The organism is Thermosediminibacter litoriperuensis, from assembly GCF_008124715.1.
GTDB classification, from domain to species: domain Bacteria; phylum Bacillota; class Thermosediminibacteria; order Thermosediminibacterales; family Thermosediminibacteraceae; genus Thermosediminibacter; species Thermosediminibacter litoriperuensis.
The window spans coordinates 1-53082 of sequence record NZ_VNHO01000016.1 but is presented as its reverse complement, the minus strand read 5'-3'; the positions used below and the strand labels follow the sequence as shown (position 1 = coordinate 53082).

The 53082-nt window shown below is 47.6% G+C and carries 53 protein-coding genes and 1 riboswitch; of the genes, 10 read left to right on the top strand and 43 right to left on the bottom strand.

Annotated features, from left to right (window positions below; all coding sequences use genetic code 11):
- The 4 genes from LZ11_RS07990 to LZ11_RS07975 all read right to left on the bottom strand — a co-directional run.
- On the bottom strand, positions 1 to 1002 hold a 1002-nt coding region (locus LZ11_RS07990; RefSeq protein ID WP_246110759.1), incomplete at its 3' end, for an acyl-CoA mutase large subunit family protein.
- 250 nt (positions 1003 to 1252) lie between these two features.
- Positions 1253 to 2413: an aspartate-alanine antiporter-like transporter gene (locus tag LZ11_RS07985; RefSeq protein ID WP_246110758.1), complete on the bottom strand. Its 1161-nt coding sequence runs from the start codon at positions 2411 to 2413 to the stop codon at positions 1253 to 1255.
- Positions 2414 to 2454: 41 nt separating this feature from the next.
- A complete protein-coding gene (scpC, locus tag LZ11_RS07980; RefSeq protein WP_148867378.1) occupies positions 2455 to 3954 on the bottom strand; it encodes a succinyl-CoA:acetate CoA-transferase ScpC in 1500 nt (499 codons plus the stop codon).
- 144 nt (positions 3955 to 4098) lie between these two features.
- The gene (locus LZ11_RS07975; RefSeq protein ID WP_148867377.1) at positions 4099 to 4437 is read right to left on the bottom strand and encodes a DUF3870 domain-containing protein; all 339 of its coding nucleotides are present in this window, start codon (positions 4435 to 4437) and stop codon (positions 4099 to 4101) included.
- An 82-nt stretch (positions 4438 to 4519) separates the two neighbouring features.
- Between LZ11_RS07975 and LZ11_RS07970 the strand changes: the two genes are divergently transcribed.
- Positions 4520 to 4741, top strand: coding sequence for a helix-turn-helix domain-containing protein (locus tag LZ11_RS07970; RefSeq protein WP_222927223.1), 222 nt, complete (start codon positions 4520 to 4522; stop codon positions 4739 to 4741).
- Here the strand turns inward: LZ11_RS07970 and LZ11_RS07965 are convergent.
- The 18 genes from LZ11_RS07965 to LZ11_RS07880 form a co-directional block, all read right to left on the bottom strand.
- The gene (locus LZ11_RS07965) at positions 4738 to 5856 is read right to left on the bottom strand and encodes an alanine racemase (protein ID WP_148867375.1); all 1119 of its coding nucleotides are present in this window, start codon (positions 5854 to 5856) and stop codon (positions 4738 to 4740) included. The two genes, LZ11_RS07970 and LZ11_RS07965, sit on opposite strands and share 4 nt — an antisense overlap.
- Before the next feature lie 38 nt (positions 5857 to 5894).
- The gene (locus LZ11_RS07960) at positions 5895 to 7190 is read right to left on the bottom strand and encodes a DUF4129 domain-containing protein (RefSeq protein WP_170240333.1); all 1296 of its coding nucleotides are present in this window, start codon (positions 7188 to 7190) and stop codon (positions 5895 to 5897) included.
- The gene (locus tag LZ11_RS07955; protein WP_148867373.1) at positions 7162 to 8331 is read right to left on the bottom strand and encodes a DUF58 domain-containing protein; all 1170 of its coding nucleotides are present in this window, start codon (positions 8329 to 8331) and stop codon (positions 7162 to 7164) included. Before LZ11_RS07955 ends, LZ11_RS07960 begins: the two co-directional genes overlap by 29 nt.
- A gap of 20 nt (positions 8332 to 8351) precedes the next feature.
- Positions 8352 to 9296 carry an AAA family ATPase gene (locus LZ11_RS07950; protein WP_148867372.1) on the bottom strand — a complete coding sequence of 315 codons (945 nt, stop codon included), beginning with the start codon at positions 9294 to 9296 and terminating at the stop codon, positions 8352 to 8354.
- Between the two features lies 1 nt (position 9297).
- Complete coding sequence (locus tag LZ11_RS07945; protein WP_148867371.1) at positions 9298 to 9519, bottom strand: hypothetical protein; 222 nt, start codon at positions 9517 to 9519, stop codon at positions 9298 to 9300.
- A gap of 124 nt (positions 9520 to 9643) precedes the next feature.
- Positions 9644 to 9704, bottom strand: a riboswitch (Fluoride riboswitch).
- Positions 9705 to 9766: 62 nt separating this feature from the next.
- Positions 9767 to 10144 carry a DUF190 domain-containing protein gene (locus tag LZ11_RS07940; RefSeq protein ID WP_148867370.1) on the bottom strand — a complete coding sequence of 126 codons (378 nt, stop codon included), beginning with the start codon at positions 10142 to 10144 and terminating at the stop codon, positions 9767 to 9769.
- A 1-nt stretch (position 10145) separates the two neighbouring features.
- Positions 10146 to 10550, bottom strand: coding sequence for a fluoride efflux transporter CrcB (gene crcB / locus LZ11_RS07935; RefSeq protein WP_148867369.1), 405 nt, complete (start codon positions 10548 to 10550; stop codon positions 10146 to 10148).
- 225 nt (positions 10551 to 10775) lie between these two features.
- Positions 10776 to 12782, bottom strand: a complete 2007-nt coding sequence (locus tag LZ11_RS07930) for a sodium-translocating pyrophosphatase (protein ID WP_148867368.1) — start codon at positions 12780 to 12782, stop codon at positions 10776 to 10778.
- 22 nt (positions 12783 to 12804) lie between these two features.
- Complete coding sequence (gene secG, locus LZ11_RS07925) at positions 12805 to 13041, bottom strand: preprotein translocase subunit SecG (RefSeq protein ID WP_148867367.1); 237 nt, start codon at positions 13039 to 13041, stop codon at positions 12805 to 12807.
- Between the two features lie 132 nt (positions 13042 to 13173).
- The gene (locus LZ11_RS07920) at positions 13174 to 13599 is read right to left on the bottom strand and encodes a DUF4342 domain-containing protein (protein WP_148867366.1); all 426 of its coding nucleotides are present in this window, start codon (positions 13597 to 13599) and stop codon (positions 13174 to 13176) included.
- Between the two features lie 103 nt (positions 13600 to 13702).
- Positions 13703 to 14992: a phosphopyruvate hydratase gene (gene eno, locus LZ11_RS07915; RefSeq protein ID WP_148867365.1), complete on the bottom strand. Its 1290-nt coding sequence runs from the start codon at positions 14990 to 14992 to the stop codon at positions 13703 to 13705.
- 22 nt (positions 14993 to 15014) lie between these two features.
- A complete protein-coding gene (gene gpmI, locus LZ11_RS07910; protein ID WP_148867364.1) occupies positions 15015 to 16559 on the bottom strand; it encodes a 2,3-bisphosphoglycerate-independent phosphoglycerate mutase in 1545 nt (514 codons plus the stop codon).
- Between the two features lie 12 nt (positions 16560 to 16571).
- Positions 16572 to 17330, bottom strand: coding sequence for a triose-phosphate isomerase (tpiA, locus tag LZ11_RS07905; RefSeq protein ID WP_148867363.1), 759 nt, complete (start codon positions 17328 to 17330; stop codon positions 16572 to 16574).
- 170 nt (positions 17331 to 17500) lie between these two features.
- Positions 17501 to 18685 carry a phosphoglycerate kinase gene (locus LZ11_RS07900; protein ID WP_148867362.1) on the bottom strand — a complete coding sequence of 395 codons (1185 nt, stop codon included), beginning with the start codon at positions 18683 to 18685 and terminating at the stop codon, positions 17501 to 17503.
- Complete coding sequence (locus LZ11_RS07895; RefSeq protein ID WP_148867361.1) at positions 18678 to 19718, bottom strand: sugar-binding transcriptional regulator; 1041 nt, start codon at positions 19716 to 19718, stop codon at positions 18678 to 18680. Before LZ11_RS07895 ends, LZ11_RS07900 begins: the two co-directional genes overlap by 8 nt.
- A gap of 48 nt (positions 19719 to 19766) precedes the next feature.
- On the bottom strand, positions 19767 to 20780 hold the full coding sequence (gap, locus tag LZ11_RS07890) for a type I glyceraldehyde-3-phosphate dehydrogenase (RefSeq protein WP_148867360.1): 1014 nt from the start codon (positions 20778 to 20780) through the stop codon (positions 19767 to 19769).
- A gap of 313 nt (positions 20781 to 21093) precedes the next feature.
- Complete coding sequence (gene rpoN / locus LZ11_RS07885; RefSeq protein WP_148867359.1) at positions 21094 to 22485, bottom strand: RNA polymerase factor sigma-54; 1392 nt, start codon at positions 22483 to 22485, stop codon at positions 21094 to 21096.
- Positions 22486 to 22696: 211 nt separating this feature from the next.
- Positions 22697 to 23179 carry a general stress protein gene (locus tag LZ11_RS07880; RefSeq protein WP_148867358.1) on the bottom strand — a complete coding sequence of 161 codons (483 nt, stop codon included), beginning with the start codon at positions 23177 to 23179 and terminating at the stop codon, positions 22697 to 22699.
- A 139-nt stretch (positions 23180 to 23318) separates the two neighbouring features.
- Here LZ11_RS07880 and LZ11_RS07875 point away from each other — a divergent pair, with 139 nt between their 5' ends.
- On the top strand, positions 23319 to 23879 hold the full coding sequence (locus LZ11_RS07875; protein WP_148867357.1) for an exonuclease SbcC: 561 nt from the start codon (positions 23319 to 23321) through the stop codon (positions 23877 to 23879).
- Positions 23880 to 23916: 37 nt separating this feature from the next.
- On the opposite strand, the gene deoC is transcribed toward LZ11_RS07875, so the two are convergent.
- Both deoC and LZ11_RS07865 read right to left on the bottom strand, forming a co-directional pair.
- On the bottom strand, positions 23917 to 24588 hold the full coding sequence (gene deoC / locus LZ11_RS07870; protein WP_148867356.1) for a deoxyribose-phosphate aldolase: 672 nt from the start codon (positions 24586 to 24588) through the stop codon (positions 23917 to 23919).
- A 15-nt stretch (positions 24589 to 24603) separates the two neighbouring features.
- Positions 24604 to 25122, bottom strand: a complete 519-nt coding sequence (locus LZ11_RS07865; protein ID WP_148867355.1) for a PDC sensor domain-containing protein — start codon at positions 25120 to 25122, stop codon at positions 24604 to 24606.
- Positions 25123 to 25666: 544 nt separating this feature from the next.
- On the opposite strand from LZ11_RS07865, the gene LZ11_RS07860 reads away from it, so the two are divergent.
- The 4 genes from LZ11_RS07860 to LZ11_RS07845 all read left to right on the top strand — a co-directional run bounded on the left by LZ11_RS07860 (position 25667) and on the right by LZ11_RS07845 (position 27585).
- Complete coding sequence (locus LZ11_RS07860) at positions 25667 to 26065, top strand: class II SORL domain-containing protein (RefSeq protein ID WP_148867354.1); 399 nt, start codon at positions 25667 to 25669, stop codon at positions 26063 to 26065.
- Between the two features lie 110 nt (positions 26066 to 26175).
- Positions 26176 to 26766: a peroxiredoxin gene (locus tag LZ11_RS07855; protein ID WP_148867353.1), complete on the top strand. Its 591-nt coding sequence runs from the start codon at positions 26176 to 26178 to the stop codon at positions 26764 to 26766.
- A gap of 50 nt (positions 26767 to 26816) precedes the next feature.
- Positions 26817 to 27050 carry a hypothetical protein gene (locus tag LZ11_RS07850; protein WP_148867352.1) on the top strand — a complete coding sequence of 78 codons (234 nt, stop codon included), beginning with the start codon at positions 26817 to 26819 and terminating at the stop codon, positions 27048 to 27050.
- 169 nt (positions 27051 to 27219) lie between these two features.
- Positions 27220 to 27585, top strand: a complete 366-nt coding sequence (locus LZ11_RS07845; RefSeq protein WP_148867351.1) for a hypothetical protein — start codon at positions 27220 to 27222, stop codon at positions 27583 to 27585.
- Positions 27586 to 27630: 45 nt separating this feature from the next.
- Here the strand turns inward: LZ11_RS07845 and LZ11_RS07840 are convergent, their stop codons facing one another.
- Positions 27631 to 28539 (bottom strand): GNAT family N-acetyltransferase, encoded by a 909-nt coding sequence (locus LZ11_RS07840; RefSeq protein WP_148867350.1) that lies wholly within the window; start codon positions 28537 to 28539, stop codon positions 27631 to 27633.
- Positions 28540 to 28794: 255 nt separating this feature from the next.
- Here LZ11_RS07840 and LZ11_RS07835 point away from each other — a divergent pair, with 255 nt between their 5' ends.
- The 3 genes from LZ11_RS07835 to LZ11_RS07825 are packed head-to-tail and all read left to right on the top strand — an operon-like array spanning position 28795 to position 33137.
- Positions 28795 to 29499: an ABC transporter ATP-binding protein gene (locus LZ11_RS07835; protein ID WP_148867349.1), complete on the top strand. Its 705-nt coding sequence runs from the start codon at positions 28795 to 28797 to the stop codon at positions 29497 to 29499.
- Entirely contained in the window at positions 29499 to 31862 is a 2364-nt protein-coding gene (locus LZ11_RS07830; RefSeq protein ID WP_148867348.1) for an ABC transporter permease, read from the top strand. Before LZ11_RS07835 ends, LZ11_RS07830 begins: the two co-directional genes overlap by 1 nt.
- Positions 31863 to 31889: 27 nt before the next feature.
- On the top strand, positions 31890 to 33137 hold the full coding sequence (locus LZ11_RS07825; RefSeq protein WP_148867347.1) for an efflux RND transporter periplasmic adaptor subunit: 1248 nt from the start codon (positions 31890 to 31892) through the stop codon (positions 33135 to 33137).
- Between the two features lie 54 nt (positions 33138 to 33191).
- Here the strand turns inward: LZ11_RS07825 and LZ11_RS07820 are convergent, their stop codons facing one another.
- From LZ11_RS07820 to LZ11_RS07735, 18 genes are all read right to left on the bottom strand, one after another.
- Positions 33192 to 33947, bottom strand: coding sequence for a fumarylacetoacetate hydrolase family protein (locus LZ11_RS07820; RefSeq protein WP_148867379.1), 756 nt, complete (start codon positions 33945 to 33947; stop codon positions 33192 to 33194).
- Positions 33948 to 34027: 80 nt separating this feature from the next.
- Positions 34028 to 35053 carry a sugar kinase gene (locus LZ11_RS07815; protein ID WP_148867346.1) on the bottom strand — a complete coding sequence of 342 codons (1026 nt, stop codon included), beginning with the start codon at positions 35051 to 35053 and terminating at the stop codon, positions 34028 to 34030.
- A 13-nt stretch (positions 35054 to 35066) separates the two neighbouring features.
- On the bottom strand, positions 35067 to 35714 hold the full coding sequence (locus LZ11_RS07810) for a bifunctional 2-keto-4-hydroxyglutarate aldolase/2-keto-3-deoxy-6-phosphogluconate aldolase (protein ID WP_148867345.1): 648 nt from the start codon (positions 35712 to 35714) through the stop codon (positions 35067 to 35069).
- A gap of 121 nt (positions 35715 to 35835) precedes the next feature.
- The gene (locus LZ11_RS07805) at positions 35836 to 36609 is read right to left on the bottom strand and encodes an IclR family transcriptional regulator (RefSeq protein WP_148867344.1); all 774 of its coding nucleotides are present in this window, start codon (positions 36607 to 36609) and stop codon (positions 35836 to 35838) included.
- A 39-nt stretch (positions 36610 to 36648) separates the two neighbouring features.
- Positions 36649 to 38193: a tagaturonate epimerase family protein gene (locus tag LZ11_RS07800; RefSeq protein WP_148867343.1), complete on the bottom strand. Its 1545-nt coding sequence runs from the start codon at positions 38191 to 38193 to the stop codon at positions 36649 to 36651.
- 19 nt (positions 38194 to 38212) lie between these two features.
- Entirely contained in the window at positions 38213 to 39700 is a 1488-nt protein-coding gene (locus LZ11_RS07795) for a UxaA family hydrolase (RefSeq protein WP_148867342.1), read from the bottom strand.
- Entirely contained in the window at positions 39701 to 41236 is a 1536-nt protein-coding gene (locus LZ11_RS07790) for a tagaturonate reductase (RefSeq protein WP_148867341.1), read from the bottom strand.
- A gap of 20 nt (positions 41237 to 41256) precedes the next feature.
- Positions 41257 to 42066 carry a 5-deoxy-glucuronate isomerase gene (gene iolB, locus LZ11_RS07785; protein WP_148867340.1) on the bottom strand — a complete coding sequence of 270 codons (810 nt, stop codon included), beginning with the start codon at positions 42064 to 42066 and terminating at the stop codon, positions 41257 to 41259.
- Between the two features lie 47 nt (positions 42067 to 42113).
- On the bottom strand, positions 42114 to 43199 hold the full coding sequence (locus LZ11_RS07780) for a M24 family metallopeptidase (protein WP_148867339.1): 1086 nt from the start codon (positions 43197 to 43199) through the stop codon (positions 42114 to 42116).
- A gap of 20 nt (positions 43200 to 43219) precedes the next feature.
- Positions 43220 to 44512, bottom strand: coding sequence for a TRAP transporter large permease (locus LZ11_RS07775; RefSeq protein ID WP_148867338.1), 1293 nt, complete (start codon positions 44510 to 44512; stop codon positions 43220 to 43222).
- A complete protein-coding gene (locus tag LZ11_RS07770; protein ID WP_148867337.1) occupies positions 44509 to 44988 on the bottom strand; it encodes a TRAP transporter small permease in 480 nt (159 codons plus the stop codon). The genes LZ11_RS07775 and LZ11_RS07770 overlap by 4 nt, the downstream gene beginning before the upstream one ends.
- Before the next feature lie 59 nt (positions 44989 to 45047).
- Positions 45048 to 46079 (bottom strand): TRAP transporter substrate-binding protein, encoded by a 1032-nt coding sequence (locus tag LZ11_RS07765; protein ID WP_148867336.1) that lies wholly within the window; start codon positions 46077 to 46079, stop codon positions 45048 to 45050.
- A 125-nt stretch (positions 46080 to 46204) separates the two neighbouring features.
- Positions 46205 to 47473, bottom strand: coding sequence for an ROK family transcriptional regulator (locus LZ11_RS07760; protein ID WP_148867335.1), 1269 nt, complete (start codon positions 47471 to 47473; stop codon positions 46205 to 46207).
- A 255-nt stretch (positions 47474 to 47728) separates the two neighbouring features.
- Entirely contained in the window at positions 47729 to 48937 is a 1209-nt protein-coding gene (gene nagA / locus LZ11_RS07755; RefSeq protein WP_222927219.1) for an N-acetylglucosamine-6-phosphate deacetylase, read from the bottom strand.
- Between the two features lie 18 nt (positions 48938 to 48955).
- Entirely contained in the window at positions 48956 to 49738 is a 783-nt protein-coding gene (locus LZ11_RS07750; protein WP_148867333.1) for a 6-phosphogluconolactonase, read from the bottom strand.
- Between the two features lie 291 nt (positions 49739 to 50029).
- A complete protein-coding gene (locus LZ11_RS07745) occupies positions 50030 to 50785 on the bottom strand; it encodes a sugar isomerase domain-containing protein (protein ID WP_148867332.1) in 756 nt (251 codons plus the stop codon).
- A gap of 172 nt (positions 50786 to 50957) precedes the next feature.
- Positions 50958 to 51422, bottom strand: coding sequence for a TRAP transporter small permease (locus LZ11_RS07740; protein ID WP_148867331.1), 465 nt, complete (start codon positions 51420 to 51422; stop codon positions 50958 to 50960).
- A gap of 4 nt (positions 51423 to 51426) precedes the next feature.
- Positions 51427 to 52713 carry a TRAP transporter large permease gene (locus LZ11_RS07735; RefSeq protein ID WP_148867330.1) on the bottom strand — a complete coding sequence of 429 codons (1287 nt, stop codon included), beginning with the start codon at positions 52711 to 52713 and terminating at the stop codon, positions 51427 to 51429.
- A gap of 182 nt (positions 52714 to 52895) precedes the next feature.
- On the opposite strand from LZ11_RS07735, the gene LZ11_RS07730 reads away from it, so the two are divergent.
- On the top strand, positions 52896 to 53082 hold a 187-nt coding region (locus LZ11_RS07730; protein ID WP_148867329.1), incomplete at its 3' end, for a helix-turn-helix domain-containing protein.

The window sequence follows — 53082 nt, the reverse complement described above, 5'->3', positions numbered from 1 at the left end:
CCCCCCGGTCTGGGTGTGGAAGCGCAGCATCATGGACCTCGGGTCTTTGGCTTTGAAGCGTTCTTTCATTATCCGTGCCCACAGTCTCCTCGCAGCCCTGAATTTGGCCACTTCTTCCAGCAGGTCGTTGTGGGCGTTGAAGAAGAAGGAAAGTCTCGGGGCAAAGTTGTCTACGTCAAGGCCGGCTTTTATGGCGGCTTCTACGTAGGCTATGCCGTTGGCCAGTGTGAAGGCCACTTCCTGTACCGCTGTGGCTCCCGCTTCTCTTATGTGGTAGCCGCTTATGCTTATGGTGTTCCATTTGGGCACGTTCTTGGAGCAGAATTCAAAAATGTCGGTTATGAGCCTCATAGAGGGCTCCGGCGGGAATATGTAGGTGCCCCTGGCTACGTATTCTTTCAGTATGTCGTTCTGGATGGTCCCCGATAGTTTGTCAGCGCTCACTCCCTGTTTTTCCGCTACGGCTATATACATGGCAAGAAGTATCGCAGCAGGAGCGTTTATGGTCATGGATGTGCTGACCTGGTCCAGGGGTATGCCGTCAAACAGTATTTCCATGTCTTTCAGCGAGTCGATGGCTACCCCGACTTTGCCAACTTCACCCTGAGCCATGGGGTGGTCGGAGTCGTAGCCAATCTGGGTGGGCAGGTCGAAAGCTACGCTCAGGCCCGTCTGTCCCTGGGACAGCAAAAACTTGTATCTTTCGTTGGATTCTTCCGCGGTGCCGAAGCCCGCATACTGCCTCATGGTCCAGAAGCGGCCCCTGTACATTGTGGGCTGAATTCCCCTGGTAAAGGGGTATTCACCGGGAAAGCCCAGGTCTTTCATGTAGTCGATTTCCTGTACATCTAATGGTGTATATACGCGGTCCACTTCAATATTGGAGCCTGTGTAGAATTTTTCATACCTCTCAGGGGTCTTTTTTATGACTTTTTCTACTGTTGTGCTTTCCCATCTCGTCTTTTCCTGTTCCAGTTTTTTGAGGGATTCCTTGTCAAACACCTTACCGATACCTCCATTTTATAAGATTTTTTAGAAAAATGAGATTTAGAAAAATGCCCGGCACCCCGAAACGACCGACGGCAAATTTGTCCGGAGCGGGCGAAGTGGGTCATAGCAATACAGCCGGAAGTCTTCAGTGTTGCAATCAGGATGCCGGGAAAACCTGAAAAGCCCCGGGGTAAACGGTATAAATCAACCGCTGAAATTGACGGCGCGGGCTGTAACGGTCCAGCGGGGAATTTTGACTAAATCACCCGAGTATCGTATGGAGCAGTATGGTCCATATTACCATGAAGAGAAGTGCCATCGGATAGGTCGCGCCGTAACCGGTGGCAACCTCGTCGGTACCGGTGGCGTCGATGGCCGCTCCGAGACCCGGCGTGCTGGTCATACCACCGCATATGGCACCGACCAGGAGTATCCAGTTTATCTTCCAAACATACCTGCCAATCAGGAATCCGACCAGTTCGGCGAAAACCCCCGCTAAAAACCCGATTATCATCAGGCTGACGCCGGACTGCTTCACCACTTCCACAACGCCGGCGCCGCTCTCGATACCAACGATAGCAAGGAAGAAGGCCAGGCCCAGTTCTCTAAAAGTGGCCAGCACTTCTTTGGACATGCGGGTGCTCAACGGCCCTATCTTTCCTAAATAGCCCAAAAGTAGCGCGGAGATCAGAACTCCACCGGTGGTTTCCAGTTTTATAGGTGTCGCTATGCCTGGTATTTTTATCGGAATGTTGCCTATGATGATACCCAGGGCAAGGACTATGGTGTAGCTCAGCAGGTTGAACTTCTCATTAGCCGGCGCACCTTTGGCCTTCTCGGTGGTTTCCCCCTGCTTCATTTCCATCCTGTATTTTTCAAGTTCTTTCTTAACGTCTATTCTGAAAATGATCGGGGCCAGATGCACGAAGAGTATCACCAGCAGTACGCCGAAGGGGTATGCCACGGCGTGCCCTATGGTTATATTCGGGTTGTTCTTTGTGGCCTCCAGCGCCGCGGCAAGGCCCGGCGAACTGGTGAGGGCTCCGGTGTAGGTTCCCGATACGAGGTAGGGGTCCAGACTTCCCTGGTGAAGCAAAGTGAGGATGTAAGTGGCGAAGGCTCCGGAAAAGGTGATTATTATCCCCAGCATTACGAATTTCAGTCCGTAAAGTTTTATGACCTTTCCTATGTCCTTGGCTGCCAGCAGTCCCACGGCCGAAACGAACAGCACCAGACTGAAGGTGAAGAGCACATTATCGATCTTGTAGCCTAAAGCCCCAAAGACAAGGCCCACGAAAAGGGCGCCTGAGGTCTCCAGGCTAATACCTTTGATCTTTACTCTTCCAATCATCAGGCCGAGAGCGGTAGCCACGAACAGGATGAAGAATTTGTTCCCCATTACGCTCCTGATAAATGCATCCAATTTTATCCCTCCCTGAAAATTTTTGGTGGTATAAAGGTCTTTTATATCATCCTCCCCTTCCGCAGAAAGTTTATGTGCCAGGAGAATGCTTCCTCGAGTATATGCGGTGTATGGGCGGAACCCGTCATATCCATCGCTTTTTTGTAATATTCCATGAGGGCATCCCTGTAGTCAGGATGAGCACATTTTTGTATGATTTCCCTGGCCCTTTCCCTGGGACTCAGTCCTCTGAGGTCCGCCAGGCCCTGTTCGGTAACCACCACCATTACGTCGTGCTCGGTGTGATCCACGTGGGATACCTTGGGAACTATACAGGAAATTGCACCGTTTTTGGCGGTGGACGGGGTAGCGAAAATGGACATATAGGCGTTTCTAGCGAAGTCTCCAGAACCTCCTATGCCGTTTATCATGCTGGTACCCATTATATGGGTGGAATTTACATGTCCGTATATGTCCACCTCTACGGCGGTGTTCATGGCTATGATTCCCAGGCGGCGGATGACCTCGGGATTGTTGCTTATCTCCTGAGGTCTTAGTATGATCCTGTCCCTGTAGAAATTTATATTTTTATAGAATCGCTCAAGCCCTTCTTCCGAAGGAGTCACCGAGGTGCCAGACGCTATGGTCATCTTGCCGCTGTCCAGCAGGTCGAACACTGCATCCTGGATGACCTCCGAATAAAACTCAAGTCCTTCAAAGGGCGAGTCTACAAGGCCTTTCAGCACCGCGTTGGCTATATTGCCTACGCCCGATTGCAGCGGCAGCAGCTTTTTGGGAAGCCTGCCCCGTTTAACTTCATGGTCCAGGAATTCGATAAGGTGCTGGGAAATTTTTCGCGAACACTCGTTAACAGGAGCAAGGGGTCTGACACTGTCCTTCCTGTTGGTCAGGACTATCGCAGCAATCTTTTCAGGATTGCAGGGTATATAAGTGGTGCCTATCCTATCATCAGTCCTGGTAATGGGTATCGGTTTGCGGTGTGGAGGATTTTCCGGCGTATATATATCGTGCATTCCCTCCAGTTCCAGGGGTTGGCTCTCATTCAGCTCAACTATTACCTTTTCGGCCATCTCTACGAAAACGGGGCTGTTGCCCACCGAGGTGGCCGGTACTATGCCGCCGTCTTCCCTAATGGCCACGGCCTCGATTACGGCCACATCGAGCTTACCCAGAAAAGCGCACCTGATCATTTGAGCCATATGGCTCAGGTGAAGGTCCACAAACTCAATCTCGCCCGAATTGATGCCTTTTCTGATACTGTCATTGGTCTGGTAAGGCATTCTCTTGGCTATGGCGCCGGCCCTGGCAAGAATTCCGTCCAGTTCATCACCTACCGAGGCGCCGGTATATAGAGTTATCCTGATATTTTCCTTCTCGGCCCGTTTCGCCAAGGCCATCGGGACCTCCTTGGGGTACCCGGACGGCGTAAAGCCGCTCGTACCGACGATCATACCGTCTTTGATGAGGGATGCAGCCTCTTCGGCCGTCATGATTTTGGCCTCGAGGCTTCTCAAACGAAGCCTTTCACTAGATGCTTTCATCTTTATCACCCCGTGAAATATATTCATGTAAAAGTAAAACAAAAATGCGGCCGCAGTGGCACAAAACGCCACCTACGGCCGCACATTACCTGCTTTTCCAGTGAAAGGTCTTTTCACCGCCGCAGATAAATGGCCTAACCCATATTAATTTTTACGATTTTCGCTTTTTAGATATTCCTTATACTTCAAATAACATATTTTTAGGGCTGTAATAATTGATTTTTTAGCTGTTCCCCAGTACTGGTTTTCAAATACTCTCAATATGCTCTCGAATTTTTCCATATTTCCCCCAACCACCACCCTTCTGAAAAAGTCCTTGGCCACCGTTGTCGCCAGGGTAATATCCGCATCCTTTATGATCGAAGTCCCGGCATCGATCAATAGGGTAACTCCTACCACGGTATACAGCTTCTGCGCGGTGGTTTCATCGGGGAGCCTCGCATAGCCTGTTACGATAATCTCATGTTCGGGTACGACCCCCATAACAGCCCTCTTTTCTTGTGAATAATTGCACTAATATATTTATTTAATAATTCGCTAAAAGATTACGGAACCCTTCTTTTGGTTGTACCGTTTTGAATATGTATACAGTATTCAAAACATCTTTTTCTCAAGACCTCACGAACTTTCAGACGGCCTGGTACGTTTCAGGATCTATGATTCCCTTAACTGCCGGCATATAAAAGACGCCCTTGAAAGGACCCAGTGGAATATAACAAAAGCCGCAGAGCTTCTGGGTATAAGCCGGTTTGCCCTGCAGCGCAGGATAAAAAAGTATTTTAATTAAATAAAAACTTCAGGTTTCCACGTGCCGTTCCTCATATCCACTTCAATTATTTTCTCCACTTCTTCACCCCTGCAGCCCACCAGGTAGCTGGTCATGTTGCAGGCGGCGCATGCGTGATTGGGGATTATCCGCACCCGGTCCCCTACCCTCAACGACGTTTCCCCTTCGACCTCCACCTTGGCCACTTCCTCCGACAGGCTGACTAAAGTCAGTTCGGGATGACCTGCAACAGCACCGAAACCCTTCACCAGCGAAATGCCGTGGGCTCCCCGGTCAAGGCCTAGGCACTTGCTGCCCACATCGATGATCAGGTTTTTTGGTCTCGGCTTGGAGATTACAGTGCCCATTACGGTGAAAGAACACTTTTCAAGGGGAGCTACTCCCAGGGCTGCCTGGATGCAGTCGTAAAACACGTAGTTTCCGGGCCTGAGCACGTTTATCCTCTCGTCCTTCACGGCATGGCGGAAAGTAGGTGTGCTACCTGCAGCAACGATCTCGACCTTAAAGCCTTCCTTTTCGAGAATACCGGCGGCAGTTTTCAGGGCACCTGCTTCCTGGCGCGCTATTTCATCCACTTCTTCGGACTCGCTAGCGCCGTAAACATGGCCGGGGTGGGTTGCAATGCCGGCCAGCTTCAGGGCTTGGAAGGCGGCCAAATCCCGCGCAAGCCCGACCGCATCTTCCGGCAGGACTCCAAACCTCCGAAGACCGCTGTCTATTATCATGAGGTATTCAAGCTGGATACCGTTCTCCTCAAGGGCGGAAGTAATCTCCCTCGCAACTTCCACACAATCTATGCTCAGAATGATGCGCGCCTTTTGGGCTAACCGGACAACCCTCTTCAGGTTCTCCCTTCCCGCCACCGGGTATGCCAGCATGATATCGGTAAAACCTTTTTCTACGAGCCTTTCCGCTTCCAGCAGAGTCCCCACCAGGAAACCTTCGGCACCGGCGGCCTTCTGCATCTCGGCTATTTCGGTGCTCTTATGGGTCTTGACCATGGGCCAGAGGCGTTTGCCGTAATCGCGGGCGAGTTCTGCCGCTTCCCTGATGTTCCTCTCCAGGATATCCAGGTCTACCAGGAATACCGGGGTGGGCAGGTCGTAAATCTTCATACAGGAAACCTCCTAACGCATTGTTTATTTTATTGGATTTATTTAGAAAGCAGGGACTTAACTAATTTTTTCATTTCTTCCACATCAGAAGGGGATACGGAACCGGGAAAGTACCTGGCCCTTTGGTAAAGCAGCGTAATTCTCTCTACAAAACCCCCGGCATCTTCAAACGCCTTTTTTAGCCGGGGCATGTATTCGAGGGGCGTCTCGGAGGAATTTCTATAATATCCCCTTTTCGCTGCTTCTTTGAGGATCTGCACATAAATTCTCCTTATTTTTCCAGTGAGTGAATCCCCGTAGGCAATTCTCGTATAAGAATTCAATACCCTGCCAGCCTTTAAAATCAGCTGCAAAAGACTGTTTTTAATAGATCCGGGTTTGAATACCGGTTCTCTTTCGTCTTCCGCAAAGTCTTTTTTATCAGAAGGGGTGTACTTTTTAAGCACTATCAGGATAAGTGTTGCAAATACTAGTATGACGAGTATAAAACCGGCTATTTTTAAAATAATTTCCAGACCTTCCGGCATGACGTATTCTTCATATTCATACGGAGCACCTCGTTCACCCGCTTCTCCTGATCCGGCTTGAAACCCCCTGATCCGCGAGCGTTTTAAGAGGGCTGAAATAATAAAACTCAGGGTGCTAACAATCGGGGCCATCAAGGGAGTTAGTATCTTCAACACAATATCTATCAGAGCGAAATAAATGCCCTTTAAGAGGCTAAAGAAAGCTGAAACATAGGCCGGGTCTACAAATTCCACAAAAAGCAGACTAATAAGCACCGCCGATAAGGAAATAATAAGTGTCGTTAGCAGCCATCTTTTCTTAGAGATCCGGGAAGAAAGGGTCTCCATATTATAGGTGGAGAGCGCTATGAGCGAAATTAAAATATAACTGGTAAGCAGCAAAAGCAGTTCACCGGTTTTTCCTTGGTCTTTATAAAAAAGGAGGCACAAAAGAATTAAAAGTGTATACTGCCTGATCCCTGCCATCAGCTCGTAATGGCGCGGCACCCAGCTGCCCTGCCCCGCTCCGAGGATGAAGCAAAAAAAAGCGACAACCAGTTCGTAATAACCGGAGCCGATTTTTAAGACCGTTATTAAGACCAGCACCGATATGAAAAGCGGTTTTTTGAGACTCTCGAACCTGTAATAAGCGGTATTAAAAAGAAGCCCTGCTAAAAGCCATAATAAGACTTCATAGGCCGGCAAAAGCACGCCTTCAGGAGCGTACTGCCTAAATACCGACAGCACAATGAGGGCGAATAAACAGTTGACACCGTAAAAAAGTATTATTTTCAATACCCTATACCAATCGGATGAGGGAAATTTCACGCCATACTTCCTCCCCGAACGCATGATACGTGAGGACACCTTCGGGCCCTTTTAGCTCTGCGTTCTTTCTTCCTGCCAGAACCAGGGCCACATCCATCCCCATTTTTTGCAGCAATTTAACGACCTTTTCACCGTTCTTGCCCCAGCTGCCGGTTATGTATATTACCTTGCTGCCTTTTTTTAACATTCCCAGGGTTCCGGGCATCATTTCTTCCATTTTGAATATGCTGTAATTTGAAAGGCGGGCAAGACACTCCAGGATCGTCCTCAGGTGCATCGAACCCGAACCGTAAGGTATTAACGTTATTAAATCGGTATCCTTATCGGGGGAAATCATCCTTCCGTTGCTGGCAAGCATCACCTGGCAGCCCTGATCCAGGGCTCTCTTGGAAATTGACGCCGCCAGCATTACCAGGAATTCCGACAGTTCGGGATCGATTCCTTCCCAGGCGATTTCAAAGGTGTTCACATCTAGCAGTATGCAAATCTTCTTTGTGAAGCTGGAGTCGTAAACTTTCACCCTGAGCCTTTCAAGTTTAGCCGTGGACTTCCATTCCACATCTTTCGGCGGATCTCCCGGCACATAGTCTCTTGTGCCGGTAAAGTAAAAAGGATCTGTTAAAAGCGTTTTGCGGCCGCTGACACCCGAAAGGGTGATGTCCGGCCTGCCTTCTACCACTGCAACGTCGACTATCCGGGGATATACTATCAGCCTGGCAGTGGAACCCAGGGATTTTTCTTTATTGAAGAAACCAAACACGTCTCCCGTACTTAAAATCCCGGGTCCCAAGGCGAAAATTCCGCGGTTACGGCAATAAACCGGATATTTTCTCCGCACTTTCTGGTACCATAATAGTGAATACAGCCCGCTCAAGATTTTCTTATCAGCCCTGTGGTGGGGGGCTAAATTTCCTTTCAAAAATTCTATTGCCGCAGGCACCTCGGTATCTACCCTTATCCAGGGAAGCGGAAGGATTTTGACATTTGTTAATTCCTGTATGTAATTTACCGTATCACCGAAAAACACCCGCTCTTTCTCAAACCGGTGATTGAATTCCAGCCCTTTAACACTAAATGCGCTCCAAAAATACGATATCCCGAGAGCGGCGGTCACCGCTGCAACAAGCACTAATACCTGCATGATTTTTTCATCCCCGGTGTTTATTCAACGGGAACCGGTGTTTTTTCCAGGATGTCGGTTATCACGTCCTCGGGCCTGTAACTCTTTAGCTGGCTCTCATAATTGAGGATCAATCTGTGGCTCAGCACGGGACCCGCCAGGTGTTTGATGTCATCCGGTATCACGTAATCTCTGCCTTTGACGGCCGCAAAGGCCTTTGCACATTTATAAAGCAGCAGTGAAGCTCGGGGACTGGCTCCCAGTTTTACCGCCGGATGGTTTCTCGTCTCCCTAATAACAGTAAGCATATAGTTTTCTACGCTTTCATCTACGTTGACGCTCTTAACCTGCTCCCTCATTGCGAGTATTTCTTCGGCATTTAAAACGGGTTTTATCTCTTCCAGGGGACTTCCCGTCCCGAAACGATGAAGTATGGACCTTTCTTCCTCCAGGTGCGGATAACCTAGTTTTACCCTCATCAAAAACCTGTCCAGCTGGGCTTCGGGCAGGGGAAAGGTGCCTTCCATTTCCACGGGGTTTTGAGTGGCGAGCACCAAAAAGGGTTCCTTGAGCCGCCTGGTGACCCCGTCCACGGTGAACTGCCTCTCCTCCATAGCTTCAAGAAGGCTGGACTGGGTCCTGGGGGTGGCCCTGTTTATTTCGTCGGCGAGGAGGATATTGGTCATTATTGGCCCGGGGTTGAACACAAACTCTCCGGTCTTCTGACTGTAGATATTCACGCCCAGCACATCCGCCGGCAAAAGATCAGGCGTAAACTGAATCCTCCTGAAATCCAGGTTCAATGACCTAGCCAGAGCCTTGGCCATCAGAGTTTTGCCCACTCCCGGCACATCCTCCAGCAGCACATGTCCGCCGGCCAGAAGCGCCGTCAGCACCAATTCGACAACCTGATCTTTACCTACAACCGCTTTTCCGATATTATCCTCGACAGTAACTATCTTTCGAGAAAACTCAACCGCATCCATTTTACGCAACCCCTTCCAGGTGGTCTTTCAATTGTCTTATACTACCTTCGATTTTATTGAGCCTCTGTAAAAGGGACTCCAGTTCTCCCAGCCTGCTCTTTATACGTCCTTCTCCTGAATTTTTCAGCTCAGCAGCCTCTCTTACCAGTTTCATTATATCGCCGGCGGTTTCTATAATTTTTTCTTCAAGATAATTATAATACTCCGTAAAGGTTTTTTCCATTCTTTAGCTTTTCCGATCTTTTTTATCTCGTTTAAGTATTTAATCAGCTGCTCTTTTGCGCGGTCGAAATGCCGACATCATTTTTTCACCTCTCCGAAAAAATTAAGCTCCTACAATATCCGGCGATATTGCAGGAGCTATTAGCCTGAAAGGCAGTTTCGGTGAGCTCCATCACCTTTTTATTTATGCGATATATATTATATATTTTTTTTACATTTATTGCAACAGCATGATATAGCAACTGAGGTTACTCTGGTGGGGGAGTGGGTAAAGATTTTTTTCCCCCTATTTCTTCATTTTTCACGTATTTTATAACTTCCACATTCTCAATTGTTACTAGTCCTTCTTTAACGGTTTCATTTAGAAATGGAAGGAGTTTTTCTGTCCTGTCTGCCCTGTCGACTATATCGATTACAATCGGAAGATCGCTGGAAAGCACAAGAATACGGGCTGTATGAATACGGCTGTTGGCGCCGAATCCCTCTATGCCTCTTACCACCGTAACGCCGGCCATTCCCAATTCCCTGGCTTTAAGCACTATAGCATGATACAGAGGCATGCCATTATACTGATCATTTTCGCCTATATAGATTCTAATACGCCTGGCGGGCCCCGTTATATTCATGTTATACCAACCCTCTCATCGTATTAATTAGATTCGTCGCACTAATTCCCAAAAAAACCGCCCCAAAACCTCCTAGGAGGTTTGTCAGCACATTTAAGAAAGCCAGGGCAAAACTACCTTCGTGTATCAGAAGAAGCGTTTCCAGTGAAAAAGTAGAAAAAGTAGTAAAAGCCCCTAAAAACCCTACCATTACCAGAGATCGAACTATCGCTACCGGTATAGTGAACTGCATTGAAAGCGAATAGATTATCCCCAGCAAAAACGAACCCAGTATATTCACAACGAGGGTCCCGATAGGAAATGCAGTACCAATCCTATCATTTAACCATACCGATAGCATATACCGTGATAGGGCTCCTGCAGCTCCACCCAAGGTAATATACAGGTAAATCAATTTCTTCTCCATTCGATTACTCCTTTCTGGTGTCTGTGACATCCTTCCCTCAAAGATAGAGTGGCATCCCATCGTGGGATGATGGCATATATCGCAGGTCAGCCAGCATTCCCCGGAAGCCCCGGATCATCACCTTGGCAACCTTCTGGACAAAAAATACGGTAAACTACAAAATCACCTGTCGGCTTTTAAAAAAGACTCCTGTGAGGAAAATCCTCACAGGAGTCTTTTTCAGGATTACTTCATGAACAGCGGCGCGAACACCAGGGCTACGATGGTCATGAGCTTTATCAGTATGTTGAGGGACGGGCCCGAAGTGTCTTTGAAGGGGTCGCCCACGGTATCACCCACAACGGCCGCCGCGTGGGTGGGTGTACCCTTGCCGCCGTAATTCCCCTCTTCGATATACTTTTTGGCGTTATCCCAGGCACCGCCAGAGTTGGCCATCTGAATCGCTATCATCACGCCGGTTACCAGAGCGCCGGCCAGAAGCCCGCCGAGAGCTTCCCTGCCGAAAATCAGACCGATGGCCAAGGGTGCGGCAACGGCCATAAGGCCGGGAATTATCATTTCCCTGAGGGCCGCCCTTGTACTGATGTCGACGCACCTGGCGTAATCGGGTTTTGCTTTTTCTTCCATTATGCCCGGGATTTCCCTGAACTGCCTGCGAACCTCTTCGATCATCTGGTAGGCCGCTTTACCCACGGCTTCCATGGTCATCGCGGAGAACAGGTAAGGCAGCATGCCGCCGATGAAAAGACCAACTATAACGTCGGCCCGCAGGAGGTTTATACCCTCTTTCAACCCAGCGGCTGTAGTGTATGCCGAAAACAGCGCCAGTGCCGTCAGCGCTGCGGAGCCGATGGCGAACCCCTTGCCCATAGCCGCCGTGGTATTCCCGACCGCATCCAGCTTGTCGGTGATCTTCCTGACCGACGGGTCGAGTTCGGCCATTTCGGCAATACCACCGGCGTTGTCGGCTATGGGCCCGTAGGCATCCACCGCCACGGTCATGCCCGTAGTAGACAACATACCGATTGCCGCGAGAGCTATGCCGTAAAGGCCGGCGAATTTATAGGCTATAATCACCGCCAGGGCTATAAACAGCACCGGCAGAGCGGTACTTTTCATTCCCACGGCCAGGCCCGTTATGATGTTGGTGGCCGGGCCGGTCTGTGACGCTTTTGCGATTTCTTTCACGGGTCTGTAGCTGGAAGACGTGTAGTACTCGGTTAACGTTCCTATAATAATACCCACCACGATACCGGAAGTCGTCGCATAAAAAGCATTTATTTCCTGCAGGAAGTATATGCTGAGGAAGAGGGTGGCCAGTATCACGAGGATGCCGCTGGCAAAGCTCCCGTTTCTGAGAGCTTTCTGGGGATCGGACCCCTCACCGGTCCTCACGAACAGGGTGCCGATAATGGAGCTGATAATTCCCGCCGCCGCCACGAGCAAGGGAAAGATGATGCCCTTGATACCGTAGGGTTGCCCGGTTACGGTGCTGGCGGCCACGGCGCCGATGGCCATACCGGACACTATAGAACCCACGTAGGATTCGAAAAGGTCGGCCCCCATACCGGCCACGTCACCAACGTTGTCGCCCACGTTGTCGGCTATTACCGCCGGATTCCTCGGGTCGTCTTCGGGTATACCGGCTTCCACCTTGCCGACCAGGTCGGCACCGACGTCGGCAGCTTTGGTGTATATACCTCCGCCGACCCTGGCAAACAGGGCTATGGAGCTGGCTCCGAGGGCGAACCCGTTAATAACGTCAAAGCTTTTAACATCCGACGGGTCGCCGAACAGGAAGTATAGTATTCCGAGGCCTAGAAGCCCCAGGCCTACCACCGACATTCCCATAACGGCGCCGCCTGAAAAGGCTATTGAAAGGGCCTTGTTCTGCCCTTCCCTGGCTGCGTTGGTGGTCCTCACGTTGGCCCTGGTGGCAACGCTCATACCGATAAATCCCGCCAGAACCGAGGCCACCGACCCGGTTATGTAGCTAATGGCTGTCTGCCAGTTTATGAATGTGCCTATGATCAGGAACATTACGACGACGAATATCGCCAGGGTTTTATATTCCCTGAAGAGGAAAGCCATGGCGCCTTCGTGTATAGCGTCGGATATTTCGCGCATGCGCTCGTTACCCGCAGGGCTCTTGACAACCCTCATGGCGAGCATAAATGCGAACAGGAGTGCGAGTAAGCCCGAGACAGGCGCTAACACTATTAAGTTTTCCATCAGTCTCCCTCCAAAAAGTAGATTATTTTATGGCTACCATCATTAAGATGGACAATGCCAGGAAGGCAATAGCCAAAACTTCAGTTAATTTGGCCAGTTTATCGTCAATACCCTTTTTCTTGCCAAAGAAAGTCTCGGCACCGCCGGCGATTGTTCCTGAAAGTCCGGCGCTCTTACCCGACTGTAAAAGGACCGCAGCTATGAGTCCTATGCACACCAGAATGTATACCACAGTGAGCACTATGCGAAGACCCTGCATCCAATGCACCCCCTTTATAAATTAACGAATGTTATTTTATCACAATATGCCTAAAAACTCAATATTCGCACACCCTAATGCGGTAAAATAAAAATGAAGCTCTTCTCCAAAAGAGAAGGGCCTCGAAATACACTAGGAGTCTTTATCGGAGGGTCTGGTATCGAAGACTATCTCTTCTTTCTCGCCGTTTTCCTTCTCGATCTGTATCGTGCACCGGGTTACCAGGGCGGCTATTACACCTATGGCGGCAAGATACGGCGCCAGTATGGCTCCTATGGCTCCGACGGTAACCGGGATTTCAAGGAGCACGCGGTCGCCATGTTTTATGCGCAGGCGGGTTACGTTACCCTTCCGTATAAGTTCTTTTATTTTCTCTAGGAGCATGCTGCCTCTTGTTCCAAGGTCCCCCAGTTTAAATCCCTCTTTTTCGTCCTCTTCAAGGATAATGAGCGCTTTTACCACGTCGCCTCCCGCGGCTTCCAACGCTTCTTTAGCCCTGCGGTAGGTGCAGCCGGTTCTCTCCCGGAGGATATCGATTTTTTCAAGGTCTATTTCCATATTTTTTAACCTCCCTTCAAATTTATTCTACCTCACAAAATCTCGTTTATGCAACGGCGAAAACAGTAAATACGAGCTCCCCTGAGTGCGGGGAGCTCTAGTCCTATCTCTTCATTATATTGTAGAAGGCTTTAATACCCGGGTAACTGGCAGCAGTAGCCAGGTCTTCCTCTATGCGCAGGAGCTGGTTGTACTTGGCAACCCGGTCGGTGCGCGAAGGTGCGCCGGTCTTGATCATGCCGGCGTTCACGCCCACCACCAGGTCAGCGATGGTGGTGTCCTCGGTTTCACCGGAACGGTGAGAAACGACAGCCGTATACCCTGCCCTTTCGGCCATCTTTATAGCATCCAGAGTCTCCGTCAGGGTGCCTATCTGATTGAGTTTAATCAGGATGGAGTTGGCGACTCCCAGTTCTATTCCTCTGGCCAGGCGTTCGGTGTTGGTAACAAAAAGGTCGTCACCCACCAGCTGCACCTTTTTACCCAGAGCACCGGTGAGGAGCTTCCATCCATCCCAGTCTTCCTCAGCCATACCGTCTTCGATAGATATTATCGGGTATTTCTCCACCAGTTTCACGTAATACTCGACCATTGCCGCCGGGTCCAGTTCAAGGCCTTCTCCCCTCAGGTGGTACCTGCCGTCCTTGTACAACTCGGTGGCCGCGGCATCCAGGGCAACGTAGATGTCTTTCCCCGGCACGTATCCCGCCTTCTCGACGGCTTCAAGGATGTACTTTATGGCATCTTCGTTGGAAGCCAAATTTGGAGCGAATCCGCCTTCATCACCCACGGTGGTGCTCAGGCCCTTATCGCCCAGCACTTTCTTCAGGCTGTGGAAGGTCTCGGCTCCCATCCTCAGGGCGTGGGCGAAATTTTCGGCCCCTACCGGCATTATCATGAACTCCTGCAGATCCACGTTGTTGTCGGCGTGCTTGCCTCCGTTCAGTATGTTCATCATCGGTATGGGCAATACTTTAGCGTTGGTCCCTCCGATGTAGCGGTAAAGGGGAATACCCAGGTAATTGGCGGCCGCCTTCGCTACAGCGAGAGAAACGCCGAGAACGGCGTTGGCACCCAGCCTGCCTTTGTTCTTAGTTCCGTCCAAATCGATTAACAACCTGTCTACGGCCACCTGGTCCAGCGCATTCATACCCTCCAGTTCGGGACCTATTACCTCGTTTACGTTTTCAACGGCTTTCAAAACGCCCTTGCCCTTGTACCTCTTCGGGTCGTTGTCCCTGAGCTCCACGGCTTCAAACTGCCCCGTAGATGCTCCCGAAGGAACGGCTGCCCTTCCCATCGTTCCGTCTTCCAGGATAACCTCGACTTCAACGGTGGGATTTCCTCTGGAATCCAGTATCTCCCTAGCAAAAACGTTCAAAATAGTTGACATCTATACCACCCCTCGCAATTTTCTAAAGCCTTTCTTCTATCAGCGACCGGCCCGTCATCTCCGCGGGCTTTTCTATGCCGAGGAGTTCCAGCATGGTAGGTGCCACATCCGCCAGGATTCCCGGGCGGAGCCTGTAACTCCGGTCACTTATCAAGATAAAGGGCACCGGGTCGCTGGTATGGGCCGTATGAGCTTCCCCCGTCTCGTAATCCACCATCTTCTCGGCATTGCCGTGGTCGCCGGTTATAATTACTATGCCGTTCTTCTTCTGCACGGCTTCCACCACCCGGCCGATACATTCGTCAACGGTTTCTATGGCTTTCACGGCGGCCTCAAAAACCCCTGTATGCCCAACCATGTCCGGGTTGGCGTAGTTCATTATTATTACATCGTATATACCTTCGTTTATCTTTTTTATCACTTCGCCGGTAACTTCGTAAGCGCTCATCTCCGGCTTCATATCGTAGGTGGGCACTTTGGGCGATGGGATCAGCAGCCGGTCCTCACCGGGGAAAGGTTTTTCCACCCCGCCGTTGAAGAAAAACGTAACGTGGGCGTACTTTTCGGTTTCCGCTATGCGGAACTGCTTTAAACCGGCGTTGGATATAACCTCAGCAAAGATGTTCTTCAACGACTGGGGTTTATAAGCTATTCTTGCGTCTTTCACCTTCTCGTCGTACTGGGTCATGCAAACGTAATGGACCGGAATGAACCCCTTCCGGCGGCTGAATCCTTTGAAATCCTCTACACAGAAGGCGTACGTCAGCTGCCTAGCCCTGTCGGGCCTAAAGTTGAAAAATATTATGGAATCCCCTGCTTCCACGGTACCCGCGGGTTTCCCTTCGGCGTCTGTTATCACGGTGGGGATGACGAACTCGTCGGTCTCACCCCTTTTGTAGGCTTCTTCCAGGGCTTCCACGGCACTTTCAGCCCGGAGGCCTTCCCCCAAAACCATGGCGTTGTAGGCCTTTTCCGTCCGCTCCCAGCGCCGGTCCCTATCCATGGCGTAATATCTCCCGGCGATGGTGGCTATCCGCCCTACGCCTATTTGGGCCATCTCTTTCTCGAGCCTTTCGATGTACACTGCGGCATTGGCGGGCGGGACATCCCTGCCGTCGAGAAAGGCGTGTACGTAAACCTTATCCAGCCCCTCTTTCCGGCTGAGTTTTAAAAGAGCTATCAGGTGATCTATGTGGCTGTGGACTCCGCCGTCGGACAAAAGGCCCATGAGGTGCAGGGCTTTCCCACCCTCGCGGGCGCGCCTTACGGCTTCGACGAGCTCCTCGTTTTCAAAAAATCTCCCGCTCTTTATGTCTTCGCTGATGCGGGTAAATTCTTGATAAACAATGCGACCCGCACCCAGGTTTAGATGTCCGACCTCGGAGTTTCCCATCTGCCCCGCGGGAAGTCCCACGGCCAGCCCGCTGGATTCCAAAACCGTATTGGGATAATGCCTTATAAGACGGTCGAAATTGGGGGTTCTGGCGCTCAGTATGGCATTACCTTCGAGCCTTCCGTTGATCCCCCAGCCATCAAGAACCATTAGCAAAAGCGGTTTTTTTGACACTGCCTTCATCTCCTAACTCTGATCGTATGCGGCTATCCTGTAAAAAGTATCAGCATCGAGGCTGGCGCCGCCCACAAGGGCGCCGTCGATATCCGGCTCGGCCATGAGGTCCCTTATATTTTCGGGCTTCACGCTGCCGCCGTATAAAATCCTGGTGTTCTTAGACACCTGAACACTGTAAAGTTCGGAAAGCTTCTTTCTGAGGGCTCCTATAACCTCCTGAGCGTCGGAAGGCATGGCCACTTTTCCGGTACCTATAGCCCAGATGGGTTCGTAGGCAAAAACCAGCTCGTTCCCGTCATGAATATCGACCCCTTCCAGGGCCTTTTCTACCTGGCTTAGAACGACGGAAAGCGTCTGCCCCTTTTCCCTCTGCTCCAGGCTCTCGCCAACGCAAATGATCGGGGTGATGGCGTATTTCAGCGCCGACTTTACCTTCCTGTTGACGGTCTCATCGGTCTCGGCAAAATGCTGGCGGCGCTCCGAATGGCCTATTATCACGTAATCGCAGGGTATTTCCTTGAGCATCGCCGGGGAGATTTCCCCGGTAAAGGCGCCTTTGTCCTCCCAGTGCATATTCTGGGCGCCGATTTTCAGGCCTGAACCTTTCAGCCTTTCGGCCGCTGCCCAGAGGCTGGTGAAGGGAGGGCACAAAGCTATTTCCCCGGAAACGTTCTTCGCCATGGGGAGAAAGGCTTCCAGGAATTCCAGGGTTTCTGCAACGTTTTTATGCATCTTCCAGTTACCTGCAAAAAGCGGCGTCCTGGACATAATTATTCACCCCCGATTTTTACTAAACCATTTCACTGCCAAATTATCCTTTATAACAGTGTAAGAGCCAAAGGCACCGTTTAGTGAGGCCGTCGCCGCTCTTGGCGAGAACAAGTGAAGCCGGGCCGAAGCGCAGGATGCGCTGAGAGCGGGACGCGGCACAGATGCCACTACTTGTCATTTAAAACCGCTACGCCCGGCAGTTCCCTGCCTTCCAGGAATTCCAGGGAAGCGCCACCGCCGGTGGAAATATGGGTCATGGCATTGGCGAAGCCCAACTGTTCCACCGCGGCCGCCGAATCACCGCCGCCCACTATGGTTACCGCACCGGACTCCGCCATGGCGCGGGCTACAGCCAGAGTGCCTTCAGCGAAAGCCCTTATTTCAAACACCCCCATCGGACCGTTCCACACCACCGTCCTGGCCTTCTTTATGACCCCGGCGAATCTGTCGCGGGTGACTTCTCCAATATCTACGCCTATCATGTCACCGGGTATTTCGCTGACCGGCACCGTCCTGTACCCAACCCCTTCTTTGATCTCCGGAGCAACCACCACGTCTTCGGGCAGCAGCACTTTCACGCCCTTTTTACGTGCTTCTTCAAGAAGGGATGCGGCCAGTTCTACCTTGTCCTCCTCAAGAAGGGACCTACCGATATTATACCCCATGCTCTTCAGGAAGGTAAAGGCCATGCCGCCGCCTATCAGCAGGTAGTCCACTTTGCCCAGCAAGTTTTTGATTACCCCTATTTTATCGCTCACCTTGGCCCCTCCGAGGATGGCTGCAAAGGGCCTCTCGGGGTTTTCCAGAGCCCTGCCCATGGTCTCGATTTCCTTCTTCATAAGGAACCCCGCACCGGCGGGCAAAAATTCCGCTACTCCCGCTGTGGAGGCATGGGCCCTGTGGGCGGTGCCGAAGGCGTCGTTTATGTAGATGTCAGCCAGCCTTGCGAGCTTTTCGGCGAATCCCCTGTCGTTGGCCTCTTCCTCTGCATAGAAACGGACGTTTTCCAGCAGCATCACATCCCCGGGTTTCATTAAGGCTGCAGCCTTTTCCACTTTTTCCCCTATGCAGTCTTCCGCCATAATTACCTCTCTCCCTAGCAACTCGGAGAGCCTCCTGGCCACCGGGGCAAGGCTGTACTTTGGATTGAACTTACCCTTAGGCCTTCCCAGGTGAGAGGCCAGGATTACTTTGGCTTTGCGGTTTACGAGGTATTCTATGGTGGGTAGGGCCGCCCTTATGCGGGTATCATCGGTTATATTGCCCTGGTCGTCCATAGGGACATTGAAATCCACCCGGACCAGCACTCTCTTGCCCATCACGTCAAAATCCTCTACGGTCTTCTTATTCATGCATCTCGCCTCCCTCTATCTCGAGAAGTTTTCTTGCGGCACCCTCATCGGTTATGAGAACCGTGGGCCGGTGGTATTTTAAAAAAGCCCGTATGGCCGGAGCCTTGCCGCTGCCCCCGGCTATCGCGATCACCTTCCGGATGTTCTTCAGGTCCTTTACACTGAGGCCCACGCTGGTGGTAGTGTATACTATCCGGCCTTCACGGTCGAAGTAAAAGCCGAAAGCCTCGGCCACCGCGCCGTTTTTCAGTATCTGCCGGATTACGTCTTCGGAAAGGCCCCGCCGGCGGGCCATTTCCTCCGCACCCCCTATGCCGTGAACCACTATGTCGGCCCTGCGTATGAGTGAGATGACCTCTCTTATCCCCGGCTCGTTAACAATGGACTCCATTGCCTCCGGCCCCAGATTATCGGGCACGTACAGCAACCTGTACTGGGCTCCCAGCCTGCCGGCAAGTTCCGCCGCTATGGTGTTGGCCTGCAGTTCCACCCTCTCGCCCAAACCTCCCCTGGCCGGTACCACCATCACGTCCTCATATCCTGTGAGGTGGGGCATCCCCTTAGGAACCTGAGCCATAGTAGTTCCGCCGGTCACGGCGATGACGTCGCCGCTCTTCAGGCACGACCTCAAATAAGCGGCGGCTTCCCTGCCCAGCTGCTTCTTAACGGTCTCGTCCCTGTCGGAATCTCCGGGAATAATAAGCACGTCCTCGCAGTCAAATTTTTCCTTTATTCTTTCGGCTATAAAACTTAGGCCCCTCAGGAAATACACGAAATTTTCCAGCCGGGCGATTACCTGCTCTCCCTCACGAGACACCCTCATGCCCTTAGGGTCAATCTCCAGAAGCCCCAGCTCCTCCAGGCGTTTTACTTCGGTCCTGAGGGGCCTTTCCGGCAGGGAGAGCACCGCAGATAGGGCCCTGCGGCCTATGGGCTGGTTGTAATATATATTTCGCAGAATGTCAAATCTCTGTTCAACGATCTGCGCCATTTCGGGCACAATCTTTTTTAAAATACCCGCAATCTCTTCCATGGGATGTCTCCTTTTCAGCAAAATAGCCCGGAAATGGGCTATTTTGCTTTAAAGTCCCTTTTCTGCTATATATTTTACCAGATCCATCACTCGGCAGGAATATCCCCATTCGTTGTCATACCAGGCCACCACCTTCACCAAGTCGTCGCCGATGACCATGGTGGAAAGGCCGTCTACTATCGAGGAGAGCTCGGAACCTTTGAAGTCCATAGAAACCAGGGGCTCTTCGGTGTACCCTAGAATTCCCTTCATGGGGCCTTCCGCCGCCGCCTTCAGCGCCTGGTTCACTTCTTCGGCGGTCACACTCTTTTCAAGCACAGCCGTAAAGTCGACTACCGATACGGTGGGCGTGGGAACCCTGAGGGCAAAACCGTTGAGCTTGCCGGCCAGTTCTGGGATAACCAGAGCCACCGCTTTTGCGGCGCCGGTGGTGGTGGGTATAATGTTGAGGGCCGCCGCCCTGGCCCTTCTCAGGTCCTTGTGGGGCAGGTCGAGAATTCTCTGGTCATTGGTGTAGGAGTGGATGGTGTTCATCAATCCCTTCTTAATTCCAAAATTGTCCATCAACACTTTGGCCACGGGAGCAAGGCAGTTGGTGGTGCAGGAAGCGTTGGAAATCACGTGATGTTCCGCCGGGTTGTATTTGTCGTGGTTGACTCCCATGACTATGGTTATATCTTCACCCTTGGCCGGGGCCGATATAATAACCTTTTTGGCTCCTCCAGATTCAATATGCTTTACGGCCTTATCCTTGGAAGTGAAAACGCCGGAGGATTCCACCACGATGTCGACTCCCAGATCCTTCCACGGGAGATTTGCCGGATCTTTTTCGGCGAATACTTTGATTTCCTTGCCGTTTACCACTATAGCGTTCTCTTTAGTAACAACCTCTCCTTCAAACCTGCCGAAGACAGAGTCGTACTTCAAAAGGTGGGCTAGGGTTTCAGCGTCGGTGAGATCGTTGATCGCCACGATGTCTATCTCCGGGTGGTTTTTCAGGGCAGCCTTGAAGGAATTCCTGCCTATCCTCCCGAAACCGTTGATACCTACTTTAATGCGCATGGTTCTTCTCCTCCTCTATGTATTTTTTTATGAAATCTATTCTACGGCAGGAAGAGACTCTCCCCGCCATCGGGCCTGCCGCTTCTAGCGGCTCTTTAGAGCGGCATTTTAAACACCACAATTTAAGTTTCTGCAGCTAAGCTACATTTGATTCAATGCCGGGAGATTTTATGCGGTCACCTCCCCGGGACTAATTTTGTCCCTATGTTATTTTTTTTGTCCCGATTCAACTAAAAAAAAACAGAAATGACTAGAGATCCTTATTTATATTATACCACAAATCCCGTCAAATTCCTGCCTTTGGCGGTAAATTTTAATACCTTTTTCTCTTGGCGGAAGAGGGTATTCCCAGTTCCTCCCTGTACTTGGCCACCGTTCTCCTCGAGATGATTATTCCCTTTTTCTTCAGGTCGTCAGAGATCTTCTGGTCGCTGAGGGGGTTATAAGGATCTTCCCGGGATATCATTTCTTTCATCATCTTTTTGATGGTTTCTGAGGACGTGGTCGATCCGTTGACATTTTCAAGCCCGTTTTTAAAGAAGAATTTCAGCTCGAACACTCCGCGGGGCGTCTGGACGTACTTGCCGTTTATCGCCCTGCTGACCGTAGACTCATGGACTCCGATTTTATCAGCGATCTGCTTCAACGTGAGGGGTTTCAGGCCCGAAATGCCGTAATCGAGAAACTCCCTTTGTACATCGATTATAGCTCTTATAACTTTGTACAGGGTTATTCGCCGCTGCTCTATGCTCTTTATGAGCCAGAGGGCCGATTCCAGCTTGCGGGTCAGGAACTTGGAAGCGAGAGATTCCTTGTCCTCTGACAGCAGCAAAGACCTGTAATAGGAGTTGATTGAAAGCCTGGGCGCTACCGAATCGTTCATTATAATCACGTACTCGCTGCCCACTCTTTCGATAACCGCATCCGGGATGATATATTGGGTTTCGTTCACCGAAGAGAAATTCCTGGCCGGTTTCGGGTCCAGAGTGAGCACGATGTCCTTGAGTTCCTGCACCCTCGACAGCGATATATTCAGTTTCTCGGCTATTTTTGTATATTTCGCCTCCGCCAGGTCCTTAAGGTGGTTCTCTATGAGGGCTCGCAGCTTCGGGTGTTCTATACCCTTTTGTTCGACCTGGATTAAAAGGCATTCCTTGAGATCTCTCGCTCCAATCCCGGGGGGATCGAAGGACTGAATGACTTTGAGGACTTCTTCGACCTCTTTTTCGGAAACCTTTAGGATTTTTGCCGCTTCGTCCACCCCAACCGCCAGATAACCGTTTTTATCCAGATTACCGATCAGGAACTCCCCTATTTTGAAAGCCTTCTTCGATACCGGTGCCAGGCGCAGCTGCATCACCAGGTGCTCCTGTAGCGTAGGCGCGGCCGAAACGAAGTTCTCAAAGCTGCTCTCCTCTTCCCTTACCTCTCTGGGATACCTTAAAAAATCCAGATCGAAGCACTCTTGCAGATACTCCTCCCAGTCGAGAGTATCCTTGTCCTTTTCCCTGGTCTCAACCTTCATTTCTTCGCCCGAATAGTCATCTTCTTCTTTGTCCAGCAGCGGGTTGTTCAAAAGTTCCTGTTCAATATATTCGTACAATTCCACGCTGGACAGCTGCAGAATGGTTATGGCTTGTCTCAGTTCCGGGGTCATCAGCAGTTTCTGGGTCTGCGAAAGGGTGAGACTGTAATTCATCTGCATAATTCGAGCCCCCCAAAGCCCTTAAAAATCCTGGATATTATAATATATTCGACAAAAACATTAATCTTACCTTTTTTGTAAATTTACATTTATTGTATACTTTTTTGAAATCGGCCGGTAGAAAAATGTTGTACAACATTACTGATTTAATTATATCATACTAAGAAAACACGGGGAAGAATTCTTTTATCATTCTTCCCCGTAGACTGTGTCAGTGGGTTTCTACGTCTCTGGCGCCGTTTCGCCTCATGACATCGGCTGCTCTTTCCACCTTCTGGTCGTGGGTCCTCACGGCGGCCAGGATCTTACCCCTCTTCACCTCTTCTTCGTAGTAGCGTCCTCTCTCTTCGGGAATGCCCCAGTCGATCAGACCGCCGGCAATACCTCCCGTGGCGGCGCCGGAAAGGAGTCCGGCTATCGGTCCGGCAGCTATGATCGGGCCGAGGCCGGGAATTGCCAGTGCTCCCGCACCGACCGCCAGCCCGGCCAGACCGCCCAGAACGCCTCCGGTGGTGGTTCCGTCGGCGACGGTGTCCATACCCATGGCTCCGTTATCGCCGTTTCTTTCGCCCCTCTGCCCGCCTTTTGCGACGATGGATATTTCATTGGTATCAAAACCCGAATCCCTCATTTCATTTACCGCTTTTTCCGCCTGTTCACGGTTTTCGAACACTCCAATTACAGTTTTAGCCATATATCCAATTCCCTCCTCCTGATTTTTTACCACTCTTATTGTTTCCTTCTTTTCGCCGGCTATACGCCGCATCACTTCGGCCAAAAAAGGAAAAAATAAACTTGCAATTAACTCGCATTCCAGCAGGGGGAGGAAAATTATGCCTGACGATAAGGGAAGAACGTTTATGACAGAAGTCGATAAAAGGCTGGAAACTGAAACGGCTCAAAGAATCAATCAGGTATTCAATGAACAGCGGCTGCAGCCCGATACTTATCAGAACAACCAGCATAAGCAGTTTGCCCAGGATATCCAGTGTATATGCGACCTGGCCAGGGAGCAACATATGACCACGGAACAGCAGATACAGAGTACCTTGAACCAGGCTTCTACGAATATCATGGATTCCCGGCGCCTGGAAAGCATATTTAACGCTGCCCAGCAGCTACAGCAGGCGGCCCGGATGGGGTTTTCCAATCTGCAGGTCAATGCAAAACAGTACAGGCAGACCCTTGAGCAGATGGAAAAACAGTGTCACGAGCAGCAGGTGGCTACCGATATGCAGGTGGTTCAGGCAATGCAGCAAGCCATCTCGGCTATGGCCCAGGCTCAGAGTGCACTCCTTCAGAGCCAGGCGATAGGTAAGATATTCGACTCGATAACCAGGTGCGGGGATGTGCTGGCGCAAATCGAACAGGCTAACACAGCACTCCCCCAATGATTAAAGCGCCCGTTTATACCGGGCGCTTGAAGCCTTTTTACTTTAGCTCTTCTATAATGGCCACTCCGGAGCTGGTGCCTATCCTGTTAGCACCGGCTTCGATCATCTGGAGGGCGGTTTTCAGGTCCCTTATCCCCCCGGAGGCCTTTACTCCCATAGTATCTCCAACCATTTTTGCCATGAGCCGGACGTCCTCGACCGTCGCACCGCCGGAGCCGAATCCAGTGGATGTCTTCACAAAATCGGCTTTTGCCTCCTGGCAGAGTTTTAGGGCCGTAACCTTTTCGCTCTCTGTCAAATAGCACATTTCGAGAATAACTTTTACTATGGCTTCGGGATTGACTTCCTTTACCGCCCTGACCACACCTTCGATATCTTCTCTTACTGCATAATAGTCCCCGCTCTTCAAAAAGCCTATGTTCATAACCATGTCTACTTCCGACGCACCGGATTCCACGGCTTTTCGGGCCTCGTAGGCCTTGACCTCAGGCAACGCCGCTCCCAGCGGAAATCCCACCGTCGCCCCGACCTTTACATCACTTCCCTCCAGCCTCTCGACTGCATAACCGACGTAGCACGGGTTCACGCAGACCAGGTAAAAACCGTAATCCTTTGCTTCTCCGCAGAGCCTGTCGATGTCCTCCAGCGTCGCCGTGGGCTTCAGTAGCGTATGGTCTATGAGCCTCGCCAGCTGTTCTCTTGTAACCACAGAAATCTCCCCTTTTTATAAGCTTAAATTGATGTCGGCGGCAAGCACGCCGATCACTTGACCCTTCTCGCTTTTTACAGGAACTGAAACCGCCATGCACAGCTCTCCGGTGGTGGAGACGTAGGGCTTGGAAACGTATACATTGCCCTTCATCGCCTCCTGGAACCACTGCCTGTATGCGTAATTTTGCCCCGGTGTACCGTTTATGATGTAAACTAGGTTTATATGTACCAAGGAGTCGTGGACGGGTCCGTAAATAAAACCAAAAAAGCCCGTACTTTTACTCAGTTTAGATAAACTCGTCGTAACGCCGTTAATGAACTGCCGCACCGATTCGGCAAGCACGTTCAGAGGTCTTATAAAAACTCTGTATCCCCCGAAGCTTAAAAAGCCAGTTAAAATCATTGCAAGCAAGAAAGGTACCAGAATCGCTCTTACGTCCGCACCCATCGCCAGGGCGAGCAGGGCGAAAACAAGAACGGGAATCGCCAATGCGACCATTACTGCAACCGGCTTCCTTAAGCTTTTGTCCATAAATACTCCCTCATTAATAAACTCATGTCCTGTATTCTTATTCGATATTTTTTTCTAATTTCCTCTATTTTTTTATTTAATTCCCATTTTGCGGGGTAAAATTGTTGATAAATCTCGAAATATGTCGTTTTTTACTTTCTTAAAAAAATGGAAAAGCCAATAAAAGGAATCCGGTAAATCACCGATAAATGCGCACCGGTCTGCCCTTACAGCTGTCCTATACTGTTTTTTAATATATTCTATGCTTTTCTATATTTTCCTTGCTTTTGTTTCAACACGGAGGCAGCGAATTATCTCAATAACCCCATTCCGGCACCTTTCTGGTCATATTTTCCAGGGTCCGGCATTTAGGGCAACCCATCCAGAGTTTTAATTTCCATAAAAATAAAACCCTTGTATTTAAGTATTGGCATATATTTTACTAAATCACAAAGACTATTATAATAATAAAATAATTTTACAACATTCCAGGCAGGAATTCAGACCAATTTGGAGAATATATTATTAGTAATAAGTATTATTATTAATAAAAGGGGGAACATATATGGAGTCCTTAGCCAATCATCTTCAGAAAGACGACTGGAAGAAAGAAAAGCACGTCCCCGTCATAGAGGTTAATGAACCTGTAAAGAAAGGCCAACCCGTTGACGTCCACCTCTGCGTAGGCAAGGAAATTCCCCACCCGAACACAACGGAACACCACATCAGGTGGATAAAACTCTTTTATCAGCCCGACGGAGAAAAATTCACGATTCATCTGGGGACTTACCAGTTTGAAGCCCACGCCGAATCCGTGGAAGGGCCTAATAAAGGTTCAGCCAAGTGTAACCCCTGCGTGCATACCAGCGTGGTTCTCGAAAAACCAGGCACATTGATGGCTCTGAGCTACTGCAACATCCACGGCCTCTGGGAAAATTCGCTGCGGATCGATTTTGAAGAGTAAAAAATAAAGCCCCGGTTTAAGCCTTTGAGGCAACCGGGGCTTTGTCTTGTCGGTCTATCACCCAGCCTCTCTTGAAATCATATTATTAAGAATGAGAGAGGAGTGAGATAATGGAAAGTGCCCTATACACCTCGAAGCACTGCCTGCAGCGGGGAGATCCGGCCCCTGATTTTGAGGCCCAGGCTTACTGCAGGGGGAATCGTATTACGGTAAGACTTTCCGACTACAGAGGCCAGTGGGTAATGCTTTTCTTTTACTCTTCGGACTTCACCTTCGTGTGACCTACAGAACTTGCGGCCGTGGCCGCTTCTTACGACCAATTCAGGCGCCTGGGCGTCGAAGTGCTGGCCATCAGTACCGACAGCATTTACGCCCACAAAGTTTTCGCTGAGATTTCACCTTCGGCCCGGAAGGTACAGTACCCTCTTATATCCGATCGAAACCACAAAATAAGCAGGATGTACGGGGTACTTGATGTAATGGAGGGTACGGCTCCCAGGGCTACATTTATAATAAATCCCTCGGGGATCATCGAGTACTACTCAGTCTATCCGGGACCGGTCGGCAGGAACATATACGAATTGATCCGGATCTTCCAGGCCCTGCAGTTTACGGAAAAAACCGGTCTTGGCGCACCAGCCAACTGGCAGCCGGGTGACAAAGGGATCTCCCGTGAATGGCATAATGTGGGACGGGTTTAGCCCCGGGAATGCGGGTATACTATTTTATATAATAGATGAGGAGGGTTATTATGGCGGAAATTTACATTAACCTGGGGCAGGAGATCAACGATTACGACATAAATGCTTTTAGGCGTAGATTAAAGTCCGTAAATCCCGGGGAAGAGGTTATTATTCGCATTGAAGCCGCTGACGCTCACCAGGCTGACCGAATAGTAGATGAGTTAAGAAATCACGGTTTCGACTACCAGCCCCATGGAGGTCATGCAGGCGAATACTTTCTGACCGCCAGGAAAAAGGGTTGAGCCTCAGCCATTGATGGATCTTATAAAAATGAGGCACCCCGTAACGGGGTATTTTTTTTGCTGTGAACACCTTGGGTGAACTATCCTGGTCCGAACTCGACGGAACTTCTCGAGGTAAAAGTTAATATAATTATATTAGACTTAAAAGAAAGAAAGGAGGTTTTAATAGATGACCGATTACAAAGACTGCCACGACTACAAAGACTGCGCCGATTACTACGATCATAAACACGGCCACTATACCTACGACATGATCGAAGCGGAAATGATGTCGATGTTCGATCCATTGTGCATGGAAATTATGCCTCACGTGCGCATGGTATGCGACAGGTACGACGATCCCTGGAGATACCCCTGCCCCACCCGTGAAATGCTGGAGCGCTGGGCTGACGAGGTCATGTCCTGTTGGTCCCCGTCATGGTATTCAGCCGAAGTCGAGACTCAGCAGTTTGGCCGCAGGAGGCCGTTTAGATCGCTTATATTCGCCCTTTTAATATTTGAACTGCTGCGCAGGAGACGCAGAATATTTAGATAACGGCAAGAGGGCTGCTGAAAAAATTTCAGCAGCCCTCTTGCTTTTTTATGAAGGAATCTTCTGAAACCACAGCGATCTCACACCTTCGTCTTTAAATCCGAATTTTTTATATAGTCTATAAGCCCTATGGTTGATGTCTATTACAAAAAGCCTTATTTCTCCGGCACCGGCGGCGCGAAGGATGTCAACGCTTTTCTTGAGGAGAGCCTTACCTATTCCCAGACCCTGAAAATCCGGGTGGACACCTATGGTATCAATCCATCCAATTTCATTCTTCAGTTTTAAGTCATAAATTCCGGCCGGCCTGCCTTTGTAAAAGCAAAGTCCTTTTAATCCGGGACAGCCCTTACTGGCTTCGACCATCTGATTCATATCTTCCCAGGTAAGAACTGCATTGTTGGGAGAACCGCGAAAAGCCTCATTGTGAATTTCCCGGAACCGGCCTTTGTTTTCATTCGACAGTGTTTCAAAAAATATTTCCCCGGAAATATCGTTTTGTGTCGAGACATCCGGGTAACCGCAGTATTTCATAACGAGGAATCTGTGGGTCTGCCCGTACCCGAAGGATTCAATATACGGCCTTAAAAACTCCTGGTCCGGAGTTATGCCCAGTGTGATCTTTTTAGCCCTTTTTGAAATACAGTAACGCTCGCATTTTTCTACGAGTATTTTAAAGCAATCAGCATACATTCCTGTATAGTCTATATTTATGCCGGTTATAAAAGCTTCTCCACTATGAGCAACTTCTCTGGTTATACAACCCATAGCTCCGATAATTTTACTACCTTCCCAGAGGGAGAAATGGCTTTCACCGAAATTAAAAAGAACGCCGCCGTAATTTTGAAGCATTTCTTCATATGTTTCTATGTAATGGTTCCGGCCGCTTTTTATTACATGATTATAAAGTTGCTTTTTCGCGGGCTCCGCAAGTTCTTTGAATGAATAAATCTGCATTTCAATGCCCTCCCATTTTCTCAAATCTGATCATTGGCCCATACAGGATACAAAAGTGCACACCATCAGTGCAATATTCTATAAAACAAGGGTAATGTCCTTCTTTTCTCCAGGTAGATTTATTTTTGTTTTTGCATTATAGCTATTTTCGTTTGCACTTTTCTTTTAACTCGACTATAATGAAAATATCATAACATTTTGATCATTTTAATATTGACGACCTCGCCCTAAAACGAGAGGAAGGAGGGGTGTCGTTTGAATACCATAATAGTGGCCAGAAATTTGAGCAAGGTATACAAAATGGGAGAAGTTACAGTTGAAGCTTTGAGGGGAGTCAGCTTTGAAGTTATGGAAGGGGAACTGGTAGTGGTCCTCGGGCCCAGCGGATCCGGTAAGAGCACCCTGCTCAATATAATGGGGGGAATGGATAAGCCAAGCGGTGGCGAACTGTATTACATGGGCACACCTCTCCACAGCGCCAATGCAAAGCAATTGACTTTGTACCGCCGAAACGAGGTGGGATTTGTTTTTCAATTTTACAACCTGCTGCCCAACCTGACTGCTTTAGAGAATGTCCTTCTTTCGGTACAGATTGCCCAAAACCCCCTTTCCGCCGAGGAGATGCTGAATAAGGTGGGACTAACAGACCGGGCAGACCATTTTCCCTCCCAGTTATCCGGGGGAGAGCAGCAGCGGGTAGCCATAGCTCGAGCCATGGTCAAGAACCCGCGGATGCTGCTGTGCGACGAACCCACCGGAGCCCTGGACTATAAAACAAGCATTCAGGTTCTCAAACTACTTAAGGATTTTTGCGATACGTATTCCAAAACGGTGATTATAATCACCCACAACACGGCCATAGCGCAGATGGCCCACCGGGTGTTTTACCTAAAAGATGGAAGGCTTGACAGAATCGTGGAGAACGAAAATCCGCTGCCGCCGGAAAAGGTGACCTGGTGATGCTGTGGCAAAAGATGATAAGGGATTTGAAAGAGAATAAAGGTTCGTACATTGCCTGCACCGTGGTCATAGTTATGGGGCTGCTGGTTTTTACGGCGTTTTCCACGGTGGTGGGAAGTTTGCGGGCTTCTCAGCAGAAGTTTTATGAAGAGCAGAATTTTGCCGACGGCTTTATAAAAGTGCAGGCCATACCCCAGAACGAAGTAAAAAATCTGGAACGCATCGATGGCATAAAGGAAATCCAGGGCCGCCTGGTGAAGGAAGTAATTGTCCTGAAGCCGGGAACCAGAGAGAACGTTTACCTGCGCCTGGTTTCCGTCGACCCCGGCATGGCAAACCCGGTAAACGGGGTGCTCCTCATCCGAGGCAGGCCCCTCGATGATGATTCCATGAACGTATGGATAGACAATAAGTTCTCCGAAGCCAACAATCTCGACCTGAATAGCAAAATTGAAATAATTGCGGGCGGCAAGGTGAGAACGCTCACCGTAACCGGCGTCGGGAACAGCCCGGAATTCGTATACACCCTCCGCACTCCAGAGGACGTATATCCTTCCCCGGAAACCTTTGGTATCGCTTTTATTCCCATAAAAGCAATTGAAAAGCTGTTTCCCGATGAAAAATATTTCAATGAACTGGTATTCACCTTAAAACCGGGAGCCGACTATGAAAAAGTCAAAGAAGAACTGGAAAACAGCCTGAAGCCCTACGGCGTGAAAAGCATAATACCCCGCGCGGAACAGATGAGCCATATGCTTCTGGACCTGGAACTGAAAAGTTTGGAATCCATATCGAAGGCTATGCCCGTAATGTTCCTCTCCGTCGCAGGGATGATTTTATATATTACCCTTAAGAGGCTGATAGAACTGCAAAGGGGGCAGATAGGCATTTTGAAGGCGGAGGGTTTTACTTCCGGAGAAATCCTATTTCACTACATGTCCTACGCGCTGACGATCGGCCTTACAGGAGGCCTTACCGGCAGTATACTCGGCGCTGTTCTTTCTTATCCTCTGACATCGATGTACCAGGAATTCTTTAACCTGCCCGGTTTTAGAGGGAGATTCTCACCGTCTCTGATCCTGTTGGGTGTTTTACTTTCCCTTTCCTTTTCTCTGATCGCAGGTTATCAAGGTTGCAAGAAGGTTCTTGCCCTGGAACCCGCCGAAGCCATACGGCCTCCGGCTCCCATCCGGGGCAGGAGAATATTTTTGGAAAAGATAGGCTTCCTATGGAAGACCCTCAACGTCCAGGGCATGATGGCCGTCCGGAATCTCTCCCGGAACACGGGGCGCAGCCTCTTTATATTTCTTGGCATCCTGTTCTGCTTTACCATCACGACCTTCACATGGTCGGCGAACGATGTGACACAGAAGATGCTTTTCGACCAGTATGAAAAAGTGGAGGTCTATGATGTAAAGATTACCCTGGCTAGGCCTCTTGATCAGAAAAAAGCGCTCCGGGAACTTGAAGCCCATCCCGGAGTGAGCTATGCGGAGCCCATGGCCGAGGTCCCTGTCACTTTAAAAAACCGTTGGCTGAAGAAAGATACGGTGGTGCTGGGACTCCCCCGCGATGGACGGCTTTATAACATACTGGACAAAAAATATAATAAAATCGCACCCCCAAAAAACGGCATTCTGCTTTCGGAAAGGCTGTCAGAACTGCTGAACGCAGGAGTAGGTACAAAGCTGACGGTGGAAAGCCCGATGAAAACCGGCGAAAAGGAGGGTGTCCTGGAGGTTGTCGGAATAATCCCCCAGTATGTGGGAGTAAACGCTTATATGGAATTAGGAGCTCTGCAGGAATTTTTAAACCATAAGGGTCTGGTCACATCGATCATGCTGAGGGTCGATCAAGAGGCGATCGATCCCCTCCGGCAGAAATATATGAGTAGCGAGTACATAAGTTCCATCGACGAACGGAGCCAGAGGCTCAACAGATTCAAAGAAATGATGGCCTCTTACGGCAGCATGCTTTATATATACGCCCTTATCGGAGTATTAATTGGTTTTGCCATCATTTACAGCTCCTCGGTTATTTCGATGTCGGAGCGGAGCCGGGAATTGGCATCAATGATGGTACTCGGCATGACGCAGGAGGAAGTGGTGTCGGTGGTAACCTTCGAGCAATGGTGCATTGGATTGCCGGCCCTGATAGCGGGTATACCGGCCTCAAAGTTAATGATGGCCGGCCTGTCGCGGGTTGTGAGCAGTGATATGTTTACCATGCCGGATAGCCTGACATTCTCTTCACTTATTCTTTCCTTTGCAGTTACCGCGTTTTCAATATGGATTGCCCAGAAAGCTGCGGCGCGGAAGGTCAGGAGTTTGAATCCGGTGGAAGTCCTTAAAGCAAGGGAATAAATAGATGAAAGGAAAGCGGTGAGGACCGTGAAGAAAAAAATAAAGATGATAATAGCTTCAATAGTATTCATCACCATCGCCGGATTAGTTTTCTACCAAAACAGCCGGGGCCTCGAAGCCAAAGTCATGGAAGTCCAGCCGGCGACCTTAACTAGAACTTTTAAGGAAGAGGGCAAAGTAATTCCTGCAGCGGAGTATTCCGTATACAGCCTTCAAGCGGGCGAAATAGTTGATCTGGCTGTAGAAGAAGGCCAGCAGGTAAAAGCAGGGGATATACTGGCCGTCCTGAACTCAAAAGAACTGGAGTTTCAATTAAAGCAATTGCAGGCTCAATTAAAAAGCCTCCGGGGCGAAGAGGCCAGAGCTTTCCAGAAACCCCTGGAGTCGGAAATAAAAAGTCAGGAATTGCTGGTCGAGCAGGCCCAGCATGACCTGAAAGCTTTTGAGGAAGATTTCAATAGAATGGAAAAACTGTACAGCGAAGGCGCTGTCACCTTGAAGGAATATGAAGATGCCAGAAATATGCTGGAAAAGGCGAAACTCAACCTCCAGCGGCAGCAGGAAGCTTTAAAGCTCCTTTATGAATCCCGCAATCCCACCGGCGAATCCCTCCAGTATTATGCTGGGCGAGCCGAAGCTTTACAATCCCAGATCGACCTGCTCAAGTACAGGATTGAAAGGTGCAGGATTACTTCACCCGTAGACGGAATCGTGGCAGACCTTACCGTCAGACAGGGCGATGTTGTGAATCCCGGCTCCAGACTGATGAAAATTTTTCAAAGGGGCGAATACCTCGTGGAGGTTTTCGTCCCGGCTGACTCGGCGCTGGATATCGCAGAAGGGATGAAGGTGAAATTGATTCATGAAAGAAAGGGCGAAAATCTCATTTTCGATGGAGCTGTAGAAAAGATCGCTCCCACCGCCGTGGAAAAGATATCAGCCCTGGGCCTCGAAGAACAGCGTGTCAAGGTTACCGTAAAACCCCTGGTTGCCGAAAACCTGCAATTAATCCCGGGCACCGTGCTTGATGTGGAATTTACCACGGATAAAAGGGAAGGCGTGCTGGCCGTGCCTAAAACCGCACTGTTCCCCTACGAAAATGGTGACGCCGTATGGGTGGTGGAGAGCGGAAGGGCGAAAGTTCGTCCGGTAAAAACTGGTTTTGAAAATGACAGCCATGTGGTCATAGAAACTGGATTGAAAAAAGGAGACCTGGTCATACTCAATCCCCAACTGCCAGGGCTGAAAGAAGGAAGAGTAATACGTGCGAAATAAAAAGAAATTTAATTTTAAAAAAGGGGCATCCCCCAAAGCATAAGGATACCCCGTTCATTTTACATAATTCTTCAACCTGCCTATTCCCTCGATTTCAGCTTCCACAATATCGCCGGGATTGAGGACACCCTTTCCCGGCGGAGTGCCGGTGCTGATCAGGTCCCCCGGATTCAGGGTCATTATATGCGATACAAAGGACACGATTTTTGCGACGCCGAATATCATGTCGGAAGTGTTGCTGTCCTGTACCAGCTTTCCGTTATGGTACATCCTTATAGCCAGGTTGTCCCCGTCGATACCGGTGGCTATACAGGGGCCCACTGGCATGAAGGTATCGTAACCCTTAGCCCTGGTCCAGGGCTTTCCCTTTTCCATGAAATCTTTCGCCGTGACATCGTTGCCGCAGGTGTATCCGAGTATGTAGTCTCTCGCTTCTTCCGGCGAGACACACCTGGCCCTGTCTTTTATCACCACCACCAGCTCGACCTCGAAATTCAGCTCTTTTACTTCTGGAGGTATGACAATGGCCTCTTCCGGACCTATAACCGAAGTAGACGGTTTTAAGAATATCACCGGCTCTTCCGGCGCAGCTTCTCCTTTTTTCTCAATGACTTCCCGGTAATTGGTGCCAACGCACACAACTTTGGTGGGTTCGCAGGGCGCAAGAAGTTTTACTTCCTCGACATGATATCCATAATCGGACTTTTCCCAGTTTCCGAATATACTGCCGCTCACCGGGAAAACCTTATCCCCTTCCAGCACCCCGTATGCGGCTCCCCGTCCGGAATCAAAACGCACGAACTTAGCCATCATATGTTCCTCCTCCAACGATATTTAAAAAAATCGCCTGCAATAAGCAGGCTTTTCAGTAAAACTCAGGGGGAAAACTTTCACCTCTGCACCCTTCCGGATGCATCGCCCTTCATCAGGTTTTTTACTTCGCTCAGCGTCACGTGGTTGAAGTCGCCTACTATGCTGTGCTTCAGGCAGGAAGCAGCCGCTGCAAATTCCACCGCGTCCTGCGGGGAATAGCCGTTCACGAGGGCGTAGATAAGCCCACCGGCAAAAGCGTCGCCACCCCCTACCCGGTCCACGATATGGATCTCATACCTCCTGGACTTGTAAAATTCCTTTCCGTCGTAATAAAGACCAGACCATCCGTTATCAAAAGCTGAAAAGCTCTCCCTCAGTGTTATTGCTACTCCTTTCAGGGAAAACTTTTCTAATAGCTGGCTGGCCACTTCCCGGTACCCTTCTTCGTTCAACACACCCTTTGTCACATCGGAAGATGCAGCCTTTATGCCAAAGACCTTTTCGGCGTCTTCTTCGTTGCCTATAGCAACGTCCACATACTCCATTAAAGCCGTCATTACTTCTCTGGCCTTCTCCGGTGACCATAATTTCTTCCTGTAGTTCAGGTCGCAGCTCACAGTGACCCCTAGCTTCTTCGCGGTTTTCACCGCGTCGAGGCAGGCCTGGGCCAAGTTGTCCCCTAAGGCCGGCGTTATACCGGTAAAGTGGAACCACCGGGCTCCAATGAGGATCCGTTCCCAGTCAAATTCTTCGGGTTTGGCCCCCGATATGGCCGAGTACTTTCTGTCGTAAACCACCAACGACGGACGTTGGGATGCCCCTATTTCATTAAAGTATATGCCGAGTCGTTCTCCACCCCTGACCACATAATCGGTCCGCACCCCGTAGCGTCTGAGATGATTCACCGCCGCCTGGCCCACCGGATTGTCGGGCACCTTTGTCACAAAATAGGCCTCCTCACCGTAGTTGGCCAGGGACACGGCAACATTGGCCTCGCCGCCTCCGTAGGTTACGTCGAAGGATTCGGCCTGCACTATCCTCAGATAATTCGGTGGAGTAAGACGCATCATTATCTCTCCGAAAGTGACTACTTTGTTCGCCATAAATATCGCCTCCTCACTCTTGATTTCTTGCCTGCCTTACGGCTTCGACAAATTTCCTTGCCGTCTCCTCAACCTGAGCAAAGTCACCGCGCTTTGCTCCTTTGGTGAGCTCGCCTCCCACGCCCACCGCCAGGCACCCTGCCTTTATCCACTCGCCTACATTTTCAAGGCTGACTCCGCCGGTGGGCACCAAGGGCGCCTGGGGCAGCGGAGCCAGTATAGCCTTTACGAAAGAGGGGCCAAAGGCGCTTCCCGGAAACAGCTTCACGAAATCGGCGCCGGATTCCATTACTTCCACGATTTCCCTTACCGACATAGCCCCCGGCATGGTTACCTTGCGGTAACGGTTGCAGAGCCGAACCATATCCGGATCAAAGCTGGGGCTTACAAAAAACTCAGCGCCGGCCAGCATAGCGGCTCTGGCCGTTTCGGCATCCAGCACTGTACCTGCCCCGATGACGATCTCACCGTTCGAGTATGCCCTGGAAAGCTCTTTAATAACGTCCAGCGCTCCCGGCACGGTCATCGTTATTTCGATGGCGTCGATTCCGCCGGCCTTAACAGCTTCTGCGATTTTTAAGGCCTGCTCTGGCGTCTCGGCTCTGACGACGGCTACCACGCCGCAGTCAATGATTCTTCGCACTACCTCGAATCTGTCCACGGACAGCCCTCCTTGTTTCTCATTATGAAACACTGTTTCATAATCTTGCTAAAAAATATTTCGCCACGGAAACGCAAAAATCCTTCTTCGGGATAATTAATTTTTTTAACTCTATATCGAATCACATTTCCCCGGCTCTCCAGCCCATCTTCCGGGATATTATCCGGGCGCAGTCCAGTACTTTCGATGCCAGTTCAGGAACCCTCTCAGGAGGAATTGTTACAGTGGACCCCGATATGCTTACGGCGGCAATAACCTTACCGGTGTAATCGAATACAGGAGCCCCCACGCATCTGATACCTTCCTCGTTCTCTTCATCGTCTACTGCGTAGCCCCGGACCCTTATTTCTTTTAAATGCTCAATCAGTTTATCGGGATCAACTATAGTGTTCTTGGTATACCGTTCCAGGCCGTTGTTAATAATCTTTTCCACATAATCCGGCGTAGAAAAGGCCAGTATAGCCTTTCCTACCGCCGATGCATGCAAAGGAGCGCGGCGGCCGATCTGGGAATACATTCGTATTGTCCTATTGCTGTCAATTTTATCGACATACAGTGCTTTGTCGTTATCGGGTATTACCAGGTGAACCGTTTCGTTTACTTCTTCGGCAAGTTGTTTTAATAGCTCGTGGGACTCCCTCCTGATGTCCATACGGTCCAGGATGGCCCCTCCCAGGTACAGCAGCTTTGTTCCCAGCCGATATTTTTCACTGTATAGGTTTTGCTCTACATATCCCAGCCGCAGCAGTGTATTTAGAATACGGTGAACGGTACTCTTATGAAGCTGCACCCGACAGGAGAGATCTGTAACGCCAATGCCGTCTTTTTCTCCCGCCAGCTCCTCTAATATCCTCATTGCCCTTTCAATAGACTGGACGGTGTTCTCCCCCTGCATGATTTCCTCCTCATGTTTTGTTACCTCATATTTTAACTCTCATCTGGCACCAAGCAGACTCAAATGTTTCTCCAGATGTTCTCCTAATACTTTATAATAATCCTCTTCATGGCTGTTTAATATATTATATATAGCGTCTCTAAAAAGATACTTACCCTTTTCATCCTTTGAAGTCAATATCAAGCCGTAAGTTATATGCAATACCTGACGGACATCGTTCTGGCCTAGAACCTGTGGTAGATCTTCATCGGTCATTTTACTCACATCAGGAACGGTGGTCCAATCAGCGGTAACGTGATAATATTTTTTAGCTTCGTTAAAGTGACTAACTGCAAATTTATAAATTTCCCTGAAGAGCTCCGGTTCTTTCCGGGCAATGACCTTTAAAGCCTCGAGCCAGTTTGTTCCTGCGGTTTTGACATGAACCCTGCCCCCTGTATACCGGCCTATAATGGGAAAAACCTTGAACTTGTCGCTGCCCGAATGTATACTCAACCGGTAGCCGAAATAATCGGCAATCGCTGCGTGTATCTTGAACTCTCTTTCAAATTGCTCCAGGTCGCCAATATAGTCGATACCCTTCTGGAACTCGCCGCAAAACCTGGGGGCAAGACTCGTGACCTCCACTCCCATTTTCTCAAGCTCTGACGCCACGAAAAAATGCGCCTGTGGTGTGGTAGGAGTTATGGTTTCATCGATTGAAACCTCAAAGTCCACTTTTTTACCGGCGGGTCTTATTACATTTAAATAGATATGTTTGATAAAAGTTAGCGCTTCGCCGTAAACCACTGCAATTTTTTGAAGAGATTCTTTATCAAAAGTTATTACTAAATCCCGTAACGAAAATTCCTTCCCGAGGTAACTAACCTCAAGCGCTTTCCGGTATTCTCCGGGCAATTTTTGGTACTCAGTTTCAATTTGATCTTTCGGCATAAAAGTGGCTGTATTGTTGATCTTTTCCGAACAGTCCAAAGTTATCATGGTAAACCCCAGATCCAAGACCATTTTTACCTCGGATTCGGTCTTTAAATGATCGCCATCGGCTGAAAAACCCGACCGGTATCCTTCTTGAAACACCGCCCAGGAGGCGGCGTCAAGTACGTCTTCGTAAGTCCTGCCGGTTAAATTCAGCTCCCTTACGGACTGCTGGGCCAAAACCGGTCTTACCTTCGTATTTCTTATGAGACGCAGATGCCCCGGTGATGCTATTCCCAGCCTGTCTCCAAGCCCTATGCTCATGCCTTCCTTCCCAAAGGTCACTGGGGCAGTAAAGGGGAACCACCTTCGAAGAACTATTGCATTATCATGATTTAGTGATGCCACCTTTATCTCCTTACCATTTAGTGCAAAAATTTTTTCACCGGTAAAATCATCAAAAATCCGGGAAGGTTCATCCTTTATAATTACCAGCTTTTTCTGATCATTCACCCTGGCCATAAAGAGGGTGCAGCCTGCTAAAACGTTAATAGATTCGGGATAAACCTTATAGGTGTTAAAGTGGAATTCGGCTTCTCTCTTCAATTCTGTTAAGGTAAAATCGCCCGAAACAACTTTTTTACAAAATTCCTCCCAGCCGTTGCTCAAATTATCACCTCTTTTTATTTTACAGAGTAACACCGTTTTTAAATATCGCAATTTCCCTGAATCCCATTATTTCCGATTTAGTGGGCATTCCCGAGGCCACTTTTATAACATACTCTAAAAGTTCTTCCGCCAGCTTTTCCATAGTTTCGCCTGAAAGAAGTCTCCCCGCATCAAAATCCATCCAGTGGGGTTTTTTATTAAAAACCTCGCTGTTGGTAGCTATTTTCACAGTAGGCACTGCGGTGCCCAGCGGTGTCCCGCGGCCGGTAGTAAACAGAATTATCTGGCAGCCCGCCGCCGCCAGCGCGGTGGACGCCACCATGTCGTTGCCGGGACCGCTCAGGAGAATCAGCCCTTTTTCTTTTACCGTATCTCCGTATTCCAGAACATCCACTACCTGGCTGGAACCGCCCTTCTGGGTACACCCCAGTGATTTCTCCTCAAGGGTGGTTATGCCTCCCTTTTTGTTGCCCGGAGATGGGTTTTCGTATATGGGCTGGTTGTACCCCATAAAGTATTCCTTAAAATCATTTATGAGCTTTACTATCTTTTCAAAGACTTCTCTATTTTTTGCCCTGTTCATGAGAATCGTCTCTGCGCCGAACATCTCCGGCACCTCGGTGAGCACCGTGCTGCCTCCGCAGGCGATGAGTTTATCAGAAAAGGCTCCTACCAGCGGATTGGCTGTAATTCCCGAAAAGCCGTCGGATCCGCCGCACTTAAGTCCTATCACCAGTTCCGAAAGCGGGCATTCTTCTCTCTTAAATTGAGAAGCATATTCCACCAGTTCTCCTATGAGTTTAACTCCGACCTCTATTTCATCTTCTACTTCCTGGGCTACAAGGAATTTCACCCTTCCGGGATCGTAATCGCCCAGTACCTTTTTAAACTCTTCTATATTGTTATTTTCGCAGCCTAAACCCAGCACCAGCACTCCTCCGGCGTTGGGGTGATTCACCAGATCGGCTAGGATTTTCTGGGTATTGAGCTGGTCGCTACCAAGCTGCGAACATCCATAAGGGTGTTTAAACTCGTATATGCCGTCTATACCGTGTACACCTTTAAACTCTTCTATCGCCCGCCGGGCAATAAGTTCGGCGTTCCTGTTCACACAGCTTACGGTGGGAATAATCCATATCTCGTTTCTTACCCCTACTCTACCGCTTTTCCTGCGGTATCCATTGAAGGTTTTATCGCATTGAACGGGGTTAAAATTCACCTGTTGGGGGTGATATTCATACTCCAGGATTTCACCTAAATTCGTTTTTAAATTGTGCGAGTGCACCCATTCTCCGGCCTTTATGTCACAAGTGGCGTGGCCGATGGGAAAACCGTATTTTATTACATTCTCACCTTTCTTTATATCCCTTAAAGCTATCTTATGACCTTTGTCGATATCTTCAAGGGCAATAATGGAGGAAGACCCAAAAGTCAGGGTCTCCCCCTTTTTTATATTGTCAAGAGCCACTGCCACATTGTCGTTGGCGTGGATTATTAAGGCGCGCATTCATTGAACGCCTCCCTTCACCAGCCGATCCACGGTTTGTTTTATGCCGCGGGAGGTTATCTGGTATAGATAGTCTCCTACCTTTTCGGTTAAACCCGGCACCCCGTTCAGATCCTCTTCCCAAATATCCGCATTGCTCAGAACCGTCCTTGCCACTTCATGGGCCGATTCGCGGCTGCCGTCGTATTTTTCCCACGTCTTTTCGAAGAATTCCAGCACCGGCAGGTCGTCCTTCATGATAAATTCACCCTTTTCCCTCCGGGCTCTCATAGATGTTCCCTCTACCCTGCCGTCTTTATATACCGCTATCAGCGCCGCCATGGAAAAGGTGAGTTTTTCGGGCAATCTGCCGAACCGCTTCTGATATTCAATTATAGAGGGCAGGACTCGTGTTTTGAACTTGGAAGAGGAATTGAGAAGTATGCTTATGAGATAGTGTTTTATAAACGGATTGCGGAATCGCTCCACCACCGAATCGGCGAACTCGGTGAGCATTTTTTCATCCAGGTCAATGGATGGAATTATTTCGTCATATATGATCTGCCTTACGTATTCGCCCATCACTTTATGTTCCATCATTTCGCCTACGGTTTCAAGGCCGTACAGGAACGCCGCCGGAACCGACGAAGTGTGGGCACCATTCAAGATCCGGACCTTGCGGGTTCTGTACGGAGTCATGTCGTCGGTCCATATTACATTAAGGCCCACTTTAGTAAAGGGAAGTCTTTCGGAAAGTTCCTGCGGTCCTTCTATAACCCAGAGGTGGAATAGTTCCCCGGTGTCTACCAGTTCGTCCTCATAACCCAATTTTGCCAGAATTCCCGTTATTTCATCCTTTGGATATCCGGTAACCACCCGGTCAACCAGGGTATTCAGGAAGGTGTTGTGTTCTTTTATCCATGTCTTGAATTCCTCGGGCAAATTCCAGTCGTCGGAAAGCTGGAGGACAATTCTCTTCAAGTTGTCGCCGTTTCTATCGATAAGTTCACACGGAATTATGACCATCCCTCTTGCGGGATCTCCGTCAAAGTACTTAAATCTGTGATAGAGGTAAGCCACAAGTTTTCCAGGAAAAGATACCGGGGGCTTTTTATCAAGGCTGTCGTTTTTGTCGTACGATATACCGGCTTCGGTAGTATTTGATATTACAAATTCTATATCGGGGTTTTCTGCACACTTTAAGAATTCATCCCACTGAGTGTAAGGATTGATACCGCGACTCACGGAACTTATTATTTCCTTTACCTCTGTAGGCTCGCCGTCTTTGAGCCCTCTCAGTATCAGGGTGTAAAGTCCGTCCTGTTCGTTGAGTTTTTCCACGAGGCCTTCGGGTATGGGCTGAACCACCACAACGCGGCCGTTAAACAGCTTGTTTTTGTTCATCCGGTGAAACATCCAGTCCACGAAAGCCCTTAGGAAGTTTCCTTCTCCGAACTGAATAACCTTTTCGGGCAAATCCTCGGGGAATTCCTGAACCTGTAAGCCGGCAGGAAATTCAAAGTTCCCCTTTAATAATTGCTTGTTGAGTTTTACCATAGGCCCTTCCCCCCAAGATTTTAATTACTGTTCTTTAAAGCACTAACCAGCTTCGGATCATCTTTAGGCGTTAGCTTGCGTCCGTACGGTCCCGCCATTAACCAGAGGTAGTAAACCTTAAATCCCGGCGCCGCCGCCACCGGATGATAGCCCTCATTGATAACTACTGTATCACCGTCTTTAACCATGTACGCCTCTCTCAATGACAACTCATCGTTGTATATTACCTGGACGCCGAAGCCCTCTTTTGGGAAAACCTTAAAGTGATATATTTCTTCCATCTCCGTTTCGACGGGCGGGTCGAACTTATCGTGTTTGTGAGAGGGATAGCTGGACCACTGTCCCGGGTATGAGAAGGTTTCACCCACTACTATTCGATCTACTTTCCCCTCGGCATTCTCCACAACGATATCATGAACTTCCCTCTGGTAACCGGCAGTTCCCCGGTGATTTACTACGACATCTTCCGGCCTTATTACAAAAGGAGCATATTGCTTCTCCGCCAGGGCCGAAACAACGGCTATTTCCAGCTTCTTACCTGCGATTTCTTGTATTTCGTAATTGCTGTTTATAGGAACGTATACTGCGGTAGCCTTTCCTGAAAAAACATTTTCCCTCTTGCCGAGGTCTTCAAAAAATTCCTCTCCGGCCCTCACGTTACAGCTTCCCGATAAAATTATCAGTACCGTTTCTTTTCCCCCGGTTTCGCCTCTAAAGCTTTCCCCCTGCTCCAGAGTTAAAAGGCTGAAGCCCGTGTATCGGGTAACGTCTCCGATCTTGACTATTTCTCTATACCCTTTCTGTTCATCAAAAGGAAAAAAATTGGACAACTTAATTCCCTCCAATACGATTATTGATAAAATTGCTAAATATTTTATCACCTAATTAAGATATCGGGTCTTTTAATAAAAAATTCCCCATATTTCACTTCTTTTACCGGAAAATTATCCGATACTGTTAAAATCTCAGGCCCATCTCTCTTGACCAGGATTGTATCTTCAGATTTGACTCCGGCAATCGTGGGATTCCATGCGAAAACTTGACCTTCTTTTACTGTCTCTTCGCAGTATGGGGTTGCCCTGAATTCTCTGGAGTTGTATCCGGCCATACCGCCCTGATGGTGGTTTTTCCATTCTTCAGGATAACCCGCAGCTTCATAGGCTTTTTGCCCCCTAATGAAAATCTCTTTAACTTTAACCCCGGGTAATGTCGAAGTTATAAAAGCAGCATCGATCAGAAGAACCGCTTCGTGCCTTTTCTTTAATTCCGCGGGAACTGTTCCAAAATGTACAAGCCGGGTGGCAGACGCAACAAGACCATGTTTTTCCCCGGAAATGGCAATCAATGCATATTTCTCTATTTTTTTCTCTGTAGGAAGTGGATGGCGATATTTAAATGCCCTGTCGTCCGCTGCTACCAGATTAACTACGGGATTTACGTCATAATCGACCGAAATTTCTTTTACTAAACTCGCTACATCCTGTTCGCTGTCTCCCGGTTTAAAGTAGTAAGCCACCTTTTCTAAAATGTCCGCAACACATTTTGCCGTATCATAAAATCTCTCCTGTTCTTCCGGTAAAAGATCCCATCTTAACCTTGCGAATTTGTCTCCCAATTCCTTATCCGTAAAAACCTTCTTACTTGTTACAATTTCATTTAATAAGCTCTGGAGCTGGAAAGGCTCCCACCATGGATATTTAATTTTTTCGAGAAAAATACCGTTTAACTCCTCTTCTACAAGCCTTTTCGCCTCGATATTGTTGGCTACCAAATAAACCCCGCTTTTAGTAACCAGCAGGTCCGCACATGATTTTTCACTGCTGACGTTAACGTAAGGCCTGGCACCTGTCAGCCACTTAAAAGTGACCTGTGTTGTAATTAATATGCCATCAATATCTTCTTTGGCCATAAAGTTTCGAATCCTTGCAACTTTAGTGTCAAATTCCTGTTTCGACCAAACCAAAAAATCACCTTCTTACGCTGTTATTTGCCCATCAGGAGATTCGGCATAAACATAACTATTTGCGGAATATAAGTTATAAGCATTAATACAGCTACCATTGTAAGATAAAAAGGAATCATAGTTCTAGATAATTTTTCAATGGATATGTTACCTATAGCACATCCTACAAAAAGTGTACTTCCTACTGGAGGAGTGAGAAGCCCTATAGCAAGATTCAGCATCATTATTATCCCAAAGTGCACCGGATCCACACCTAGTTGAACTGCAACGGGCAGCAATATGGGAGTAGTAATTAAGATGAGAGGAGCCATATCCATAATGCAACCCAGGAAAAGTAATAAAACATTTATTATAAATAAAACCACATATCTATTGCTTGAAATGGACAACAGAGCTTTAGTAGCCAGAGCAGGCACTTTCAGATATGCCAGCATCCAGCCAAAAGCGTTAGAAGCCGCAATTAAAGCCATAACAATTGCAAGGGTTTTTAAACTTTTCATCAAAATATGGGTCATTTTTGATATAGGTATATCTCTATAGATAAAAAACGTGACAATAAACGCGTATACCGCTGCTACAGCTGCGGCCTCTGTGGCGGTATAAAACCCGGTAATTACGCCTCCCACGACTATTACCGCTGTGAAAAGGCCGAGTGCCGCATCTTTTGTGGCTGATAATGCGTCCTTTAACGACACCGGTTCTCCCGCGGGATACCCTCTTTTTACGGCGATCACGTAAGAAAGAAGCATGAGGGCAAGGCCCAGGACGATACCCGGGATCATACCGGCAAGAAATAATCTACCCACCGATACACCACCGGCCACCAGCGAGTATATGATCATATTATGACTTGGTGGAATCAAAATTCCCTGAGTGGAACCGGTAATTGTTACCGCTACTGAATAATCGACGTCATATCCTTTTTTCTTCATCATGGGTATTAAAATAGACCCGATGGAGGAGGTATCGGCAACGGATGAGCCGGAAATTCCTCCGAAAAACATACTAGCGAGAACGTTTACTAGAGCGAGGCCACCCCTTATTCTACCCACTATTACATTTGAAAAGTTAATTAACCTTTGGGAAATTCCTCCTTCACCCATTATTTCTCCTGCCAGGATAAAAAACGGTATTGCAAGGAGCGAGAAGGAGTTAATACCCCGCACCATCGCCTGGGCTAACATAGCAAGGGGAACATTCAAATATGCAGCTGTAATTACTGCAGAAATCCCTAAAGAAAATGCTATAGGCACTCTCAGTAAAATGAGACCTGCAAAACTGCCAAGCAGTAATGTGATAGCTGATGTATTCACCGGGTAACCTCCTTCCTCTTTATTTCACTAATCGATGCCGAAATAATATAGTAAATCATCGCAACGCCGGATATAGGTATCACCGCATATAGGAACGCTGAATTAAGCTTGAGGCCGGGCATATAGTTACCTGTAGCTACTTGACTCATTCTGATGCCTTCTTTTATCATGAATAGAGCAAAGCCCAATATAAGCACCCGACTTATCCAATTCAGATTATTCTTTGTTTTATCCGATAAATACTGGTCCAAGATCGTTATGCTTAGATGGAGATTATCCCTAACCCCAATAGCCATACTTAAAAAGCCGAACCATACCATACAAAGCAACGAAGCTTCTTCGCCCCACGCAGGTGTTTTATGAAGAAAATACCTGGAGAATACCACCCAACTAACTATCAAAGTCATCATAATCAGAAGACTCATACTTAAAGTCTCTACAAAGAAATTAAAATACCTTTCCAGCTTTTTGAGCACTTACTCCCCTCCTTTTCTCTTGAGCGAGAGGGAATTTAATCCCTCCCGCCTTTAAAGATTTATTTTGCGGCTTTTATCCTTTCTATTAAGTCCTTGTATTCGGCTCCAAATTTATCGTATAAAGGTTTAACTGCATCCTGCCAAGGTTTCAGATCTGTTACTTCCGTAATAATATTTCCTTTAGCTTTGACTGCCTCTATAGCTCTTTGCTCATATTCCTTCCATGCTTTTTTCTGAACTTCTTCGGAAGCTCTTGCAGCTTCTTTTATTATCTTTTTATCCTCATCGCTTAATTTGTCCCACAGTGCTTTAGAAGCAATTACTACTTCCGGAGTTCTTGTATGGTTATCCAATGTGTAATACTTGGCAACTTCATAGTGAGATGTTGAATAATAGCTGGGCCAATTATTTTCGGCTCCATCGATGACTCCAGTCTGGAGGGCGCTGTATACTTCACCGTAAGGCATAGGAGTTGCCGAAGCTCCAAGAGCTTCTACAAGAGATACCATCAGCTCAGACTGCTGCACTCTGATTTTGAGGCCTTTGAGATCTGCCGGAGTCTTTACTTCCCGCTTGTTGTTGTAAAAGCTCCTGGCCCCCGAGTCATAATAAGCAAGGCCAATCATGTTGGCTTCTTTAAGAGTGTCTAAAAGTTCTTCACCAATCTGACCGTCCAGGACTTTCCACAGATGTTCTTCATTATCGAACAGGTATGGCAGTGAAAGAACCCTTAGAGGCTTGGCAAAATCAGATAAGGGCTGAGCGTTGACTCTGGCAAAATCGATTCCACCCATTTGAACCGCTTCTATAACGCTCTTTTCGTCACCGAGTTGACCACCAGCATAAACCTCAATCTTGATCCTACCATTGGTTTTCTCTTCTACAATTCGTGCAAATTCCTTGTCTCCAATAGTTGTTGGATAATCTTCCGGCTGATTTTCCGCAAGTTTCAGAACCAGTTGGGGTTTACCTTGTTCCTGAGGCTGCTGGTTGCTGGAACTTTCAGATTTTTGCCCGCATCCCGCGAAGATAAATACCAGCAAAGTCAGACATGCGAAAAAAGTGATTCTTTTCCATAAAAATCGAGACATTCCTAAAGACCCTCCCTAAATTACCTTAATTCATTCGTTTAAATTAAGATGTTTTTTATGAAGCTAACTTTTAAATTAAATTCCTCACCCCCTTTTCTCGAATAAAATCAGGTTAACCGGGTAAATTAATTTCCTCCTTTCTCCTGCTTAGAAGTATTCGATTGAATATAATCCACTATATCTGAACTTGATTTAAAAAGTTCCCTCAATGCCAGAGCACAGGCTCCGATAACGCCAGAATTTTTTCCAAGAGAAGAAACCTTTATTGAAGTGGACATTGCTATTTCCGGGAAAGCATGGGTGTGAACTGTTTTATTTATTACGTCCATAAAAATTTCCGCAGCTTTTGCCATTTTACCGCCGATAAAAACCGCTTCAGGATTGTAAAGATTTACTACGTCTGCTATCGCAAGGCCAACATATCTTGCCATTTGCTTTAAAAGTTCATAGGCATATGAGCCTTCTTTTGAAGCACATTTTATAATATCGTCAGCCCCGACTTTCCCTTTGATCTTCCAGATTTTCTTTAACGGGTCACCGTCCTTTATAAGCAGCAGCTCAGAATTGACTTTTCTCAAAAGGGCCGGTATACCGCAAATGCTCTCGAGGCATCCACGGTTGCCACAATTGCATAGCGGTCCGTCCTCTACCATGACAATATGGCCGATTTCTCCGGCATGACCCTGAAATCCCTGTAAAATGCGGTCGTCCATTATTATCCCAGCACTGATGCCTTCACCAAAGTTAACATACACCAGGTCTTTGTAAGCTACAGCCCCTCCAAACCATCTTTCGGCAAGAGCGGAAGCATTGGAGTTATTCTCTACAAAAACGGGGAGGCCCACTTGCTTTTCAATAGCTTCTTTAACCGGATAACCCTTCCATTTAGGACCCAGGTTTATCGAACGTTTAACTATTCCCTCTTTGACGTTCAAAAGCCCGGGAAAGGCCACCCCAACCCCCAGAAAATTCTTTCCCTCCTTAACCCCCTGGTCTAAAATATGCTTTATGGTATCTGCTAACAGCGAAATTCCCGCGTCAGGATCTGTCATATCGAGATCAATTGTATTGATTTCAGTGGGATCATTTTTTAAATCTGCTATGCCTATAGAAGTCTCAAAGCGCGTTACCTCAATACCTATGACGTAACCCGCTTCAGGATTGAATTTCAGCTTAACAGGTCTCCTGCCGCCCCGGGATTTGGCCAACCCTACTTCTTTTACCAACCCTATTTCCAGCAGTTCACGGATTATTCCCGTAATAGCCGGAGGAGTAAGTCCTGTTATCTTCGCCAATTCCTGCCGGGATATAACTTCATGCTGTTTAATTAAATTCAAAACTGTCATTCTATTAATTTTTTTAACGTATTTACTATTCCCCGGTCCTTTCGACATCTCGACCACCTTAAATGGGTAGTATATATTCCTTTGATTTTTAACTTATTTAAGTTAATTAACTTTTTATATTATTCGACTTAAACTTTTTTAATTCCTGCTAATTAATAAATTTTTTTCAAGAGTCTTTGTTTCATACAGAAAAATGCCCTCATAGCCGTTTTATAAAGGTCATGAGGGCATTAACATTAAAAGAATCAAATCTCAATGTTGCCACAACAGTAGTCGTAAAAGTTGCAAAATAGCTAAAAGCAGTTAATTTATAAACCGGACGACTCCCTTCGTTATAACGGTTTTAACATTTATACTCTCATCAAAAATTACAATATCCGCATCTTTTCCCGGAGCAAGAACACCTTTACGATCGGCTACTCCGATTATCCGTGCCGGAGTACTGGTCATCATTTTTACGGCATCAATGAGGGGAACACTAGCGATTTCTACCATTGTTTTTACAAGCCTGTCGGCGGTGGCTACGCTGCCGGCAAAAGCACTACGGTCCGGAAGCTTGGCCACTCCTTCTTCAACTATGACCTGTTGTCCGCTCTTTAAGCTTCCGAGAATATACTCACCGTCGGGCATACCCGCCGCCCGCATGGAGTCGGTGACAAGGCATATTCGTTCTGGCCCTTTGATTTTGTATATAAGTTGAAGCAGGCTCTGAGGCAGGTGTTTGCCGTCGGCTATTATCTCAACAGTCATCTCGTCTATTAGAAAAACACTTTCCACCACCCCGGCATAGCGGTAAGCGTTAATTCTTCGCACCATTGACATGCCGGAATAAAGATGGGTCACATGCGTAAAACCGTTTTCAAAAGCTCTTTGAACCTCCTCGTAAATTGCGTTGCTATGCCCTATTGACGGGAGCACACCCCGGCTTTTAAGCTCCCGCCCCATCTCAAGAGCACCTTTAAGTTCTGGCGCCACAGTCCAGCGGATGATATCCCTTGAATAATCAAGAATTTTTGTGTATTCTTTCCTATCCGGATCTTTTATGAATCTAGGATCCTGGGCTCCTCGCTGTTCCATAGAAAAATAGGGACCTTCCAGGTGAAGACCTAGAAGCTCTGGACCGTCGTAATCCTCTTTAGCTTTTTTAAAGTTGTCCAGCGTTCTAAACAGGTCCTCCAGCGAACTGGTCAAGGTAGTGGGCACCAAAGAAGTAGTTCCGTGTCTCATGTGGGACCTGGCGGCTTCAAGGATAGCTTCCACAGTGCCATCCATGAAGTCGTGGCCGCCAGCGCCGTGGGTGTGGATATCTATAAATCCAGGAGCAATATAGTTTCCGCTGGCATCAATAATTTTACTGTCTTCTTGGGAGGCCAGAAGGTTTGATTCCGCCCTTTGTACATCTCCTTTTGCTTCGAGCACTTCAGATATCACGCCATTTTCTATTAACAACCCGCCCCCCGTAATCTGCCGGAAGGGAGTAAGGATATTTCCGTTTTTAATGAGCAGTTTCATTGTCATCACCTCACAATATCAGCCTTTTGTTTTATCCAAATCAGATGCCGAATCTTTATCCAGATACAACACGGCATTGGGGTGCCTTCTCAAAATAGAGGCAGGACATTCCTCCGATATCGGGCCTTTAACTGCTGACTTCACTGCAGCGGCTTTGTTTTTGCCCGGCACAATACAAAATATAAATCTCGCTGAAAATATGGCCGGCACCGTCATAGTAAGGGCATATTCCGGAACATCTTCGAGCTTAGTAAAGCAACCATCATTGACTTGTTGCATCCGACATTTCAGGTCAAGGTCGACTTTTTTCACAAGAAATCTGTCGTTAAAATCAGCCACATGCGGGTCGTTGAAAGCGATATGGCCGTTTTCGCCTATGCCTATGCAGGCTATGTCTATGGGGTTATCTTTTAAGAGTTTTCCGTAGCGTTCACATTCCGCCTGTATATCTTCCGCATTGCCGTTTAAGTAATTTACGGATTTGAAAGGCACTTTAGAAAAAATCCGGTCATGTAAATACCTGCCAAATCTTTGAGGTGCGTCCTCCGGAAGGCCGATGTATTCATCCAGATGGAACGCATTTATCCTGTCCCATTGAATTCCCTGGATATTCGTAAGCTCTTCCAAAAACTCGTTCTGGGACGGCGCCGCTGCAAATACCATGTTTATTTCATCCTGTTGAGATTGAAGCTCTTTTATTTTAGACGCAGTATCTATGGCAGCTGCACGACCCATTTTTCTACGGTTTTCATATATATTAATCAACAAATTATCCGATTTACATGTAAATATGTTATTCATCATTAACACCTCCCATATTCAAGGAAAAGCTTAACTTAAATTTGCTAAATTCCACACAACTGCCATAGAATTAGTGTGGTGGAATATTTCAGAATCAAAGTAATATTATATTGAGCTATTTCTCATCCCTCCAGTTAGATTTTTGTTTTGGCTATCTTTAATCTAACCGGAGGGAGGGATGAGGTGGCTCAATTTTTTTATTCTCTTTTTTACAAAATTATATGGACTTAACCCATATTGGTCACAATTTGTAAAAGGATAAACATGATGAGATTTGTTCACTTTGTAAGATTATCTTAAATGTTTAATTCTACCAAAATACTTCTTTTCATATTCTTTGTTCGCCTCATCGCCACCTGGCATATTGGCGCTTACCCAAACGGGCGGTTTAACTCCTTTTTTCAACAGTTGATTTACAGTCTCTACCACAAGTAAGTTCAAAGTAAAAGTATTTACTAAAGTTGAGGTTGGTGCGACTTTTTGTTCAAAATCATCAAATTTAATTACTGCGTCACCTAATGGCAAATGACAATCTATAAATATATCAACGATTTCATAAAGATTTTTGCCGCTTTCATGTCTGGCCGGATGGTCTTTTGGTAACATTTTAGCAAAAGACGTGGATGTAATACCTATTGTAGTTAATCCCATCCTTTTTGCTTCCATTGCGATATCGATAGTCATTGCGTTTATTCCGTAAGCGTTAACAATTATTATGGGATCTCCCGGTGTAAAATCATAACTTTTCATTACAGCTAAACCGTAACCGGGAGTTCTTTCCATGATATTTGAGTGCTTTGCTCCGTTACTTAATGAAATTCCAGCATCTAATAAAGGATTAATCGGCACTAATCCTCCCGCTCTCCAAAAGAGCTCCTCAGCCCCCATATTAGAATGGCCACCAGTACCTACTACATGAATTAACCTATCTTCCATTATAGCTTTTGCCAATACTTCAGCAGCTTTTTCAATGGATTCTTTTTCATCTTTTAGAATGGATTCGAGCAATTCATTAACTATTTTATAATACTCCACTTTTTTATCCATAAAAATATACCTCCTATCTCCAAAAGTGAATCTCTCAAAATAGCTACATTCTCTTTGATAATAGCTTTTTTATCTTCTTAAGACTTCTAAATATACTTTTTTCTGATATGCTTTCACCTCCATACATTCTAGCGTTTAGTATGCAAGAGGAAATTCCCCAATTTTTGCCTTTTTAATTATTTTTTAACGAACTGATTAGCCGCGGTATCATGAAAATTGCTGATAAAATTGCAAATACAGGCATGGCCGAATAAGACCATATTTGCGACACCATAATAGATGGGAAAAGAAGGGCCTTTTTAGTTGCAGCAGTTTGTATGCCTGTCTGGAAAAGCATCAGGAAGAATATAATACTGATGATATTAAGAGCAATACCCAATCCTCGTTGTATTTCTTTCGGCATTTTATTTACTATAAAATCCATTACCAAATGTTCTTTGTGATAAACTGCTACAGCCATTGAAAGGAAAATCATCCACACCACACAAATAACAGTTACATCCGATACCCATAGAAAAGAATGATTAAAAAAGGTTCTGCTAAATATTTCTAACATGTTTATAAGAAAGATCACAATAAAAAACACAGTAGAGATATTTGCAAGAAAATCCGCTATCTTATCTAATATCTTTTTCATTCTATCACCCTCCAAACACTAGATTCGGGAGGTATGTGACCAGCCCTGGAAATACCGTAATTAGAGCCTGTACTATTAGTAATGCTATAGCGAAGGGAAGGGATGCCTTCGTCACACGTTCAAACGGAAGGCCTGAAATCTTCGATAGCAAGAATAACAACGCTCCTACCGGCGGCGTAATTAAACCTATCATAAGGTTACAAATCATTACCGTACCAAAATGTATAGGATCTATGCCCATCCTAGTTGCGATAGGAAGAAGCAACGGCCCAAATATTAGCATCGCAGGGGTTGCATCCATAATCATACCTAAGAACAAAAACAGTACATTGCACAAGAACAGGAACATTAAAGGCGATATGTGATACTGATTTATCAGCTGGACGATCTGCATTCCAAGCTGCTCAACCGCAATCATGTAGGAAAATATTCCAGCCACCGCAAAGAGGGCCATGATGGAAGCAGAAAACAAAGCAGTATTTTTAAACGCTTGGAAGAAACCCTTTAAGGTGATTTTTCTATAGACAAAGATGCCGATAAATAGCACGTACGCTGTGGCAAGAATTGCAACTTCGGTGACGGTAGCCATTCCTGTAAAAACACCCACGAAAATAATAACTGGTGCAAGCAACGGGAGCCATGAATCGCGAAGAACTTTCAAAAATCCTTCCCATGACATTTTGCTTTCATGGGGTTTTAACTTCATATTTCGTACTTTAAGGGCTACGATAAGCGACATAAAAACGGCCATTAATATGCCAGGAATCATGGCACCAAGAAACAACCGACCTATAGACAAATTTGTAATCAGCCCTAAAAACACCATTGGTATACCTGGTGGTATAATTGGCCCTAACACAGCTCCTGCAGCATTACATGCTGCAGAGAAATCTTCAGGATAACCTTCTTCCTTCATTTTAGGTAACAATATAGGGGAAATCGCTGCAGCATCGGCAGGCCCAGAACCAGAAACTAAAGAAAAAATAGCATTAACAAAAATGCAGGCATGCGCAAGAGCTCCTTTAACTCTTCCAATAAAGAAAAGCGAAAAATCTAAAAGTTTGTCTGTCATACCTGATATGTTCATCAATTCTCCTGCAAGAACAAAAAACGGAATTGCTAGTAATGATACATTAGACACACCGTTTATCATGTTATTTGATATCATAGTCAACGGGCCATTGCCAGTGGCAAGTAGATATGTGCTTCCTGCAATTGCCATGGATATGAAGATATCCAATCCGAGAAACATGAAAAAAAACATAACAATAAAAATGATAAGTATGGCCACTAATTTCTTACCTCCTTGACAAGTCTATACCTCTCAAAAATGAGAGGTATAGACTCTTTTATATTATGAATTTACTTGGTTAATTGTAAAATTAAATGCGACAGTAAAAAAAGTTGAACCATAGCATGAAACCCGATATGATGTTGGTTGACAAAAAACTAACACATATGGAGGGTTCAGCTATGGTTCTTACTAAAGAGTATACCACATCACCACCCACTTTTAAACACCTTACACCCTACGAAAGAGGTAAAATTTGTGCCCTGCTCAAAGAAGGTTTCTCACCAACTCAAATCGCTAAAAAACTCGGCCGTCATCGCAGTACTATTTACCGCGAAATCAAGCGTGGTACAACGACTCAACTTCGCA

What these genes read in the sequence shown, in the direction of transcription:
- scpC (WP_148867378.1), bottom strand. Translation starts at nt 3,954, where the DNA reads ATGAAAGCATCTAGTGAAAGGCTTCGTTTGAGAAGCCTCGAGGCCAAA.
- LZ11_RS07975 (WP_148867377.1), bottom strand. Translation starts at nt 4,437, where the DNA reads ATGGGGGTCGTACCCGAACATGAGATTATCGTAACAGGCTATGCGAGG.
- LZ11_RS07965 (WP_148867375.1), bottom strand. Translation starts at nt 5,856, where the DNA reads ATGAAGATTTACGACCTGCCCACCCCGGTATTCCTGGTAGACCTGGAT.
- LZ11_RS07955 (WP_148867373.1), bottom strand. Translation starts at nt 8,331, where the DNA reads ATGCAGGTATTAGTGCTTGTTGCAGCGGTGACCGCCGCTCTCGGGATA.
- LZ11_RS07950 (WP_148867372.1), bottom strand. Translation starts at nt 9,296, where the DNA reads ATGGATGCGGTTGAGTTTTCTCGAAAGATAGTTACTGTCGAGGATAAT.
- LZ11_RS07945 (WP_148867371.1), bottom strand. Translation starts at nt 9,519, where the DNA reads ATGGAAAAAACCTTTACGGAGTATTATAATTATCTTGAAGAAAAAATT.
- LZ11_RS07940 (WP_148867370.1), bottom strand. Translation starts at nt 10,144, where the DNA reads ATGAATATAACGGGGCCCGCCAGGCGTATTAGAATCTATATAGGCGAA.
- crcB (WP_148867369.1), bottom strand. Translation starts at nt 10,550, where the DNA reads ATGGAGAAGAAATTGATTTACCTGTATATTACCTTGGGTGGAGCTGCA.
- LZ11_RS07930 (WP_148867368.1), bottom strand. Translation starts at nt 12,782, where the DNA reads ATGGAAAACTTAATAGTGTTAGCGCCTGTCTCGGGCTTACTCGCACTC.
- secG (WP_148867367.1), bottom strand. Translation starts at nt 13,041, where the DNA reads ATGCAGGGTCTTCGCATAGTGCTCACTGTGGTATACATTCTGGTGTGC.
- LZ11_RS07920 (WP_148867366.1), bottom strand. Translation starts at nt 13,599, where the DNA reads ATGGAAATAGACCTTGAAAAAATCGATATCCTCCGGGAGAGAACCGGC.
- eno (WP_148867365.1), bottom strand. Translation starts at nt 14,992, where the DNA reads ATGTCAACTATTTTGAACGTTTTTGCTAGGGAGATACTGGATTCCAGA.
- tpiA (WP_148867363.1), bottom strand. Translation starts at nt 17,330, where the DNA reads ATGTCCAGGACGCCGCTTTTTGCAGGTAACTGGAAGATGCATAAAAAC.
- LZ11_RS07900 (WP_148867362.1), bottom strand. Translation starts at nt 18,685, where the DNA reads ATGAATAAGAAGACCGTAGAGGATTTTGACGTGATGGGCAAGAGAGTG.
- LZ11_RS07895 (WP_148867361.1), bottom strand. Translation starts at nt 19,718, where the DNA reads ATGGAAGAGATTGCGGGTATTTTAAAAAAGATTGTGCCCGAAATGGCG.
- gap (WP_148867360.1), bottom strand. Translation starts at nt 20,780, where the DNA reads ATGCGCATTAAAGTAGGTATCAACGGTTTCGGGAGGATAGGCAGGAAT.
- rpoN (WP_148867359.1), bottom strand. Translation starts at nt 22,485, where the DNA reads ATGCAGATGAATTACAGTCTCACCCTTTCGCAGACCCAGAAACTGCTG.
- LZ11_RS07880 (WP_148867358.1), bottom strand. Translation starts at nt 23,179, where the DNA reads ATGGCTAAAACTGTAATTGGAGTGTTCGAAAACCGTGAACAGGCGGAA.
- LZ11_RS07875 (WP_148867357.1), top strand. Translation starts at nt 23,319, where the DNA reads ATGCCTGACGATAAGGGAAGAACGTTTATGACAGAAGTCGATAAAAGG.
- LZ11_RS07865 (WP_148867355.1), bottom strand. Translation starts at nt 25,122, where the DNA reads ATGGACAAAAGCTTAAGGAAGCCGGTTGCAGTAATGGTCGCATTGGCG.
- LZ11_RS07860 (WP_148867354.1), top strand. Translation starts at nt 25,667, where the DNA reads ATGGAGTCCTTAGCCAATCATCTTCAGAAAGACGACTGGAAGAAAGAA.
- LZ11_RS07850 (WP_148867352.1), top strand. Translation starts at nt 26,817, where the DNA reads ATGGCGGAAATTTACATTAACCTGGGGCAGGAGATCAACGATTACGAC.
- LZ11_RS07845 (WP_148867351.1), top strand. Translation starts at nt 27,220, where the DNA reads ATGACCGATTACAAAGACTGCCACGACTACAAAGACTGCGCCGATTAC.
- LZ11_RS07840 (WP_148867350.1), bottom strand. Translation starts at nt 28,539, where the DNA reads ATGCAGATTTATTCATTCAAAGAACTTGCGGAGCCCGCGAAAAAGCAA.
- LZ11_RS07830 (WP_148867348.1), top strand. Translation starts at nt 29,499, where the DNA reads ATGCTGTGGCAAAAGATGATAAGGGATTTGAAAGAGAATAAAGGTTCG.
- LZ11_RS07820 (WP_148867379.1), bottom strand. Translation starts at nt 33,947, where the DNA reads ATGGCTAAGTTCGTGCGTTTTGATTCCGGACGGGGAGCCGCATACGGG.
- LZ11_RS07815 (WP_148867346.1), bottom strand. Translation starts at nt 35,053, where the DNA reads ATGGCGAACAAAGTAGTCACTTTCGGAGAGATAATGATGCGTCTTACT.
- LZ11_RS07805 (WP_148867344.1), bottom strand. Translation starts at nt 36,609, where the DNA reads ATGCAGGGGGAGAACACCGTCCAGTCTATTGAAAGGGCAATGAGGATA.
- LZ11_RS07795 (WP_148867342.1), bottom strand. Translation starts at nt 39,700, where the DNA reads ATGCGCGCCTTAATAATCCACGCCAACGACAATGTGGCAGTGGCTCTT.
- LZ11_RS07790 (WP_148867341.1), bottom strand. Translation starts at nt 41,236, where the DNA reads ATGGTAAAACTCAACAAGCAATTATTAAAGGGGAACTTTGAATTTCCT.
- LZ11_RS07765 (WP_148867336.1), bottom strand. Translation starts at nt 46,079, where the DNA reads ATGTCTCGATTTTTATGGAAAAGAATCACTTTTTTCGCATGTCTGACT.
- LZ11_RS07760 (WP_148867335.1), bottom strand. Translation starts at nt 47,473, where the DNA reads ATGTCGAAAGGACCGGGGAATAGTAAATACGTTAAAAAAATTAATAGA.
- nagA (WP_222927219.1), bottom strand. Translation starts at nt 48,937, where the DNA reads ATGAAACTGCTCATTAAAAACGGAAATATCCTTACTCCCTTCCGGCAG.
- LZ11_RS07750 (WP_148867333.1), bottom strand. Translation starts at nt 49,738, where the DNA reads ATGAATAACATATTTACATGTAAATCGGATAATTTGTTGATTAATATA.
- LZ11_RS07745 (WP_148867332.1), bottom strand. Translation starts at nt 50,785, where the DNA reads ATGGATAAAAAAGTGGAGTATTATAAAATAGTTAATGAATTGCTCGAA.
- LZ11_RS07740 (WP_148867331.1), bottom strand. Translation starts at nt 51,422, where the DNA reads ATGAAAAAGATATTAGATAAGATAGCGGATTTTCTTGCAAATATCTCT.